This is a genomic window from Rhizobium sp. FG113 (genome assembly GCF_057809895.1).
Genome location: NZ_JBMDKV010000018.1, coordinates 56569 through 111057, shown reverse-complemented (window position 1 = coordinate 111057; position 54489 = coordinate 56569). Strand labels below are relative to the sequence as shown.

Annotated in this window: 57 protein-coding genes, 5 pseudogenes and 1 riboswitch (3 of these 63 running past the window's edge); of the genes and pseudogenes, 25 read left to right on the top strand and 37 right to left on the bottom strand. The window is 58.4% G+C overall.

Annotated features, from left to right (window positions below; all coding sequences use genetic code 11):
- A protein-coding gene (locus ACODTZ_RS29230; RefSeq protein ID WP_489030023.1) for an AprI/Inh family metalloprotease inhibitor crosses the window boundary here: on the top strand, positions 1 to 47 show its end. 397 nt of this gene lie to the left of the window's left edge; 47 of the gene's 444 nt are visible here — the last part of the coding sequence; its start codon lies beyond the left edge, outside the window; its stop codon occupies positions 45 to 47.
- Positions 1 to 240, top strand: partial view of an AprI/Inh family metalloprotease inhibitor gene (locus ACODTZ_RS29225; protein WP_348531812.1) — the 3' portion only. It extends 48 nt beyond the left edge of the window; only the last 240 of its 288 coding nucleotides appear in the window; the start codon falls outside the window, past its left edge; it ends in the stop codon at positions 238 to 240. Before ACODTZ_RS29230 ends, ACODTZ_RS29225 begins: the two co-directional genes overlap by 95 nt.
- Before the next feature lie 617 nt (positions 241 to 857).
- Here the strand turns inward: ACODTZ_RS29225 and ACODTZ_RS29220 are convergent.
- Together ACODTZ_RS29220 and ACODTZ_RS29215 are read right to left on the bottom strand one after the other, a co-directional pair.
- A pseudogene (locus ACODTZ_RS29220) lies at positions 858 to 1456 on the bottom strand (nucleotidyl transferase AbiEii/AbiGii toxin family protein); the annotation flags it as partial.
- Positions 1446 to 1943, bottom strand: a complete 498-nt coding sequence (locus ACODTZ_RS29215; protein WP_348531813.1) for a type IV toxin-antitoxin system AbiEi family antitoxin domain-containing protein — start codon at positions 1941 to 1943, stop codon at positions 1446 to 1448. The gene ACODTZ_RS29215 and the pseudogene ACODTZ_RS29220, both read right to left, overlap by 11 nt.
- Before the next feature lie 518 nt (positions 1944 to 2461).
- On the opposite strand from ACODTZ_RS29215, the gene ACODTZ_RS29210 reads away from it, so the two are divergent.
- Together ACODTZ_RS29210 and ACODTZ_RS29205 are read left to right on the top strand one after the other, a co-directional pair.
- The gene (locus ACODTZ_RS29210; RefSeq protein WP_209236575.1) at positions 2462 to 3505 is read left to right on the top strand and encodes a FecR domain-containing protein; all 1044 of its coding nucleotides are present in this window, start codon (positions 2462 to 2464) and stop codon (positions 3503 to 3505) included.
- Positions 3502 to 6270 (top strand): EAL domain-containing protein, encoded by a 2769-nt coding sequence (locus tag ACODTZ_RS29205; protein WP_489029995.1) that lies wholly within the window; start codon positions 3502 to 3504, stop codon positions 6268 to 6270. Before ACODTZ_RS29210 ends, ACODTZ_RS29205 begins: the two co-directional genes overlap by 4 nt.
- 1146 nt (positions 6271 to 7416) lie before the next feature.
- Here ACODTZ_RS29205 and ACODTZ_RS29200 read toward each other — a convergent pair.
- Genes ACODTZ_RS29200 through nthA form a run of 3 tightly spaced genes read right to left on the bottom strand, consistent with a single transcriptional unit; the run spans position 7417 to position 9057 of the window.
- Positions 7417 to 7809 carry a nitrile hydratase accessory protein gene (locus tag ACODTZ_RS29200; protein WP_081993140.1) on the bottom strand — a complete coding sequence of 131 codons (393 nt, stop codon included), beginning with the start codon at positions 7807 to 7809 and terminating at the stop codon, positions 7417 to 7419.
- Positions 7754 to 8410 (bottom strand): nitrile hydratase subunit beta, encoded by a 657-nt coding sequence (gene nthB / locus ACODTZ_RS29195; RefSeq protein ID WP_081993139.1) that lies wholly within the window; start codon positions 8408 to 8410, stop codon positions 7754 to 7756. Before nthB ends, ACODTZ_RS29200 begins: the two co-directional genes overlap by 56 nt.
- Positions 8410 to 9057 (bottom strand): nitrile hydratase subunit alpha, encoded by a 648-nt coding sequence (nthA, locus tag ACODTZ_RS29190; protein ID WP_489029992.1) that lies wholly within the window; start codon positions 9055 to 9057, stop codon positions 8410 to 8412. The genes nthB and nthA overlap by 1 nt, the downstream gene beginning before the upstream one ends.
- A gap of 579 nt (positions 9058 to 9636) precedes the next feature.
- Here nthA and ACODTZ_RS29185 point away from each other — a divergent pair.
- The 6 genes from ACODTZ_RS29185 to ACODTZ_RS29160 all read left to right on the top strand — a co-directional run bounded on the left by ACODTZ_RS29185 (position 9637) and on the right by ACODTZ_RS29160 (position 12502).
- Positions 9637 to 10035, top strand: a complete 399-nt coding sequence (locus tag ACODTZ_RS29185; protein WP_112434212.1) for a DUF1236 domain-containing protein — start codon at positions 9637 to 9639, stop codon at positions 10033 to 10035.
- Positions 10036 to 10142: 107 nt separating this feature from the next.
- Positions 10143 to 10739, top strand: coding sequence for a BA14K family protein (locus ACODTZ_RS29180; RefSeq protein ID WP_209236578.1), 597 nt, complete (start codon positions 10143 to 10145; stop codon positions 10737 to 10739).
- Positions 10740 to 10807: 68 nt separating this feature from the next.
- Positions 10808 to 11161, top strand: coding sequence for a hypothetical protein (locus ACODTZ_RS29175; protein ID WP_489029989.1), 354 nt, complete (start codon positions 10808 to 10810; stop codon positions 11159 to 11161).
- Between the two features lie 8 nt (positions 11162 to 11169).
- Positions 11170 to 11580 (top strand): response regulator, encoded by a 411-nt coding sequence (locus tag ACODTZ_RS29170; protein ID WP_209236580.1) that lies wholly within the window; start codon positions 11170 to 11172, stop codon positions 11578 to 11580.
- 12 nt (positions 11581 to 11592) lie between these two features.
- A complete protein-coding gene (locus ACODTZ_RS29165) occupies positions 11593 to 11880 on the top strand; it encodes a hypothetical protein (RefSeq protein ID WP_209236581.1) in 288 nt (95 codons plus the stop codon).
- A 79-nt stretch (positions 11881 to 11959) separates the two neighbouring features.
- A complete protein-coding gene (locus ACODTZ_RS29160; protein WP_209236635.1) occupies positions 11960 to 12502 on the top strand; it encodes a hypothetical protein in 543 nt (180 codons plus the stop codon).
- A 3-nt stretch (positions 12503 to 12505) separates the two neighbouring features.
- Here ACODTZ_RS29160 and ACODTZ_RS29155 read toward each other — a convergent pair whose 3' ends face one another.
- A complete protein-coding gene (locus ACODTZ_RS29155; protein ID WP_209236582.1) occupies positions 12506 to 13126 on the bottom strand; it encodes a response regulator in 621 nt (206 codons plus the stop codon).
- The gene (locus tag ACODTZ_RS29150) at positions 13123 to 14517 is read right to left on the bottom strand and encodes a sensor histidine kinase (RefSeq protein WP_209236636.1); all 1395 of its coding nucleotides are present in this window, start codon (positions 14515 to 14517) and stop codon (positions 13123 to 13125) included. The genes ACODTZ_RS29155 and ACODTZ_RS29150 overlap by 4 nt, the downstream gene beginning before the upstream one ends.
- A 362-nt stretch (positions 14518 to 14879) precedes the next feature.
- Between ACODTZ_RS29150 and ACODTZ_RS29145 the strand changes: the two genes are divergently transcribed.
- The 4 genes and pseudogenes from ACODTZ_RS29145 to ACODTZ_RS29130 all read left to right on the top strand — a co-directional run bounded on the left by ACODTZ_RS29145 (position 14880) and on the right by ACODTZ_RS29130 (position 17584).
- Positions 14880 to 15152: a BON domain-containing protein gene (locus ACODTZ_RS29145; RefSeq protein ID WP_209236583.1), complete on the top strand. Its 273-nt coding sequence runs from the start codon at positions 14880 to 14882 to the stop codon at positions 15150 to 15152.
- A 208-nt stretch (positions 15153 to 15360) separates the two neighbouring features.
- Positions 15361 to 15570: pseudogene (locus tag ACODTZ_RS29140) on the top strand (DUF1236 domain-containing protein); the annotation flags it as partial.
- Between the two features lie 114 nt (positions 15571 to 15684).
- Positions 15685 to 16545, top strand: a complete 861-nt coding sequence (locus ACODTZ_RS29135) for a DUF1236 domain-containing protein (protein ID WP_209236585.1) — start codon at positions 15685 to 15687, stop codon at positions 16543 to 16545.
- Positions 16546 to 16931: 386 nt separating this feature from the next.
- Positions 16932 to 17584: pseudogene (locus ACODTZ_RS29130) on the top strand (hypothetical protein).
- 212 nt (positions 17585 to 17796) lie between these two features.
- Here ACODTZ_RS29130 and ACODTZ_RS29125 read toward each other — a convergent pair.
- Complete coding sequence (locus tag ACODTZ_RS29125; RefSeq protein WP_209236586.1) at positions 17797 to 17973, bottom strand: hypothetical protein; 177 nt, start codon at positions 17971 to 17973, stop codon at positions 17797 to 17799.
- A 320-nt stretch (positions 17974 to 18293) separates the two neighbouring features.
- Entirely contained in the window at positions 18294 to 20123 is a 1830-nt protein-coding gene (locus ACODTZ_RS29120; protein WP_247750516.1) for a PAS domain S-box protein, read from the bottom strand.
- A gap of 353 nt (positions 20124 to 20476) precedes the next feature.
- Here ACODTZ_RS29120 and ACODTZ_RS29115 point away from each other — a divergent pair, with 353 nt between their 5' ends.
- A complete protein-coding gene (locus ACODTZ_RS29115; RefSeq protein WP_280637085.1) occupies positions 20477 to 20602 on the top strand; it encodes a hypothetical protein in 126 nt (41 codons plus the stop codon).
- 110 nt (positions 20603 to 20712) lie between these two features.
- Here the strand turns inward: ACODTZ_RS29115 and ACODTZ_RS29110 are convergent.
- The 12 genes and pseudogenes from ACODTZ_RS29110 to thiC all read right to left on the bottom strand — a co-directional run bounded on the left by ACODTZ_RS29110 (position 20713) and on the right by thiC (position 29391).
- Positions 20713 to 21200 (bottom strand): annotated as a pseudogene (locus ACODTZ_RS29110) (cytochrome b).
- Positions 21201 to 21310: 110 nt separating this feature from the next.
- Positions 21311 to 21835, bottom strand: a complete 525-nt coding sequence (locus ACODTZ_RS29105) for an NUDIX hydrolase (RefSeq protein ID WP_489029984.1) — start codon at positions 21833 to 21835, stop codon at positions 21311 to 21313.
- A 280-nt stretch (positions 21836 to 22115) separates the two neighbouring features.
- Positions 22116 to 22352: a hypothetical protein gene (locus tag ACODTZ_RS29100; RefSeq protein WP_489029982.1), complete on the bottom strand. Its 237-nt coding sequence runs from the start codon at positions 22350 to 22352 to the stop codon at positions 22116 to 22118.
- A gap of 152 nt (positions 22353 to 22504) precedes the next feature.
- Complete coding sequence (locus tag ACODTZ_RS29095) at positions 22505 to 23275, bottom strand: 2-keto-4-pentenoate hydratase (RefSeq protein WP_489029980.1); 771 nt, start codon at positions 23273 to 23275, stop codon at positions 22505 to 22507.
- Positions 23276 to 23545: 270 nt separating this feature from the next.
- Positions 23546 to 23968, bottom strand: a complete 423-nt coding sequence (locus ACODTZ_RS29090) for a hypothetical protein (RefSeq protein WP_209236589.1) — start codon at positions 23966 to 23968, stop codon at positions 23546 to 23548.
- On the bottom strand, positions 23958 to 24218 hold the full coding sequence (locus ACODTZ_RS29085; RefSeq protein ID WP_209236590.1) for a type II toxin-antitoxin system prevent-host-death family antitoxin: 261 nt from the start codon (positions 24216 to 24218) through the stop codon (positions 23958 to 23960). The genes ACODTZ_RS29090 and ACODTZ_RS29085 overlap by 11 nt, the downstream gene beginning before the upstream one ends.
- Before the next feature lie 166 nt (positions 24219 to 24384).
- Positions 24385 to 24900: a 2'-5' RNA ligase family protein gene (locus ACODTZ_RS29080; RefSeq protein ID WP_209236591.1), complete on the bottom strand. Its 516-nt coding sequence runs from the start codon at positions 24898 to 24900 to the stop codon at positions 24385 to 24387.
- Positions 24901 to 25015: 115 nt separating this feature from the next.
- Positions 25016 to 25621, bottom strand: a complete 606-nt coding sequence (locus ACODTZ_RS29075) for a thiamine phosphate synthase (protein WP_489029977.1) — start codon at positions 25619 to 25621, stop codon at positions 25016 to 25018.
- Entirely contained in the window at positions 25618 to 26391 is a 774-nt protein-coding gene (locus ACODTZ_RS29070) for a thiazole synthase (protein ID WP_489029975.1), read from the bottom strand. The genes ACODTZ_RS29075 and ACODTZ_RS29070 overlap by 4 nt, the downstream gene beginning before the upstream one ends.
- Positions 26392 to 26394: 3 nt before the next feature.
- A complete protein-coding gene (thiS, locus tag ACODTZ_RS29065; RefSeq protein WP_209236594.1) occupies positions 26395 to 26592 on the bottom strand; it encodes a sulfur carrier protein ThiS in 198 nt (65 codons plus the stop codon).
- Positions 26589 to 27563 carry a glycine oxidase ThiO gene (gene thiO, locus ACODTZ_RS29060; protein ID WP_489029973.1) on the bottom strand — a complete coding sequence of 325 codons (975 nt, stop codon included), beginning with the start codon at positions 27561 to 27563 and terminating at the stop codon, positions 26589 to 26591. Before thiO ends, thiS begins: the two co-directional genes overlap by 4 nt.
- A 1-nt stretch (position 27564) precedes the next feature.
- On the bottom strand, positions 27565 to 29391 hold the full coding sequence (thiC, locus tag ACODTZ_RS29055) for a phosphomethylpyrimidine synthase ThiC (protein WP_489029971.1): 1827 nt from the start codon (positions 29389 to 29391) through the stop codon (positions 27565 to 27567).
- Positions 29392 to 29481: 90 nt separating this feature from the next.
- A riboswitch (TPP riboswitch) is annotated at positions 29482 to 29593 on the bottom strand.
- 464 nt (positions 29594 to 30057) lie between these two features.
- Between thiC and ACODTZ_RS29050 the strand changes: the two genes are divergently transcribed.
- Entirely contained in the window at positions 30058 to 30534 is a 477-nt protein-coding gene (locus ACODTZ_RS29050) for a hypothetical protein (RefSeq protein WP_489029969.1), read from the top strand.
- Between the two features lie 628 nt (positions 30535 to 31162).
- Here the strand turns inward: ACODTZ_RS29050 and ACODTZ_RS29045 are convergent.
- The 8 genes and pseudogenes from ACODTZ_RS29045 to ACODTZ_RS29010 all read right to left on the bottom strand — a co-directional run bounded on the left by ACODTZ_RS29045 (position 31163) and on the right by ACODTZ_RS29010 (position 36739).
- Complete coding sequence (locus tag ACODTZ_RS29045; RefSeq protein WP_489029967.1) at positions 31163 to 31384, bottom strand: hypothetical protein; 222 nt, start codon at positions 31382 to 31384, stop codon at positions 31163 to 31165.
- 101 nt (positions 31385 to 31485) lie between these two features.
- Positions 31486 to 31866, bottom strand: coding sequence for a DUF6180 family protein (locus tag ACODTZ_RS29040; protein WP_209236599.1), 381 nt, complete (start codon positions 31864 to 31866; stop codon positions 31486 to 31488).
- A gap of 125 nt (positions 31867 to 31991) precedes the next feature.
- Positions 31992 to 33080: a DNA polymerase IV gene (gene dinB / locus ACODTZ_RS29035; protein ID WP_209236600.1), complete on the bottom strand. Its 1089-nt coding sequence runs from the start codon at positions 33078 to 33080 to the stop codon at positions 31992 to 31994.
- A 10-nt stretch (positions 33081 to 33090) separates the two neighbouring features.
- Positions 33091 to 33513, bottom strand: a complete 423-nt coding sequence (locus tag ACODTZ_RS29030) for a hypothetical protein (protein ID WP_489029964.1) — start codon at positions 33511 to 33513, stop codon at positions 33091 to 33093.
- 160 nt (positions 33514 to 33673) lie between these two features.
- Positions 33674 to 33844 carry a hypothetical protein gene (locus ACODTZ_RS29025; protein ID WP_489029962.1) on the bottom strand — a complete coding sequence of 57 codons (171 nt, stop codon included), beginning with the start codon at positions 33842 to 33844 and terminating at the stop codon, positions 33674 to 33676.
- 162 nt (positions 33845 to 34006) lie between these two features.
- Positions 34007 to 34781, bottom strand: a pseudogene (locus tag ACODTZ_RS29020) (SOS response-associated peptidase).
- Between the two features lie 154 nt (positions 34782 to 34935).
- Positions 34936 to 36030 (bottom strand): nucleotidyl transferase AbiEii/AbiGii toxin family protein, encoded by a 1095-nt coding sequence (locus ACODTZ_RS29015; RefSeq protein ID WP_489029960.1) that lies wholly within the window; start codon positions 36028 to 36030, stop codon positions 34936 to 34938.
- Positions 36011 to 36739 carry a DUF6088 family protein gene (locus ACODTZ_RS29010; protein WP_489029958.1) on the bottom strand — a complete coding sequence of 243 codons (729 nt, stop codon included), beginning with the start codon at positions 36737 to 36739 and terminating at the stop codon, positions 36011 to 36013. The genes ACODTZ_RS29015 and ACODTZ_RS29010 overlap by 20 nt, the downstream gene beginning before the upstream one ends.
- Before the next feature lie 638 nt (positions 36740 to 37377).
- Here ACODTZ_RS29010 and ACODTZ_RS29005 point away from each other — a divergent pair.
- Both ACODTZ_RS29005 and ACODTZ_RS29000 read left to right on the top strand, forming a co-directional pair.
- Positions 37378 to 38010 (top strand): hypothetical protein, encoded by a 633-nt coding sequence (locus ACODTZ_RS29005; protein ID WP_489029956.1) that lies wholly within the window; start codon positions 37378 to 37380, stop codon positions 38008 to 38010.
- A gap of 536 nt (positions 38011 to 38546) precedes the next feature.
- Positions 38547 to 39239 carry a hypothetical protein gene (locus ACODTZ_RS29000; RefSeq protein ID WP_489029954.1) on the top strand — a complete coding sequence of 231 codons (693 nt, stop codon included), beginning with the start codon at positions 38547 to 38549 and terminating at the stop codon, positions 39237 to 39239.
- Here ACODTZ_RS29000 and ACODTZ_RS28995 read toward each other — a convergent pair.
- The gene (locus tag ACODTZ_RS28995; RefSeq protein WP_209236605.1) at positions 39236 to 39475 is read right to left on the bottom strand and encodes a helix-turn-helix domain-containing protein; all 240 of its coding nucleotides are present in this window, start codon (positions 39473 to 39475) and stop codon (positions 39236 to 39238) included. The two genes, ACODTZ_RS29000 and ACODTZ_RS28995, sit on opposite strands and share 4 nt — an antisense overlap.
- 379 nt (positions 39476 to 39854) lie before the next feature.
- Between ACODTZ_RS28995 and ACODTZ_RS28990 the strand changes: the two genes are divergently transcribed.
- A complete protein-coding gene (locus ACODTZ_RS28990) occupies positions 39855 to 40376 on the top strand; it encodes a hypothetical protein (protein WP_489029951.1) in 522 nt (173 codons plus the stop codon).
- A gap of 210 nt (positions 40377 to 40586) precedes the next feature.
- On the opposite strand, the gene ACODTZ_RS28985 is transcribed toward ACODTZ_RS28990, so the two are convergent.
- Positions 40587 to 41726: a Fic family protein gene (locus ACODTZ_RS28985; RefSeq protein ID WP_489029949.1), complete on the bottom strand. Its 1140-nt coding sequence runs from the start codon at positions 41724 to 41726 to the stop codon at positions 40587 to 40589.
- A gap of 567 nt (positions 41727 to 42293) precedes the next feature.
- Here ACODTZ_RS28985 and ACODTZ_RS28980 point away from each other — a divergent pair.
- From ACODTZ_RS28980 to ACODTZ_RS28970, 3 genes are read left to right on the top strand one after another with little or no spacing between them, the layout of a single operon-like run.
- The gene (locus tag ACODTZ_RS28980) at positions 42294 to 43058 is read left to right on the top strand and encodes an ImuA family protein (protein WP_489029947.1); all 765 of its coding nucleotides are present in this window, start codon (positions 42294 to 42296) and stop codon (positions 43056 to 43058) included.
- A complete protein-coding gene (locus ACODTZ_RS28975) occupies positions 42979 to 44490 on the top strand; it encodes a Y-family DNA polymerase (protein WP_489029945.1) in 1512 nt (503 codons plus the stop codon). Before ACODTZ_RS28980 ends, ACODTZ_RS28975 begins: the two co-directional genes overlap by 80 nt.
- Positions 44487 to 47744, top strand: coding sequence for an error-prone DNA polymerase (locus ACODTZ_RS28970; RefSeq protein WP_489029943.1), 3258 nt, complete (start codon positions 44487 to 44489; stop codon positions 47742 to 47744). The genes ACODTZ_RS28975 and ACODTZ_RS28970 overlap by 4 nt, the downstream gene beginning before the upstream one ends.
- Here the strand turns inward: ACODTZ_RS28970 and ACODTZ_RS28965 are convergent.
- Positions 47738 to 48379, bottom strand: a complete 642-nt coding sequence (locus tag ACODTZ_RS28965; RefSeq protein WP_489029941.1) for a TetR/AcrR family transcriptional regulator — start codon at positions 48377 to 48379, stop codon at positions 47738 to 47740. The two genes, ACODTZ_RS28970 and ACODTZ_RS28965, sit on opposite strands and share 7 nt — an antisense overlap.
- An 89-nt stretch (positions 48380 to 48468) precedes the next feature.
- On the opposite strand from ACODTZ_RS28965, the gene ACODTZ_RS28960 reads away from it, so the two are divergent.
- Both ACODTZ_RS28960 and ACODTZ_RS28955 read left to right on the top strand, forming a co-directional pair.
- Positions 48469 to 49242: an SDR family oxidoreductase gene (locus tag ACODTZ_RS28960; RefSeq protein ID WP_489029939.1), complete on the top strand. Its 774-nt coding sequence runs from the start codon at positions 48469 to 48471 to the stop codon at positions 49240 to 49242.
- 64 nt (positions 49243 to 49306) lie between these two features.
- Positions 49307 to 49624, top strand: coding sequence for a hypothetical protein (locus ACODTZ_RS28955; protein ID WP_489029937.1), 318 nt, complete (start codon positions 49307 to 49309; stop codon positions 49622 to 49624).
- A gap of 11 nt (positions 49625 to 49635) precedes the next feature.
- Here the strand turns inward: ACODTZ_RS28955 and ACODTZ_RS28950 are convergent, their stop codons facing one another.
- The 3 genes from ACODTZ_RS28950 to ACODTZ_RS28940 form a co-directional block, all read right to left on the bottom strand.
- Positions 49636 to 50457 (bottom strand): nucleotidyl transferase AbiEii/AbiGii toxin family protein, encoded by an 822-nt coding sequence (locus tag ACODTZ_RS28950; RefSeq protein ID WP_489029935.1) that lies wholly within the window; start codon positions 50455 to 50457, stop codon positions 49636 to 49638.
- 7 nt (positions 50458 to 50464) lie between these two features.
- Positions 50465 to 51310, bottom strand: coding sequence for a type IV toxin-antitoxin system AbiEi family antitoxin domain-containing protein (locus ACODTZ_RS28945; protein ID WP_489029933.1), 846 nt, complete (start codon positions 51308 to 51310; stop codon positions 50465 to 50467).
- A 397-nt stretch (positions 51311 to 51707) separates the two neighbouring features.
- On the bottom strand, positions 51708 to 52514 hold the full coding sequence (locus tag ACODTZ_RS28940; protein ID WP_489029931.1) for a TetR family transcriptional regulator C-terminal domain-containing protein: 807 nt from the start codon (positions 52512 to 52514) through the stop codon (positions 51708 to 51710).
- A 79-nt stretch (positions 52515 to 52593) separates the two neighbouring features.
- Here ACODTZ_RS28940 and ACODTZ_RS28935 point away from each other — a divergent pair, with 79 nt between their 5' ends.
- Positions 52594 to 53895 carry an amidohydrolase family protein gene (locus ACODTZ_RS28935; RefSeq protein ID WP_489029929.1) on the top strand — a complete coding sequence of 434 codons (1302 nt, stop codon included), beginning with the start codon at positions 52594 to 52596 and terminating at the stop codon, positions 53893 to 53895.
- A gap of 16 nt (positions 53896 to 53911) precedes the next feature.
- On the opposite strand, the gene ACODTZ_RS28930 is transcribed toward ACODTZ_RS28935, so the two are convergent.
- Together ACODTZ_RS28930 and ACODTZ_RS28925 are read right to left on the bottom strand one after the other, a co-directional pair.
- Positions 53912 to 54334 (bottom strand): VOC family protein, encoded by a 423-nt coding sequence (locus ACODTZ_RS28930; RefSeq protein WP_489029927.1) that lies wholly within the window; start codon positions 54332 to 54334, stop codon positions 53912 to 53914.
- A 33-nt stretch (positions 54335 to 54367) separates the two neighbouring features.
- On the bottom strand, positions 54368 to 54489 hold the 3' portion of the coding sequence (locus tag ACODTZ_RS28925; RefSeq protein WP_489029925.1) for a thymidine phosphorylase. Its footprint extends 1219 nt past the window's final position; the window shows 122 of its 1341 coding nt (coding positions 1220–1341); its start codon lies beyond the right edge, outside the window; its stop codon occupies positions 54368 to 54370.

Below are 54489 nucleotides of genomic sequence, written 5' to 3'. Positions count from 1 at the left end.
GTCCTCTGCCACATCGATCTTCTCAACGAACCTTCACCGCGGCTTGAAGAGGCGAAGGCCATCCGGCTTTCGAAGGATTGCAGTGCGAACGTGAAGAAAACCAAAATCGACGCCTGGCAGATCGCCGAGATTCAATTGGTGTTAGTAGGTGGCGAGGACTGGGTATACACAATGACACCGGACAAGGTGGGCTTCGTGTCCGACGATGCGAAATTCCACTTGAAGCCGGAAGGGAAGTAGCTTCAGGGAGGAGAGCGTTCCGCCCGTTAGTTTTTCATCTGCATACCTGCGATGAATTCTTGGCACTGCTCGCACGCTTGAAGGTGCAGTGCCGCGCGCTAGTTTCGCCATTGTCATTGTTTCCGACGGTCTCCAGGGAGGTCAGGCTATCGTCGTCGAGGCATGGGAAAGGTCGGGCGCGAGAAATCGGCCCGACCTTTTGTCCTGAGAAGAGAGCAGGCGTTTCGCCGAAGGCCACACATCATGTCGGAAAATCTGAAGCCTTTTTTGATGACGTCACAGCAGGTGACTGCCGTCCTCATGAAGTTCGGAGAATTGCTCGAAGTTTTCGCCCAGCAACTGCCAGGGGACCGGCATAAGCTGGCCGAGCTGGTCAAAGACGCCGCAGTTTCAATCAGGGAGCTGGCTGCTGACGTAAGTAAAGGGGACCAGGACGTGGCCGCCGAAATCGTAAGATCGACAGCGCGACTAGTCGGGGCGATTCGCGGAGTGGTCCATGGCTCATCCGCCAGATCTACGGTCCACTAAGCCGCTCACTTCGAAGCTTGATCTTCATAGGCTTTTCTAACCACGCGGTGAATCCCGTTGAGCTAGCTGATCAACCCGTTTTGGCCTTACATCAATTCGTGCGGCGGGCGCCCGGAACTGGCAACATAGATCAGAAAAGTCCGGAACAGGGCGTCGGTCAGGCCCTCGTTTTCATAAAGCAGCTTTACATCGAATAGGTCTCGCGGATGTTGCCGGTCCACCGCCGCGTGCAGTTTTCCGCCGAACAGGTCCTTCGAACGAGACGACTTGCATTTCGGCAAACCCGAACTGATCCTCCACGGCCGCGCTCACACGTCGACGTTCAGGCGGATGGACCGTTCCTCTTGCGACGGGTGACGTTTCGATCTTGATTTCGGCATTTCCCTGGCCGACGAGAACGCGCGTGTCGTTGTTCCCGCCGCCGGCGATCCTTTGGACGCTCACTCCGCGTAGTTTACGGATCAAGCCCTCACGGATGTGCTCAAGTGTCGTGTCGATATTCTTCAGTGTCGTTTCACGGTCCTCTATTGGGAGATAGGTTAGATCGATATCGACGGAGAGCCGGGGCATGTCGCGATAAAAGAGGTTGATCCCAGTCCCGCCCTTCAGGGCGACGGCCTCTTGGCGGTCAATAACGGGCAGGATTCCCATGGAGGTTGACCTGGCGCATGTATTGTTCACGGGCCATTTCGGATCTCCGTTGGCATCAAGTTGGCCGGTACTGTAATCCGGTAGATAGGATGCAGCCGGCCGCCCGGCGTCAGCGCCCGATCACCCTTGCCTAGGTCGATGGAGGACATGTCAATGTATCGGCGCCAGGCATGATTATGCTTGTCGGCGAACACGAAGAAGAGGCGCTTCGTTTTGACACTTCGGCACAAGGAGAGGAGCGTGGTCAGCAGTCTCGGGCGCAGATTGGCAAGGCTCTCAAACGCCACGTCCACCTTATGGAAGCTTTCGTCCTTCGGGACTTCGTCGAGCATTTCGAGAATCGCGCGTTCGGGTGAGGACATCGGCATCGGCCAGCGCCATGGGCTCTGTGCCAGTTCCGGATCCTCGGCGCCGGAAAGGTCTAAGTCCGCATTCTCAACGCCAGTCGCGCCTTCGCCGAACAGGACGTTACTCCTTGTCTCAACGTCTGCCTCCGTTCGCAGCTTCGACAGCCACCGCGGGATATCGGATCCGTACCGAAGGCGAAGTTTGGTCCATCCGGAGAGGTTAGGCGGGACGCTGCCTGAAAGTTAGCCAAGTAGTTGTTCTGCCGCCGCTGAACCCTATTAAGTGGTGCTTTGACTTTCAGAACATTTCTCAGCCGGAGATCACATCAATTGCAATTGAGCTATGTATATGGATAATGTCTCCGCTGGCTGATCATCGCGCTTTGGACCTCGAACCTGGGGCGCGTCTTCATGGAAGAAGGATTAGCCAGCACCGCCGCATCACTGCCGCCTTCGTCGGCAGCGCAGAACTTAATTTGGCGCGAGGAACGATTTTTGTCTCCATAACTGGATGTTGCTCACGGTCCTGAATCTTCTCATCCTTTTCAGCTGCTTTATTTAACCGTGGCCACGCAAGTTATAATCGACGCCCAGCTTGTGTACGTTAGCGCACCAGACTTAAGTCCGGGGCTCACTTTACAATCATTCTTAACTGAAGCATGCGTTTATACCCCTATCAATTTAGGGGACAGTGCATGTCATTCGTTTTTAGGCTTCTTTTCCTGGTGCTTGTGTTTGCTTCCGGTGGCGCGCAAGCTGCCGACGACGACTGGCATGTCGCGAAAACGACAAATCAGGTCAAGTTTACCCTCGATCGAGCGAATTGGTCAGATGTCCATGTTGGGGATGTGATTCCAAACAAGGCATGGCTGTCGACCGGACCTCGAGGGCGGCTGCAGCTTACGCGAGGCGTCGAAACGATCTCGCTGCAACCCAGCACCCTCGCGTCCATCACAACGTCTGGCTTTTTCTCACGAAAGACCGAAATCCTTCAGCAGGTCGGTTCCGTTGACCTTGAGATTGAAAAGAGAAGTCAGCCCCACACGACTGTTCAGACGCCGTTTCTGGCTGCCGTAGTTAAGGGAACCAGCTTTCACGTGACGGTTGGCAAGACCAAGGCTTCCGTTTCAGTGGATCGGGGACTGGTTGAAGTTACCTCATTTGCAAGCGGGCAGCGCTCTGACATTGGGCCTCGCCAAAGTGCGACTGTCGATCGCAAGCAAGGAATGTCGGTGTCGGGGCAAGTAGAACCATCCATTGTCAGTGTGCCACGCTCGGCTGCGCGCATACCAGCGATCGGGCAAGTGAAGCTCAGCGAAGCGCCGACGACCGCTCACCGCGTTTCAGCAGGTGAAGCCGCGCCTGATAAGAAAAGCGACAATGTAGGTGGAAAAAGCAGCAGTAATGGAAAAGCTGGCAGTTCCAGCGGCAACGCCAGTGGAAATGGCAACAGCGGCCACAATGCTGGTGGAAACGGCAAAGGAAATAACGGAAACGGAAACGGCAACGGTGGTGCAAGTGGGAACGGTAACAGCGGCGGCGGCAACGGGAACGGCAACGGCGGTAGCGGCAATGGCAATGGCAATGGCAACGGTGGGAACGGCGGCAGTGGGAACGGTGGCGGCAACGGCAACAATGGCGGTGGAAATGGAAATAACGGGAACGGAAATGGTAATGGGGGTGCAAGCGGAAACGGAAACAGTGGAAATGGTAGCGGCGGCAGGGGCAACAACAAGTGATTGCCAAATCCAAGGCTCTCTGGAGGTCGCTAGGTAGTAGATCCGGATCTGTTGTTCTCCGACTTGCTCTGATTGCCACCCTGATAGCATTGCCGTTGGTCGCGCCCGGTATGTTTATGGTGCAGAATTGGAACGACAACTTCGTCGCGAAGCGATTTCAAATGGCTCCCCGCAGTGCCTCCGGGACGATCGCATTCATCGCCATCGATAAAAAGAGCTTGGACGCCATAGGTGTCTGGCCTTGGCCACGTGGCGTGTACGCCGATCTGATCGACTGTATTTCCGCAGCTGGCGCTGGTGACATTTTCATCGACGTTGACTTCAGCACACCTTCCCAGATGTCGGAGGACAATAAGCTTGCTGCAGCTTTGGACCGAGCTGGTGGAAGTGTGCTTCTCCCTGTTTTTCGCCAGCAAGTCACGGCTAAGGGTTCTGAAACCACTATCACCAAACCGATTAGCTTGCTGGCCGAGAAGTCATGGCCCGTGTTTGCAAATGTTGCATTGGATTCGGATGGCAATGTTCGTCGCTTCTCGCTTGGAGAGGAGTCTGCTGCTGTCTCTACTCAATCTGCTGCGGCTACTTTGGCGAAATCAGACAGGCATACCGGGTCGTCTTTGGTTGATTTTTCGATAGGTCCGGATACCGTACCGACATTCTCTTTGTCTGACGTGCTCAGTGGACATGTGGGTGCCGATGCGCTGAGAGGGCGGTCGATTGTTGTTGGAGCTTCGGCCACTGAACTGAAGGACATCTTTCCCGTCCCGATTTATGGCGTATTGGCTGGTCCAATGATCCATATTCTTGCAGCCGAAACCTTGTTGCAGAACAGGGACCTTCGCACTTTCAACCAAATGCCCCTTGAGTTGTTTTTTTCCGCGGTGCTGATTGTGGTCGCACTGACTTGGCGCTCGATCGGTATCGCAAGCTTGGCCATTCTTACGGGATCGTTGGGGTTGTTGATCGAAATCGGCGCGTTTCTTCTTCAAAAGGAGTTCGGTTTCATCATCGGAACGGCCGTACCCTGGCTGATCTTGTTGCTTTCCTTGCTGATGTTCCTCAATGAACGGCTCGACTTCGGACAAATGCTCATCGTCGTCGCAAACGTCGAGAGGAGAAATGCTCGCCGTTTGATGGAACGGATCATTCAAGACAGTTCCGACGCTGTCATCGCGTTTGACACTCGTCTCAAAATTATCGAAGCCAGCCAATCTGCCAGGCAGCTATTCAATACAAAGGTCGGTAACGATCTTTTCGACCATACCGATCCTGCGGTTGTCGAAGCAGTGCAGGTGCTCATCGCAAGACATTGTGCCGACCCTTCGAAAATTCATTCGACGACTATGGAGTTTTCGACGCAGGTCGGTGCGAAAACGCTTCATCTTGAGGCAGTCACAACGATCTCGCCAAACGAGCGAACTGACGCTACCCAGAGTGATGCCGGCTTTGCTGGCTGCCTCATTTTACGAGACGTGACAGCTCGTCGACTATATCATGAGCGGCTGCGATACCTAGCGGAGCACGATGATCTCACTGGCCTCCTCAATCGTCGCGAGTTCGCAGCACGCCTTGATGTGTCCGAGGAGACCTACCAAATCGCGGTGCTTGACGTCGAGCGATTTTCTGGCGTTTGCGCGACCCTCGGTCGGGACACCGGCGACGACGTGTTGAGGGCTATAGCTACCCGCCTGCGTTCAGAGTTCGGCGAGGGCCCCATCGCCCGATTGGCGGGCGATGTTTTTGCAGTCGCTTTGAGTTCCATGGACCTTCAAGAAGCGGAAGGTGCCGCTTTGAGGCTTCTTGATCTGTTTAAGGATCCAATTGCCGTCGGGTTCACCTCAGTCCCGGTCGGTATTCGGGTTGGTGTTGCGCAAGCGGCTGATGACAGTGCTGAGAACCGCGTCAGGTACGCTGAGTCCGCGCTGGATTTGGTGCGCTCTGCGCCGGGTCGGCAATGGGCGCAATATGATCCCGCTTCGGCCGTTCGCCAAGCGCGAGCGCGGCGTCTGGAAGCTGACATGCGAGATGCGCTCGTACAGAGCCAATTCTTCCTTTTGTACCAGCCACAAATCGAACTCGCCAGTGGCCGGCTGATCGGCGCTGAGGCTCTTATCAGGTGGCAGCATCCGGAGTTTGGACTTATCTCGCCTGTCGAATTCATCCCGATCGCGGAGTCCACCGGGCTTATATGCGAAATGGGACGCTGGACACTGATCGAAGCATGCGCAGAGGCAGCCGATTGGCCGGGCGACATCTCGGTGGCAGTCAACGTGTCTCCTATTCAGTTCGCACAGTCCGACGTTGAGGAGATTGTTCAGGAAGCTATAGCCGCTTCCGGCTTGGCTGCGTCGCGTCTTTGCCTCGAGTTGACCGAGTCCACATTTTTAGAGCAAGGCGGACCAACTATCGAGAAGATGCGCAGGTTGAGAGGCGCAGGAATTTCCATAGCACTTGACGATTTCGGCACGGGCTACTCGTCAATGAGTTACCTGGCTTCGCTTCCTTTGGATAAATTGAAAATCGACCAGTCTTTCGTTCGGGTCATGAACGCCGATGGGGGAGTTCTGGAAATCGTCAAAGCTGTTGTTTCGCTGGCGCATGGGCTGAAGCTCGCCGTCGTCGCGGAGGGGATCGAAGGAAAGGCTGAGGTCGAAACCTTGCAACGGCTCGGATGCGAAACGGGGCAAGGCTATCTCTTTGGGAAGCCACAGCCGGCACGGGAGTTGTTCAAGCCTAAAGTTACGCATCTGGCTTTTGGGACGTAATCATTCAGGGCGCAGCAATCAGGATCGAGACGATGGGGTGTCCTTTGGATGATTCATTGAAAGTGATCCTTGCGCCATATTTTCAGCAATCTTCGATCGCGATCCAAGGACCGAATTTCGAGGTGCGCCAGGAGTTTATTGACCCAGTCACCCTCCAAGTTTCATGAATGGGCTATGAACTCGGTCAAGCACGGCGTGTTTGGTGCGCCAAAGGTCCGACGTCCCCTCAGACTGAAGTCGGAGGTGAGATTCTCAGTGGAACGGATACACCAAGCAAGCATTTACCTGCGGTCTAATAACCCGAGGTAAGGCCCAATGAAAAAAACCATTATTGCTATCGCACTAGCTTTCTCGTCCATTATTGCCGTCCCCGCGGCGTCCTACGCAGATACCGTCGTCATTCGTACTGATGATGGTCCTCGCCCGCATCGCGGCTGGGAACGAGGCGAGCACCGTGGCTGGGATAATGATCGGAGAGCACGAGTCGTGCGTGAAGATTATGGCCGCCACCCGTCTTGCTTCACGAAACGAGTTGTAACCTATCGGGACGGTGAGCGAGTTTCGCGGACAACCAAGGTTTGCCGCTAACTGAAACCAAGTTCGCTCAACGGAGCCGGATCGTAATCCACCTTCCGGCTCCTGTAGTTTCTGCTTCTAGGCGCGATCACCGACAGGCGGCAGTGATTTCCTATGTTACATGTCGTTCGAATAAATGGAGATATCCTCAGGCCGATAGCAATTTGTTTACCATGCAGCGGTAGCTTGGCCATGTCACGGGAAACACCCAGACAAGACAAGTGCGAGGGTTGCATTTGTAATGAGTAGTGGCACCTCGCCTCGTCTTTGTCGGGGATTGATGCGCAACCGCCATTTACAGAGGCTTTTCAGGAAGCATTATCGCTTTCGCGATGCTAATCGCTAAACCTGCATGCAATTCGAACAGAATTTTTGTCCCAAGGATGCGGCGGTCTACATCCGCCCACGCCACTGCTCCACCTGGGCGCCTCAGCAGGCTTATCGGCAGCCGGAACCGCTAGTGCTATCCTGTAAAACAATCCCTGGGCTCCACGTGCTGAGTTGGCGGCAGTCGAGCGGCTCTTTCGGTGTCTTGCCACCAATAGGTCTGTCACGAGGGACAGTGACCGCTTAGTCAAGGCTCACAGGCTGTCCATGGGGAGTCCGCAAGAAGGCTCGCTCCCATGCATGCTCGCGCTCGTGGAGTTCGGGCCGTGACACCTTCCCGCTGTCTGCGAGCAGCCGTTCAATAGCGGATAGGACAGCGCGAAAGTAAGTTTCCGACCCATCGGCCGCCCCATTCTTGGCCGATGCTCTGATCTCCGCGCCCAGCGCATTAGTCCAAGATGCTGAGGAAATATGGCCAGACTGGACAAGAAGGTCCGCCATAGCGAGCGCCTGAGCGTGCCAAGGCTCCAGAAACGGCGGCTCTCCATCCCTCGCGACCAGTCTTTCCGAGATGAAATTGTCATGCGGGTTCAAGATAGTTCTCCCACAAGTCGACGAACACTTGGTCGACGGCATCCGTCGCTTCCGGCCAGAGTTCGCTCGCGTCGAACGTCACTGTATAAAGATGTTCAGCTCTTCCACCACCTTTCGCTGACGCGTCAGGAAGCCGGTGGGCTCCGTGATGTGCATCGACGACACCACAGCGTCCTCGAACATATCCAGGCAATCTTGTATGTCCGGGCGATCCCAATGCCGAACATCGAACAAAATCGCCACGTGAGAACAACGCAACCGTGCCGACTTCGCAGGAATAGCTCTTAGGGTCCATGACGTAGTTGCGCGCACCCTCGACGGTATCGGCTGCATACGCGGGTTCAGGAAGAAAGGAGGACTTGCCGGATTTGATTTCAGCTAGCGTAATATAGCCCTCATCGACGAACTGTGCCGCGAGGGTTGTGATCCACTGATCGAAATACGGTCGCGTCAGGTAGTCCGTGGGTACGATCGTTTCGCGGCAGTGCCGGAACCAGTCTATCGACCATCCCGAGCCAAGTGCTGAGGACTGAACGATGCCAAAAGCCCGGGCCTCCCAGTCGGCGTGAAAAGGCACGTCGTCTTGTTTGTTTGGAACTGGACCAAAGCCCTCCCGGCCACCGAGATCATGGACCCCATCCATCAGCTCACCTCGCTTGACGGATGAAGGTCCCGCTGAGTGCCGATCATGGAATTGCGCGTCACTAATAGTGCAAGCGCGTCCTCGCTCAAAGCGTCGAGCCCAGTGGGCCTCTGCGGCACGATGAGGTAACGTCGTTCCGACGTTGAGTCCCAGACGCGCACCTGTGTCTCCGCGTCAAGTTCGACTCCGAACTCCTTGAGCACGCCTCTAGGGTCTCGAACAGCCCGCGCACGGTATTCGTTGGATTTGTACCAGGCCGGCGGCAGGCCGAGCAGCGAAAAGGGATAACAAGAGCACAATGTGCATACGATGAGATGGTGAACCTGTGCTGTGTTTTCGACCGCCTGGAGATGGCCCGTGGCATGCCCAGCGAAGCCCAGTTCAGCGATGGCCGAGGTCCCGTTCGCGAGAAGCCTTTTCTTGAAACCGGGATCGGTCCAGGCTCGCGCGATAACGGCAGCTCCGCGCTTGGGTCCGATTTCATCGCGGTACATCTCGATCCAGGCGTCGATCGCCGCCGCGTCGAGCAACTTCTTCTCCGTCAGCAGGCTTTTTAGGGCTTTGGTTCGTAGAGCGGGTTCGGATGGGAGGTCGCTGTGGAGCTCGTGGTGAATGTGCGACAGCTTTTTGGAGTCGAATTCTGTCATGGCAACATCCCGTCTCGGTGGTGCGGTCATTCCGCTATGCGAGCGCCGCAATTGCTCTTTCAATCCTATAACAGAACGCCCTGTGGACTAAGAAAAAACAGTTCAAGCAAACAGAATGATAGCCGGTGGCGCATAGCCTGCGACGCGACTGCCGGCTGAGAGCGGCGGCGATATTGCCTAAACGTTGGAAAATGTATTGCGTGATCTGGAGAGCGTTGCTCAGGCACCTGGCAATTACAACCTGATCCCGTTTTTCAGTAGGCATTGGGCGTCCAAGAAGAGAGGGATATCAGCCTGCGCCTCGTCACAAAAATGTCTTTGACCATGGCTTGGATCACTTTCGTTAGCTTTCCTTTACTGGAGGGCGTTCCCTTTACCTCGCCCGCGATCGCGGGCTTTTTGTGTAGCAATTTTGCTGATGTCAACCGCATGGCATAGGGCTCGACGACTTCGATCTTCCACTTCACCTCAGACCTAGGTCTGAGCTGCCTCCGACCTAGGTCCGACCCGGGAACCTGCAGCAATTACAGCCGTTTGTCTCCCCAGCGACAGAGCGTCGCAAAAGAAGAGGAGATGAACATGTCTTTCAAACTTGCAGCGACTGCGATCACAGCGATCACCCTCATGTCCGGCGTTGCCATGGCACAGTCTGGTACCGTTAATGGGGCGGCAGGAGGAGCCGTTACCGGTGCCATCGTCGGTGGTCCCGTCGGTGCGGCTGTTGGCGGCGTCACGGGTGCCGTTGTCGGCACCATCATCGATCCGCCGCCGGCAAAGGTCGTCACCTATGTTCGCGAAGCGCCGGCTCCGGCAGCCCCTGTCGTGGTGCAGGAAAAGGTCGTCGTCGGTCATGCCTTGCCAGAGACTGTCGTGGTCACGCCGGTTCCCGAGAACCCGAAATATGGCTACGCGATCGTTAACAACGAACGGGTCATCATCGAACCTTCGTCCCGCAAGGTTATCCAGGTCATCAATTGATCGCGCTCGGTTGGGCGGGGCGGCGCAAGCCGTGCCGCCTGCCCCGATTGGACCTCTGCCGCCGATTGGCGGCGGCGAACATCCTCAAACAACAACGGATGACGACAATGAACGGTCTCGCAAGCGTTGCGTTTGGAATAGCTACGGTCGTGGGCACCGTTACGCTCGCAGCATCCGTGGCCTCGATCGGCATGGCGGAGAATACGGAGCAAGGCTTGCGCGGTCTGAGGGACGCCGATCTCTGGACGACAGAGCCCACGCGTGTCGATCCCGCACTTCAAACCTATGAGCGATTGCCTGCCGCACTTTCGACATATGCAATGGCTGACAGCCGGAGGGTCGCCGCAAAGCGACCGACCGCGGCCGCACCTGTTGTCGCCGATATCCCGCCGCCAGCGATCGAAATGTCGGCCGAACATCTGAATTGGTGCGCGTCGCACTACCGGTCGTTTGACCCGGCGACGAACACCTATCGCTCATTCCAGGGGCAAGTTCGCGTCTGCCAGCCCCCATCGGAAACGAGCGGTGCCGCCATGACGTCCACGTCATCAACTGTCGTCGACCCATTGGCAAACGCTGCGATGTGGTGTGCCAATCGCTACAAATCCTATCGCGCGGAAGACAATACCTATCAGCCTTACGCTGGCCCCCGCATGAAGTGCACACCGCCGGCCGAAAACCGGACGGTTGCCGCAAACGAATAGCCGACCGGATATCCAGCTAGTGAATCTTGCTATCTCGGACCGAAGCCCGTGTTGTCGGCTGGTTCGTCGTGGTTAGCTTCATCGATACGACAGGAGGGCGGGTGATGCCGTCAAAGATGACAGCTGAGATCCGGCAAGCCCGAAACGGCCTGCAGTGGATGGGTCACGATGAGCGCATTGAACTGGTGTCTCGCATTCTGTCCGAGTTGCGAGATATCAGAAAGGACGTGCTGGGCCGTATCCGGGCGGACAAGTGCATCTGGCTCGACACGCTCATCGCGCGGGCGTCTTCGAAGCTTATCCAGATCGCTGCCATGGATGATATGGAATTTCAGCTGGTGCTGATCGAGTTCGAGAAGCTGCTCGGAATTTTTGACGCACCGGACCCCGACCTTCGCCATTTGTCACCGACGATACATTAGGAGCGATCATGCGTGTTCTGATTGTCGAGGACGAGCCGGCTTTTGCGCTGATGGTGGAAGACATCGCGATGGCCGAAGGTTTCGAAATCGCGGGTATCGCCCGAAACACCGCCGAGGCGATGGAGTTGGCTTCCGAGGCCGATATCGCAATTCTGGACGTGCGCCTCGCCGATGGGCTGACAGGGCCCGATATCGCCAAGCAGCTGGTCGAGCATTTCAACGTCGGCATCGTCTACCTGACGGGCAATCCTGATCTGGTTGGAGACCGGGACGGGGTGCACGTCGTCGTCAAACCACCGAGTGTACCGAGCGTTGTCGATGGCTTGCGCCAGGCCGCAGCGTGGCACAGCCGCCGCGCGCGGCAACAGAATGCACAAGACGGCGCGGGAAATGACGCGTCCAAACCGCAACAGCACTGACAGGAGTATATCGTGACAAACATTCGAGCTAGGCACGCTGGCGGTTTGGTCGCCGAGATCATGTTGGCGGACCGGGCGTCGTTGCGGACCACTTCGCCTGATACCAACGACGCGGCCGTCGAACTCGAACGTGACTTCGACCTGCTGTTCTTCCTCCGGGAGATGGACATTCTGGCCGATGAACTCTCCAGGCTTGCCCCATCAATGGATAGAACCGCACTCGAGCTCCGCCTGGCGCAGATGCGGCAGGTGGTCGAATTTCGCCACAAGCAGCGGACCGATCAGCCGGAAGTCGACTAAACGACGCGAAAGATCGGCGCAGCGCAGATCCATGCGCCGTCATCTGCGTAGACAAGCGCATAAGGCTGGAAAGGGCGCAATCATGCTTTCAAGGCGCTGCCTGCTGAGACTGGGATGCGGGGCCACTGTCGCCATTGTTACCTCCGCGATGCCAATGACGCTGAGCTTCGGGCCGCTTCCGGCGCCGACGACGAATGCCGCGCATGCGAAGGACGGCAATAACGGCAACGGCAATGGCGGCGGAAATGGCAACGGCGGCAATAATGGAAACGGTTCCAGCAATGGGAGCGGCAACGGCGCCGGCAATGGAAACAGCTCGGGTAACGCGGGCAACAGCTCCAGCAATGCGGGTGGAAATGGAAAGAACAACGGAGGCACCGGCGCAAGCGGCAACTCTGCCAAGGCCGGCGGTTCGTCGCCGTCGTCTAACTCCGCATCATCAGCCTCAGGCGCTCAGGCGAGCGAAAGTTCTGACGGAAGTGTCGATGTCCGCCACCGCAACGGCATAACAGAAACGCTGCGTCGCGGCCGCTACATCATGCGGGATTCGAAAGGCCGGACGATCGTTGACAGGCAGGCGACAGCCACTGATGTTCGCCGGCTGAACCGGTTTGTTCCGTAAACTCTAACCTCGGCCGCGCCAGCGCAGGGCAGCCTCGGTTCGATTGGAAACGCCCAGTTTCGTCAGGATTTGCGTCATGTGATGCTTGACGGTCTTTTCCTGCAGATCAAGCCGCAGACCGATATGTTTGTTGGAGAGACCTTCGCCCACAAGGTCCATCACCTCGCGTTCGCGCGGCGTCAGGCTGTTCTTGGAGGGCTCCTTGTCCAGCGAGACATCCACCACCTTCGCGGACATGGCTGGAGACACATAGCGGGCTCCCTTGAGGATTGTCCTGATCGCCTCCGCCAGCCCCCTGGAGCCAACACCTTTGAGAACATATCCCATCGCGCCCCTTTGAAGCGCGCCCAAGAGCGTGTCGATCTCCTCGGAAGCGGTCAGCATCAGCACCTTCGTCGATGGGCTATGTTGCAGTATCTCGCCTATCGCACTCAAGCCACCGCCCGGCATCGAGACATCGACCAGCATGACATCGGGATGCTGGTCGGCCGCGATCATCGCCGCGTCGTCGCTGGTGGCGCCCTCCCCTACAACCAGGAAGTCCTTGATTTCGGAAAGGCTGCGCGTCACGCCTTCGCGAAACAGCGGATGGTCATCCACGATCCCAACCGTAATGGACGTCATCTCTGCTCTCCCGTTTCCATCGGTTCGAAGGTCATCGTCAGGATCGTGCCCTTGTCCCCGGTCTTCACTTCGAACGTTCCGCCAAGACTATCGACCCGCTCGCGGAGCCCGACAAGCCCCAGGCTGGATGGCCTGACATGGTTTGGATCAAAGCCTTCGCCGCGATCACTGACCTCGATCGTAACATGCCCGCGATGAAGGGTGGCCCAAACGGCTTGCTGGATGCCGCCGCCGTGGCGATGGGCGTTGTTCAAGGCCTCCTGAATGAACCGGTAGATACAGATCTTCACCGCCGCTACCGGCTCCGAGCCGTCCTGCTCGATCACGGTGTTGACCGTCGTGTCGGTTCTCATTTGGTGGGCTTCAGTGACACGGTTGACGATTTCCGCAAACGAAGCCTTTTCGATCTCCGGAAGCACCAGTCCCTTGCAGATATCCCGGATCTCGGTCATCGCCTCGGCAAGGCTGGAGCGGATCCAGGTGAGCTCCTTCTCACGCTCGCCAGGCTTCGTTTCCGCACTGATCAACAGTTCGCTGTCCAGCCGCAGCGAAGCGTATGCGATGTGCTGCGCCGGACCGTCGTGGAGATCGGCGCCGATGCTGCGCAGATAGGTCTCGTTCAATGATGCGGCACGCTGGGATGCACGCTGTAGCCTGCCCTGCAGCCCCTTGTTTTCGGCAAGCAATGCCGAGAGTTCCGCAACGCGTTTGGCGAGATCTCTCTGCTGGTCCTCGATCGTTCGGCTCCCGCGAAAAACCAGTCCTGAGAGAACCGCGAAGAATACAGAGGTAAGACCCGCGACGCCAAACCAGCTCCACAATCTCGCCCGTGTCAGGCTTTCGCCCAGCCCTTCAGCCGTCTCGTAAAATTCGAGGACCGCGACGGCCTGGCCGGACCAGGGCTGGAGCACGGGATTGTAAATCTCCATCAATGGCTTGCCGAGCGAGCGTTCCGTCGTGCTTTCGGGGTCGTCGGCGATCTCGTAGCGCGCAACCAGCGTTCCTGCGAATGCCTGTCGAAGCTTGTCGTTGACGGTAAACTGCTTTCCGACGAGCGCCTTGTCGTTGGAGTAGAGAATTGTTCCGTCCCCGCGCCACAGCTTGAACGACACCAATCGCTTTCCGAGCGCCCCTTGGCCAAGCGTCTCATCTAGCGCCAGCGCGCTCGCCTCATCGAGCGGCGCGGCCTTCTGCATGTCGGGAAGAAGCGGAGCAACGACACTGTCGACATAAAGGGCGGTCGCGGCGCCGGAATTGTGGATCACGGCATCTTCGATGACCTTTGACACCAGATAACCGACGATGAACATGGCCGCCAAGCTGACCAGGCCGCCAACGACGACAAATCGCAGCGCGAGAGAGCGGGCCGTCCAGCGGGAAATCCAGTTCATGATCAGCCAGTTGTAATGTGACCCCCGATACCTATCGTTCATTTAGAATTTTTCCAGGTGCGTGGGGGGATCGCATTGCAGGCGGAAGACCTCTCTGCCGCTCGTTGAGCCGCACTTATCTCGGAAAACGGGCAACACGCGTCAATGTGCCATCGTCCAAGAGCGTGCACTGACAACCCGGGTCGCCCTTTCTTAGGGCTCAATCGATCTGCGATCCGACCGTCGGAAGGACCTATACGCCTGTGTCGGCGTCGACAAGGAGGGACTTAAGTCTTACCAACGGAACCGAAGGCGCTGCAGCGAGATTAGTTTTGCATTCACCGAATGGTTCTCCAAAGCGAGGACCGGGAAGGAGTGCCGTTATGAAGTTTGGTTCCGATAGCTTCACACACGAAGAATGTTGCTCGCAAGGCCACAGTTCTGCTTCCACGATCGCAACGATCCAAGCAGCTCTGTCCGCCGACCCTAATATGGACAGCAGTGCGATCACGGTCCAGATGATTGGCCCTCTCGCGGTATTGGAGGGTTACATATCGCATGCGACCCATCGTGACAAAGCGATAGCGATTGCTGCGATGGTCGTCGGGTTCGAGAACGTCCACGATCGAATGTTGAGCCGTTTTTCGGGTCATTAGGTCCGGCGTTTTCGCTGCCTGCGACTTAGGTCCTGCGGTCCCCTCGACTGAAGTCCAGGGTATGGAACAGAGGCCCCAATTGGCGGTTTGCTCCACAGCGGAATACGCCGCTGCAAAAGGAGGAAACGTCATGGAACTTAAAACAGCAGGGATCGTAGCCGCGGTATTGATGACCGCGAGTTCAGCCTTCGCAGAGTCTGCGATGGCACCGGAGAAGGTCATAACTTTCGTTCAGAAAGCTCCGGCGCCGACAACCCGGGTTGTTGTCAAGGAGAAGATAGTGGTTGGTCAGGCGCTCCCCGAAACCGTCGTCGTCACACCAATCCCGGATGAAACTGGCTTCGCCTATGCGATCGTCAACGACGAGCGGGTCATCGTTGAACCCTCGACCCGTAAGGTTATCCAGGTCGTCCAGTAACGACCTTAACGTCTGAACCTTGGACGGCGATCGCCGTCAATCATTAACAATGGGCCGACATCCACCGCATCGCTATGCGGGATGTCATGTCGCGCCCAGATGTTGGAGACTATGATGAACAAGCACCACATCGCCGCGCTCCTAGCTGCACTCTCTCTCAGCGTTTCGCCGCTCGCAACAATGCCTGCCGGCGCTCAAAGTGACACGAAGCCAAAATCGGGATCACAGACCGAAACACAATCTGGAGCAAGCCCGACCGATACGGGGCCCGGTTCGCAGGCTGACCAGTCACAGTCCGGCTCCAGCACCTCTGGCGCCGATTGCACCCCTGATGCTACGGGCGCTTGTCCGCAGGGAAAGGCCCAGAAGCAGCAGACGGACGGTGAAGGCTCCGGCATGCAGAAGAAATCCATGCGGCCGTCGAGCGATGGCTCAGCATCCGAGGGAAGCGCTTCCGGCAAGGCATCGACGGACATGAAAGCCAGGTCCGGATCGCAGGATACCTCTGGCGGTGCGAGCACTGAACAGAAACCCCAGCCCGGGACGGGCGACGCAGCCGCAGGCTCAAAGAGCGACATGCAGGGTTCCAACCCATCCGAGACCCAAACCAAAGCCGGCGGCACGTCGAGGCAAACGACGGATCAGAACGCAACGACAACCAACAAGAATTCAACCGGCGCGACCGTAAACAACACGACCACCAACAACAAGACCAACGTCAATGTCACGGTCGAGCAGCGGACCGAGATCCACCAAGTGATCAAGGAAGTTCACGTCGCCCCGGTCAGGGAGGTAAACTTCACCGTTTCCGTCGGCACGAGGATCCCGAAGAAGGTTCGCCTCGAGCAGCTGCCGCCGAGAATTGTAAAGATTGTGCCGGCGTACGAAGGCTACCGTTTCTTCCTGCTTGCCGATGGCCGGATCGTTATTGTCGATCCGCATGCGCTGACCATCGTCTACATCATTGAGGCCTAACAGGAAGTGCCCGGCGGCGTTGGATCACGCCGTCGGGACCGCTAGAGGAACTTGCATGATCTGCAACGACGAGGTCTTGGGCGACAAGGATCACCTAGTGAGACTTTCACTGGCCCCAGTTCGGCGATCTCCTCCCTGCGTGGTCTGGCGATGTGAGGCCTCGAATTGCGAAGGCAAATGGCACCCCAATCTGTTCCATATTGGCTTATCAAGGACAAGAGCCTTATCAAGTCGATGCCGGCGGTTAACGTTGAAGGTTCTTATTGTTCCTGTCTCAAACCGTATCAGACCTCCGTCCGATGTCGGATCGGTGATCTTCCGATACCTTCGCAATCCTCTTGAACGACAAGAGTTCGTCGCGTTGGCGGCTCTATTTGGAGGAAACGATGCGCATCACCACCTTGGCTTCCATTGTTGCCCTATCATTTGCAATCGCCGCAAGTCCCCTCGCAGTCGCCGGTTTCGACCTGGCGGCCATGGCGAAAGGCGGAAATGGTGGTGGCAATGGAGGGGGAAGCGGCGGAAGCAATGGTGGCGGTAGTCATGGCGACAGCGGTGGCCAAGGCGGCAGCTCCACGCATGGTATTCAAAGTCACAAGGCAACACCGCGAGAGGCAAATCAGGCGAAGGTGTTGGTCAGTCGCAGTCCAGGAAAGCCGAGCGGACGACAAACGTTACCTTGAAAGAGCGCAGGGCTTCTACTGAACTTGCCGGCTTGAACTCACTCAATCGCAGCTACAAAGCCTATCTGCACACGTCTGATCCTCGAATGACCGCTATTTCGGCTTACGCTGTGGCCTATGCCCAGTACGAACTCGATAACGGCGTTGAGCCATCTGAGAGTGACCCGATCCTCGGAGACCAAGCCCTGGAGGATGCGCTGGCATCGGCGACAAAAACCGGGGAAGTTAGCCCTGCCACTCTCGAAATGGCCAAGTCTATTCTCGGTGTCGGCGACGCCGAAGGAAAGATTGACCAGATCAGAGCCACGCTCAAGCCGACAGACGATGCCAATGCTGTGGTCATCCGCTCGAATTGAGCGGGAGCAACATCTAGGCATCGCCTTTTCAAACAGGTCGGGACCTTCTCGCTTGCGGTGGGTTTTCTGATGAGGCGACCGAGCCGGGGCCGCCAGCAAGACTATTTCAGCCATGGCTCGCTGTTTTGCCTGACCGCCGGCGGCTCGATTCCGTCCAAGAATGGGTATCAGGTGTCTATCAGGCCCTGCACGGCCTTAGCCTGACAAAAGTCTCAGGATGCTGCATCTTTTTGCAAGGTTGCACGTTCCGTTTTCGACTGGTTCACCTGAGGAAGATAGCGATGACGGACACGCGGATGAGAGGGTTCAAAAGTCACGCGGAACTTGAAGAGCAACTCGCCGACATCTCCGATGAAACGGCGGAAGTGCACGCCGACGGCGATCAACAAGGCGATCTCCAAGACCTTGAACGGGAAGCTGCCTGGCTGCGAAAGGAAATCTTAGATCTCCGTTCGCAGCTCCACGTCGCCCTCGGTGGTCATCAGACCGATCAGGTAGAGCGACCTGCTGGACTCAGCTATTGGCGATGGACCGTAGGGTTTACTATCGCGGCAGCTCTGCTGCATTGCCGGACGCACTTGGGCGAACGAAAGCCTCGGTAGGCTAGATCAAGGCTTCAGCAAGGCGGTCGAGCGGCCTGGGAGCTGCCGGCGGACAGGGAGTGGGGTCTGCGCATGGTGGTGGTCTCGATCCGCGCGATGCGCCAAGCCTAGACGTTTTGATCTGCGGGCTGGCTGGCCCAATCTATATCGAGGGACGCTTGAATATGGCACTGGAGCCCTTCGGGCTCGTATGTCACGTCCACGCTGCCGCCGAGTTCGCCCGGAAGAAGGCCCTCGATCAAGCGGCTGCCAAAGCCTTTTCTAACGGGAGGGACGACCACGGGTCCACCGACCTCGATCCAGTTCAAGAAAAGTTTAGGCGGGTGCATATCTTCAACTGACCACGATATATGAATACGGCCTGCTTCCGTCGAAAGCGCGCCGTACTTGGCAGCGTTCGTCGACAACTCGTGAAGGATAAGCGAAAGGGCGACGACGAGCTTGGGCGTCACTGCGGTGTCTGGGCCTAGAATGTCGATTCTATCGGCGGGGTATGGTGAGAGCGCCTCGCGAACGAGGCTGTTCAGGCTCGCGCTTTCCCAGCTTCCATGTGTGAGGAGATCGTGGGCACGCGCCATCGACCGCAACCGAGCTTCGAATGTCTTGGTCGCAGAATCAATGTCGGTTGCGCGGGCGAAAGTTTGCCTGGCGATCGCAGTCACCGTCGCCAGCACATTTTTGACGCGATGGTTCAATTCTGCGATCAAAGTGGCCTGAATACGCTCAGCCTCTTTGCGCACACTGATGTCGCGGGCGTTCTTCGATGCACCCACAATGCGCCCATTGCTGTCGTAGATAGGCGACACGGAAAGTGAGACTTCCACATCGCGGCCGGTCTTGTGGCGTCGGATGGTATCATGCGGCTCGACGCGCTCGCCGGACTTGATGCGTCCGATGATTTGTCTTTCTTCGTCTATTCGGTCGGGTGGGATGAGGACGGTCACCGATCTGCCAATCATTTCGTCAGCCTCGTACCCGTAGACTTTCTCGGCGCCGTTGTTCCACGAGGTGACTACCATGTCGAGATCGATGCCTAGGATGGCGTCTTCTGACGACGAAATTATCGCCGCCAAACGGCGCTCTGCCTCGACAGCACGCCTTTGCGCCGTAATGTCCACGACCACAGCGACGGCTTCACTGACCCTCCCATGTCGGTCCCTTAGAGCGGAGACGTGGTTCGACACCCAGATCGGTGTCCCGTCTTTGCGAACGTAGCGCTTTTCAAGCGTATAGCTCTCACCGTCGTTGCCCAAACTTCCTAACGACTCCATGCTCGCGGGAAGGTCTTCGGGGTGTGTCAGATCGCGGAGGGTCAAATGACGCAGTTCATCAACCGAGTAACCTACGATCTCGCAGAAACCGGGATTTACGAAAGACAGATGCCCTTCGAGGTCTGCCTGGAGAACCCCGACGGTCGTCTGGTTAATCATCGAACGCAAACGTTCCTCGCTCTGGCGAAGCGCAGTCTCAGCCTCCACCTGCGCCGTCGTCTCGTTGACGATGCAAAAGACAGCTACAACCTCGCCGTTTGCGCCAAACACCGGAGAGTAGGAGATGTCAAAATAGACCGTCTCCGGGTCGGGGCGCTCAATGTAGAACGGCCGATTCTTAGCGGAAACTGTTTCTCCTGTTTCCCGAACGCGTCGCAGAAGGGGTTCGAGGTCGTCCCAAAGTTCGCCCCAGTACGCGCGCGCGGGGCGGCCGAGCGCGTCGGGATGTTTCGTCCCGATGCTGGGCGCGTAGGTGTCGTTATAGATCGCTACGAAGTCGGGGCCGCAAAACATCACGATTTGTGCATGGGAGGGCAACGCCAACTCGACGGCAAATTTCAACGCAGGCGGCCATTGAGACATGGGGCCAAGACTTGTCGACTCCCAGTCGTGGTCGCGTACAAGTTCGGCCATTTCTCCAACGGAGCGTCCGGTGTCGTTGAGCATTGAGTCTCCGCCGATTTCTTTACTCGCTTGCCGATTATCCAAGATGATTTCAACACAAATCAGAAAGCGAAATCAAGGGTTTCGCAGAGCCATACAGCGACCTTGACAATATGGCGGGCACTCTCAGTCCTACAATGCCCGCAACAGGGGCAGAGAGCAGCAAACTGCTGATGTCGAGCGTTATAGCAACGATAGCGGCCAACTCGTCCCAACGGGCATGGCGAGCGTGTAGACGACGTTTGGCCGATCTGCCCAGCCAACGTGTATTTGTCACGCGTAACCTTGCGAAAATACCATCAGAGGTTAATCTGCATCGGGAATTCGAGTCACACGATTGAGCGGGGAGCGAAATCATGGAGCATCAGAAGAGCGACTACTTTGTCGCAGACGAGCCAATCGAGTTCCTGTTGCTCGCCGCCGCATTATCGGGCGTGACCATTTTCGCGGGCGCCGCAATGATCATTGCCGCGCTCTTTTGAGGTGCTGCGCACGATCTGTCCTGCGGTCATCGGTTCGCGTGTCGGTACTGCATTTTTCCAACACCGATCGCGGACATCACTCTGAGCCGTTGGAGGCGCCCGCGACAAGTTCAGCCGACTGTCATCCAACGTAGAACATTTGTCCGGAAATAGAAGTGCTGGACAAGCGCCCCAACGACGCCGCAATGACGGCCCACAGCACAACCTTCATGATATCGGCGTGGATCGAGCCGGCTGCATCGATTCCAAAGTAATATGCGGCAATCCCTGAAATCGGCATGAGGAAGATCAGTGCATAAAGCAGTAGGTGAGCCACCCTGGCTGCCAGTTGCAGTAGCGCTGGCTGACCGGCAGGCTCAGCCGGAACGCCAGTCCGCCATCGCATTGCGAGGCGTAGGATCGCAAGCAACAGGATGGCAATCCCGACATATGCATGAATGTTGGCGCTGGAGACATCGGCAGCCGTTGGTGTCTGGCCGTGTCGGATCAAGCGGTGCCAGGCGTTCATCCCATCCGGAAACAAAAGGTTGAAGAACACCAGAAGAGCAACCGCCCAGTGAAGGAAGCGTTGAACGATCGAATAGGAGTGCGGCTTCATGAAAAGGTTCCACTTGTTTGCATCGATCAGTTGCCGCAAGAGCTGACGCGCACCTGAATTCCAACTTGCTCGAGGAATATTCTTTGCAGCAGGCTATGCCGTTTGCCTGGTCAGGTACCTTTGCGTTTCCCCTTCGGTTTGAAATCCACAAGCAGCGACTTCAGCTCCAACTCGCGCACACGCCGCGCCGCTTCATCCGGTTCGACCCAGGCAATCCGGCGCTGCCCCTTTTCCTTAAACTCGTCTTGCTGCACAGTGACCTCGATCTGGAACAGGTCGACGATTGTGGGAACAACGTCACCGTCATCGAGAAACTTGAGGTACGTGTAGCGACCGATAGCGGCTTTATGGACTGCGCCTTTGACGCCGGCCTCTTCCCAGGCCTCTATCGCGGCCGCCTCGTGGGGCTTCTTCTTTTTCATTGGCCAACCCTTGGGCACAATCCATCGACCGGTGTCTCGCGACGAGATGACAAGCACCTCGATCTTCGATGTCTCCCCGACATAGCGAAAACAGACCGCACCGTACTGCTGCCGGAAGGCACCGGAGAACAGCTTCTCTGGTTCGTCGGCGAGCTGGGCTAACAGGGAAGGGCGTTTCTTCGGAATGTCTGTAGTCTTCTTCTTACCCGGCATATGGATCATCCGTGAACCACCAGATGGTAGCGGCTCATGAACTTGACACATAGGGCAGGCCGTCGGTCTGACAGGCACAACCGACGGAATCCACATGATTAATGGCAGTCATGATCGTATGGCGCGAAAGATTTCGTGCCGCTTACGCTGTGATTGTTCTGCTGGCCTGTATGTTACGAGACCCGCCGTATTCGCTTCTGGCGCATCGCGACGTGACTGCCGTCAACCCAAACCGATCTTTGGCCTCTCTGATGTTCACGGAGCCGTTCGCTTCTGCCGCCTATGCTCTGCGATAGACGAGATCCGGCGCGACGATCCATTCGCCTTGCCGCAATGCCGTCACATCAAGACGACCGCGCGGGTCACGTCTCGGAATTTCGGCGAAATGGTAGCTCCGACCACGGCGATCTACCACGGTTTCGGGAACGGTGCGGTCACCAAGTCTGGCAACAATCGGTCCGCTGTGATCAGCGACGTCGAGCACGAAATACTCGTGCGGAAGGCTTCGGCTAACCATCAGGATTGAGCCTCGGTGTTGCTCTGAAGCGCTCGAGTAGCCGCGTGGTTTGCGGGGATCTGGCTTGTCGTCTTCTTCATGATCGGTCGTTTCTTTTTGATTTCGACGACAAAGGGTTTGCGTGGGGGCATTGTTGAGCTTTCTGGGAGTTATTATGTGAAAACGCAGTCGACCTGACCGAGAGGACCAAAGTCCGCTGCGACGTGCTGTCCGGCCAGAACCTGCAGGATGGTGGTGCATGAGCCCGTCGTGACGACGTCGTTTGGCTCCAGTTGACGCCCTTTCGCGACAAGTTGGCGCGCGATCCAGACAACTGCATTGACTGGATCGTCCATAATTGATGAAGCCTTGCCAGAGACGACGGTCTCCTTGAACAGGAAAGTTGTCACCTCGATGGAGGCGAGCTCCGCAAGGGATGCTGCCGGCACGTGATTGCCGCACAACGTGGCAACATGAAGTCCGAAGTCGGCGATCGCGGCATTGTTGCCTGCAAATGTCTTGCGTGTTCGTCGCCCCAACAGGCCTATTGCCGGGCGGCAGGCGAGAATAGCCTCACGTGCGCTGTCGAGATCAATGCGTTCGCCCGCGTCGGGGTAGGGCCGAAGCATGGTGAAGACAAATTCGCATTGCGCACCAATCGTGCCGGGAGGTAGTCGAAACTCCTTGGTGTCGTGGAGAAAGCTCGAGGCTGGGATTTCCGAGAAAATAGGTGATGTCAGGCCGAGGGCCCTTTGCGCCCCTTCAGTCGAGCCAACAACCGCATAGCCTTTTCTCTCGAACCCCAGAGCATTCTGCGTGGCGGCCTGGATGTCGTAGGCCTCGCTTTCCGACGCAATCAACTGCAGCGGCAGATCGCAAAGCTCGTCGTGGCGACGGCTTCGTGCAAGAATGTCGGCGGTTTCGTCCTTCAGCTCGAAATACATCTTCATCTCCAGTTCGATGTTTCGACATGGGAAAAGATGGGCTTGAGCGCATAAGTGATCCATTCGCGGCGCCTCGCGAAGGTATCAAAATGTCATAGGACCCGCTTGATCAGGAGTCGATGAGATGAGTACGCTTGTGGTGCGAAGCGCAAAACCACAATGGGACAAGAACGCTAGATGCGAATGGCCGGACCTTAGATTCAGTGCCATTCAAAGCGATTAGCCTGTTCCTGCTGACCACGCCTGCTTGCCGAAGCCTTGGCGTGAGGATCAATCGAGTCGGCTAATTCGGCGACCAGATTTCCTAGAAGCCTCACCGAACGACGCAGCAATCTTCATCATGAACGCCTTGCTGAACCGGCCAAGAACGTTTTCATCGGGCTCGATATACCACGACCGCTCGGCAATATCGTAATTGTACTCGTCGACCAGAATCCAAGAGCGCTTCAGGTCGCTCAAGCCGGCGCAGCGTGCTTCCGTATCGGGAACTTCAATGGCGCCACGATCCGACTGCTGCGGCTGCGTCGTAACCGCAAGAAGAGCAAGGTGCGGGAGGCCGTCCTTGGCGTTGCGGACCGAGATCACGACGCAGGCCGGGCGCGACTTGCGTCCCTCTGTCTCTCCGCGGTCGTTCTGCCAAGCCCAGAGATAGGGATAGGCGATGAATTGTCCGGGAAGGAATTCACGGCTCATCGCCATAACCTTCGCCGCGCGCCAGACGATCGATTTCCGCCTCAAACAGATCTGTATGTTCTGCGGGCATTTCCGCCGCACGATGTACTTTGCGAGTATCGCCGCCGGTGCGCAGACGCTCGTAATGATCGTAGCTCATTAGGACAAAGCGCGGCTTCCTATGCTTGGTCAGGACGACCGGCTCCCGGCTGGCAGCATCTGTGACATCACCGACCTGTCTATTGAGGTCACCCGTCGTGAACTGGCGCATGAAACGAACTCCGATTGAAGTTTCCAGAATATCCAGATTTTCTACCTTTGCGATAAAAGGTTGTTCGTCGCGGGTTTGCTATCGTGATGCATGTCAGCGACGGCGTGATCAGAAGCGAAACAAGCAATCAGGAGAGCAACCGGCGTGCATGCGTTTAGCCTGCTAGTTAGCGTGCGTCGAACACAGTCGCCCACTCGGGGGCCCACGGACCATCAAGGTATCTCCATAGATCAAGCCCTGTGATGTTGATGCCGTGCATCTCGAAACCCGCCGAAAGCTCACGATATAGCTTGTCCGCCTGCGCCGGTGCTACCTTGTTTTGTATGGTAATGTGAGGTTGCCAAGTCCGCATGTCCTGAGAGCCCAGCCAGTTGATAAAGACTTTCCGCAGCTCATCTCTGATCAAAATCAGCTCTGGGCTTTCGATACTGAAAGCAATTCCCATTCCGAGGTGGCGAACGCCCGTGACTTTCGCTGTAAATGGGCCTCGGTGGACCGCAACAGACTGAAGACTTCCAGTGATGCGCTCAACATATTCACCCGGCAACCGGTGAAACATTGTCAGATGCGCGCGGAGAAAATTTCGCTCTGCCGGGAAATGCGTTTTGCGGAGAAGATCGAATGGCTGGAGATCGTCCTCGGCAACGCGAGCGGTGAGGATTAGAGGCTTATTCGTCTTCAAACCGGCGCTCCGCTCCTCATCCCTCGAATGGCTCTGCGATCCTATCGGAGAATCTACCAAGCGCGAACATCCCGTTGTTTGCGTTTGCCCAGAACCGTCCAATCTCAACCTCGGCTTAGCGCCATGGCTTCGTGGCCTCCAACCATTGTCGGGTGCGGGCCACAGGATCGGCATTGCGGGTGATGTCGGTGACAACCGCTGCCGCTGCCGCTCCTTCCTTTAAAACCGTCGGCGCTCGCTCGGCCGTAATGCCGCCGATGGCCACAAGCGGCATGGAGCCTATCCGCCGTTTCCAGTCGGCGACCCGTGCAATGCCTTGCGGATTCCACTTCATCCGTTTCAGGATTGTCGGCCAGACGGGTCCGAGCGCGACGTAGTCCGGCCGGGCAGCGAGCGCGGTCTGCAGTTCGGTCTCGTCGTGGGTAGAGAGGCCGAGCTTGACGCCGGCGGCGCGGATGGCGGCGAGGTCGGCGGTCTCCAGATCCTCCTGGCCGAGATGGACGAAATCGCAGCCTTCCTCGATCGCCAGCTGCCAGTAATCGTTGACGATCAGCTGGCAGTGGTGCTGGGCGCAGATCGCCCGTGCATGGCGGATCTCCTGGCGCAGATCGGCCTCGGAGCGATCCTTGACGCGCAGCTGCACCAGCTTGACGCCCACGGGCACCAGCCGTGCGATCCAGTCGGCGCTGTCGACGATGAGGTAGAACGGGTCGAGCTTCATCCGAACACCGCCTGACCGATGACAGGCGTCGACGGCACGGCCATGTCGCGCGGCTCCAGCATGCCCGCCTCGAAGGCCTGTCGGCCGGCTTCGATGGCGCCCGCGAAGGCCGCAGCCATCAGGACTGGATCACCGGCGCCGGCCACCGCGGTGTTGAGCAGAACGGCGTCGAATCCTAATTCCATGACAGCAGTCGTGTGCGAGGGACGGCCGATGCCGGCATCGACGATCAGGGGAACATCGGGGAAATGGGCGCGCATGGAGCGTAGCGCCGTGGGGTTGAGCGGACCGGTGGCGCTGCCGATCGGTGCGCACCAGGGCATCAGCACCTTGCAGCCGGCTTCCAGCAATCGCTCGGCGACGACGAGGTCGTCGGTCGTGTAGGGAAAGACCTGGAAGCCTTCGCCGACGAGAATGCGGGCTGCCTCGACGAGGCCGAAGACGTCGGGCTGCAGCGTGTCGTGGTTGCCGATCACTTCGAGCTTGATCCAGTCGGTGGCGAACAGCTCGCGCGCCATCTTCGCGGTCAGCACCGCCTCGGACACGCCGTGGCAGCCGGCGGTGTTGGGCAGCACCTTGACGCCGAGCGAGCGGATCGTCTCGAAGAAGGCGCCGCCATTGTGGCCGCCGGCGGTTTCGCGGCGAAGCGACACGGTGACGATCTCGGTGCCGGAGCGGCTGACGGCATCGGCCATGATTGATGGCGAGGGGTAGCGCGCGGTGCCGAGCAGCAGGCGCGAGCGCAGCGGCGTTCCATAGAGTTCAAGCATCGGTCAGCCTCCCTGCATCGGCGACAGGATCTCGATCCGGTCGTCATTGTTCAGCGAGTGGGCCGGCCGGTCCTCGCGGTGGACGAGTTCGCCGTTGACGGCGGTCGCCAGCCAGTCGCCTTCGTAATCCATCAGCGCCAGCAGCTCCTCGAGCGTGGCGACGGCGATCTCCTTGGCTTCGCCGTTGACGATCAGTTTCATGATGCGTGTCCTCCTGCGGTATCGGTGTTGAAGACAAGGTCGGACGCCCGCGTCGCCATGGCGGGCGCGAGCAGAAAGCCGTGGCGGTAAAGGCCATTCAGCGAGATCAGATTTCCGTGCTGCTCGACGCGGGGGAAATTGTCGGGAAAGGCGGGGCGGATGCCGGCGCCGGTTTCCACCACGGTCGCATCGGCGAAGGCCGGGTGCAGCGCGTAGGCGGCGTTCAACAGCTCCATCAGCGAGCGAGCGGTGATTGGGCCTGCGAATTCCGTCTCGATCATCGTCGCGCCGACCATGAACAGGCCGTTTCCACGCGGCACGATATAGACGGGGATGCGGGGATGCAGCAGCCGCACCGGGCGGTCGAGAGTTATCTCGTCGGTCCTGAGGTAGAGCATCTCGCCACGGACGCCGCGCAGCGAGGCGGTCTCGTTGATGCGCGCCGCGCCGGCGCAATCAACGATATGGTCGAAGTCCTGCTTTTCGAGGAGCGTTTCGATGAAGACGGCACCGTGCGCGATCAGCTTTTGGCGCAAGGCAGGCAGCGCCCGGCGCGGATCGAGATGGGCTTCGCGCGAGAAGAACAGCGCTTGCCGGAAGCGACCGGCCAAGGAGGGCTCGAGCGCCGCGATCCGCTCTTCGTCCAGCCATTCATATCCCGTGGTACGGCCGGCGAAGCGCTTCAGCTCCGCCTGGTCGCGGGCGGGAGCCAGCACCAATGTGCCGTTCCGTTTGACCTCGCCGGGCAGCATCGCTTCCCAACGGTCGGGCGCTTCCTGCCCCTCGCGCAGCACGGCCTCGTCGGCGCTCTCGCGCTCGCACCAGGGCGCCAGCATGCCGCCGGCGAGCCATGACGCGGCCGCCGAAAAGCAGGGGTGCGGATCGAAGACCGTGACTTCGGCGCCGCGCGCTGCGAGCGCATGTGCGACCGTGAGGCCGGCAACGCCGCCCCCCTTGACGAGGACGCGCATCTCAGCCGACCACCTGGCCCTCGGCATCGACAGCCATGTAGAGATCGCCGCCGTCGCGATACCTGGCCGCCATGGCGTCCAGCCCCTCCTTCTGTGCTTCGGCGCGGATATCGTGGGAGATTCGCATCGAGCAGAATTTCGGGCCGCACATGGAGCAGAAATGCGCGACCTTGTGCGCTTCCTTGGGCAGCGTCTCGTCGTGGAAGCTGCGGGCGGTTTCCGGGTCCAGCGAGAGGTTGAACTGGTCCTCCCAGCGGAACTCGAAGCGGGCGCGCGACAGCGCATCGTCGCGCAGCTGGGCGGCCGGGTGCCCCTTGGCGAGATCGGCGGCGTGGGCGGCGATCTTGTAGGTGATGACGCCGGTCTTCACGTCGTTTCGATCGGGTAGGCCGAGATGCTCCTTCGGCGTGACGTAGCAGAGCATCGCCGTGCCGAACCAGCCGATCATCGCCGCACCGATGCCCGAGGTGATGTGGTCGTATCCCGGCGCGATATCCGTCGTCAGCGGCCCGAGCGTATAGAACGGCGCCTCGCCGCAGACGGCGAGCTGCTTGTCCATGTTCTCCTTGATCTTGTGCATCGGCACATGGCCAGGGCCTTCGATCATGACCTGGCAATCCTTTGCCCAGGCGATCTTCGTCAGTTCGCCCAGCGTTTCCAGCTCGGCGAATTGCGCGGCATCGTTGGCGTCGGCGATCGAGCCGGGGCGCAGGCCGTCGCCCAGCGAGAAGGAGACGTCATAGGCGCGGCAGATGTCGCAGATCGCCTCGAAGTGCTCGTAGAGAAAGCTCTCGCGGTGGTGATGGAGACACCACTTGGCCATGATCGAGCCGCCGCGCGAGACGATGCCGGTGACGCGGTGGACGGTCAGCGGGATGTAGTGCAGCCGCACGCCGGCATGAATGGTGAAATAGTCGACGCCCTGTTCGGCCTGCTCGATCAGCGTGTCGCGATAGACCTCCCAGGTCAGGTTCTCGGCAATGCCCTCGACCTTTTCCAGCGCCTGGTAGAGCGGCACGGTGCCGATGGGCAGTGGCGAGTTGCGGATGATCCATTCGCGGATGTTGTGGATGTTGCGGCCGGTGGAGAGGTCCATGACGGTATCGGCACCCCAGCGCGCTGCCCAGACCATCTTCTCGACCTCTTCCGCCATCGATGAGGTGACGGCGGAGTTGCCGATATTGGCGTTGATCTTCACCAGGAAGTTTCGGCCGATGATCATCGGCTCGGCTTCGGGGTGGTTGATGTTTGCGGGAATGATGGCGCGGCCGGCGGCCACTTCCTGGCGGACGAATTCAGGGGTGACGTGATCGGGAATATGCGCGCCGAAGCTCTCGCCCTCGCGGACCATGGCTTCGGCTTTCGCCTTGCGGCCGAGGTTTTCGCGGATGGCGATGAATTCCATTTCCGGCGTGATGATGCCGGCGCGGGCATAGGCAAGTTGGGTCACGGCCTTGCCGTCCCTGGCGCGCAGCGGCTGGCGCTTGGCGGGGAATTCCGGCGTCAGGCGCTCGCCGCTGGCAAAGCCGTTATCCTCGGGGCGCACCTGCCGGCCGTCATAGGCCTCGATATCGCCACGGGCGAGAACCCAGTCGCGCCGCAGCGCTGGCAGGCCGCACTCGATGCTGATATCGGCGCCTTCGACGGTGTAGATGCCGGACGAATCATAGACCGTGACCGGCGGCTCGCCGGAGGTCGGGTGAACGCTGATTTCGCGCATGGGAACGCGGATATCGGGGTGGATCTCACCCGGGATATGGATCTTGCGGGAGGCCGGCAACGGGCCGGTGGTGACTGTGGGGGTAATGGTCTTTGCGGCGATAGTCATGGTTGAGGCTCCAAGTTTTCGATTGGAGACCCAGTCCTCAGCCGGAATGATGAAAAGACGCCGGCACGGAGTCCACACGGGAATCCCGGCCTTCGAGCGCTTGCACCGTCCCTACGCCAGTATGAACTGGATCAGGTTCAACGGGTCACTGCGCGCGATAGCAGAATCTCAGCCCCTTGACGGGACACCCCTGGTGAATGCGCAAAGGGTATTGCGGCCTTGCGGTCTGCGTCAAGCAGAAACATTTGATAGGCGCGTGTGAGCAGCGACCCCACGATGCTGTTAGTCACCCTCAGCTTGCGAGGCCGAAGCCGCCAAAGGCAAAACGCTGCGACACTGAAATCTCATAGGAAACCGAGTTGCTCAGCAACTAGCCTGTATCCGCATTTGGCCCGATGCTGCCGTGGCGGCTTTCGGGCGCAAAGGGTCGACTGTCGCTGTCGGGGTTATATCGGTGATTACGTCCCGGCCGAACATCTTCTAGGCAGGACCGACCGCCAAGGCCGCGGCAAGGCGTGGATTGCGGCGCGGGTCGGCAATGGCCAAAACATCACAGCAACGCATTCCAGGCGCCGGAGAGAGCCCTGAGAGGAATTCCATCGGTTAAGGCTTGCGGCCGATCCATCATCGAGTCAGTTTTCTAGCAACCATGATTGGAGAAGTCTGATGGACGTTTCAGAGTTCTACCGGAACGCAGAAGACATCGTGCTGGGAGTGTTCAACCAACAGGGCGGGTGGGCATCAATGGCGTTAGCACTCATGCCTGACGGAATATGGCAGATTGCCATTGGAGAGGGGATCGAAGATGATGATGTTCGAGCGGCCGCACGGCTTCGTCGAGTCCTGATAGAAAACAAAGCGCGAGCCTACGTGGTGGCCTACGCCACAATTAAGGCGTACCCCGAAACAGACCTAAACAATCGCCGTGTGCTGGGGCCTGTGATGAACATCGCAGGCGATAGAGACGAGATGCAGGCGTCCCCGGATCAGATGCTCTTCTTATTCATGTCGGACAATTTCGGCCGGGGCCACGTCCACACCTACTCGATCATAGGACGCGGGAAGAAGATTGGGGCACGACAAAGGTGGCTCGAAGAGGCGGATTCCCCGTTCCACCGGCTTCTGGCTCATGGCCGCAATTGATCCCAGGCGTCTTGTCACGCCAGCCAACGTAAATCCTGGCTCAGTCCTCCCGTATCGTCAGCTAACTTCAGTTCATTTAGCAGGGGGGTAGTCTTCAGCGCGCAACCGCTGCACCTTTGTGCAACACCCGCCATGGCGGCTCTTGGCGCTCTGCAGACGAGGCGCTCTCGTTTTAAATCGCAAGGTATTCAGAAAAGTTGCCGATCGCGGGCGCCGTACTCCGGTGATCACGCGGCGGCCGCGCCTGGGCTTTAACCACTCCTGCGGAGGCGCGTGCGACGTTAGAAAGACTCTTGCGCTCGATCCATTCGGCGCCACCGGATCGATGATCATTGACATGTTCGTGCGAAAAAGATCAGCAAATACGCACCTTGGTCTGTCATCGCACCACCGAGAAGACTTGGTTGTTGCCATGGGGATTTGGTAGTCGGGGCAGGGATTCGAACCCCGCGTCACAGCTCGAAGGCTGGAAGCAACCTCAGTCTTGCTGAGGGTAAGGAGAGCACCGCGCTCCGATTATGCTTACGCCCGACATACCCAAATAACTACAGATCTGTCGCTTTGTTCCCTGTCGTCAAACTACGAAATTTGCCGGTGCCCGATGGGCCTCTTCGCGCTTTGGCTGAAGCTATTCCGCAGCCTGACGAAGCTGGAAACCATCCAGCGGTTCGACAAGCGCAACGAGCTCGAAATCACTGATCATGTGATGTTGGTCGGAGCCGAGGACGGCCAAGGTCCAGAAGTCCGGATCCTCACCGAAGATCGTCGATACTTGCACGATCGTCGTCCGGCCATCGGTGTGCTTGTCGGACCGTGCCCAATAAAATGCGTCTGGAACCAAACTCTTCATTACGTCTACTCCCCACACAATGAGGCTACGATATCAGGAAATCGTAATATGGCCATCTCTCGTCTTCGCCACCCACAAGAGGATAAGGATGATACTGGAGGTTATTCCGCGGCGGCTTTGACCGCGGCGTTTGCCTGGTCTGCAAACTCGCCAAGAGCAGCCTTTGGTCCTTGATAGTCGATCCCCTGAACCACGCTGACCGTCGTGTTCTCGACCTCGATGCCGTGGGCGATGAAAGCGCCGCGGCCTTCATCACCGCCTCGGACGACCACGAGCTGCCCCGGGAAAGTTTGTACGTCGGATGCGAGCCCTACCTGTTTCGCCGTCTTCTCGATTGCGCTCCCGCAGTCTTCGATGCTCAACTTTGCCTTCGGAGTGCGCTCCACATGATAGGCCAGATTGAAATTGCCATCTTGCGCTAAACCAGGAACCGTAAAACCAAACACGCTCGCTGCGGTGAGCAGCAGGGCAGAATACTTCATAGAAACGTCTCCGCTGAAAGGCTGTATGCGGGTAGGGAAGTGGCGCTTGGTCAGCGAAAGGGAAGGGCTGGATGTGCGTTTCAAGACGATCGGCAGATCGACTGAGGCGCATGCGGACCGGCTGATCAGAGCGTCAACTTCAGTTGGTCCGTCTGATTGACATCTGCCTGCTCGAGCGAAGATAGGGTCACGCCCAGCAAGCGCACGCCCTTTGGCGGCGGGAAGACGGGCTGGAGCAGTGAGCTGATGGCCGCCTCGATCTCGCCGGCCGACAGAAAAGATCGCTCGCCAGTTCTGGCCCGCGTGATCTGCGTGAAGTCAGCGTATTTTACCTTGAGGGTGACGGTCTTCGCCCTGATGGCATTGGCTTCGCAATAGCGCCAGACCTTGGCGATCAGCGGCCGCATACCTTCTAGCGCCGGATCATAGCTATGGATGTCCTGCGCGAAGGTATCTTCGGCGCCGACGGATTTGCGGACCCTGTCCGGCTTTACGCGGCGCTCATCGATACCGCGTGCAATGCCATGGAAGTAGGGGCCGGCTTTTCCAAAATGCTGCGTCAGAAATTGCAGCGATTGGGCCTTGAGGTCGGCGCCGGTCTGAATTCCAAGCCGATGCATCTTCTCCGCGGTAGCCGGCCCGACGCCATGGAATTTCTTCACCGCCAGCCCCTCGACAAAGGCAGGGCCGTTCTTCGGCGTGATGACAGCCTGGCCGTTCGGCTTGTTCAGGTCAGAGGCCATCTTGGCGAGGAATTTGTTGTATGAGATGCCGGCTGACGCATTCAGTCCTGTGACCGCCTTGATCTTGGCGCGGATCTCCAGCGCGATCGCGGTGGCGATCGGCATATCTTTCAGGTTCTCGGTGACATCGAGATAGGCCTCGTCGAGCGACAGCGGTTCGATCAACGGCGTGTACTCGGCAAAGATCTCACGGATCTGCTGCGAGACTGCACGGTAGACCTCGAAGCGCGGCGTCACAAAAATCAGATCTGGGCATTTGCGAGCGGCCGTGACCGAAGGCATCGCCGAGTGAACACCGAATTTTCGGGCTTCATAGCTGGCAGCCGCAACCACACCACGCGCGGCAGCGCCGCCGACCGCCAGCGGCTTGCCGCGCAGTTCTGGATTATCGCGCTGTTCAACCGATGCATAGAAGGCGTCCATGTCGACATGGATAATCTTTCTGATGGTCGCAGAGGCCATGATATCCATCGGTACTATCTCAGGCGGGACCGCCGCCGTTCGAGCCGTGCTTTCCACCCAATCCAATGAGTTCAGCCCAAAACTCCGCCTCGGCGTCTTCAAACTCCTGGTCCAACTCTGGGTATGGGCGCGTGTCATCGGGCAATTCCACCCAGGCGGTATCGACGGCAAGCGCCGATCCGCTCTGTAAGGTAACTGCGGTGGAGTCCGGCCGGTCGCATGGCTCGTAAGGGTATTCGCCGAACCTCGTCAGCGGATCCGCGGCGCCGGGCGAGAAATAATAGATCGGCTGCTCGTCGCGGCTTCGGTAAAAAGCGGCGACGTTCCAGTCGAAGCTGTCGTAATGCGGCAAAAACAGCTTCAGAAAATGATCCTCGACCACCAGGCGAAATTTAGGTTCCGGCATCGACGATATTGCGGGGTCGAGTTTGAGCCAGCTCATGTCCATATCCTTTCCTATCAGAAGGAACAAAATAAGAACATTTGACCTGAGAGTCAAATCTCAAACCGTTGGAGGCGTCACAGGTCCAGCGTGATTGATCATCTCGCCGGAAATCGCCGGTTGGCTCTCGAACGGTGAGCGGAGCGCTTCGATCAAGCAATCAAGAAAGGGTTTTTTCGTGCTTGGCGTGAACAAGTTCGACCGCGATCGTGATCGCATGGCGACCCTGCGAGCTATCGATGTCGCAGTGGTTCAAATGGCACCACTCGCGCACAGCGGAGGTGACTGTTTCGATCTCATCGTCGGAAAGGGAGATAAGGGACATCAACATGCACGTGCTCCTCCGTTCGATCGGCAAGAGCAAGTATGAACTCCCAAGCGGCGCCTACCAGTTATCCCTGACGCCGATAATCAGTAGTGTACTCTCATTTCCGGGGATGGATAGCCCAATAGTCGACTCGGACCGCTCGAGCTCGATTCACGATTGCTGCGGTCACAAAAGCATCGCCTGCTGCAGCGGTTCGCCGTCTTTTGCGACGATCGATGAGCCATACGGCTCGCGAGACGATATGATCAGCGCGTCTTCGGGTAGCGGCCGCGCCAGGTGCATCGCCTCGTCCCATGGCGCCCGCATCCAGACATCAGTTTCCTCCGGCGTGAGCAGGAGCACAGGCATCGCCTTTTTATGGATCGGCTTCACCAACTCATTCGCGTCGGTGGTGAGAAAGCCATAGAGATCATCTGTCGTCAGCCCATCCTTCACCTTCCTGACGCTCTTCCAGTGCGGCACGTGGATCCCTGCGAAAAACATCAGCGACTTTTCCTCATCGCGGGCAAACCAGGCGTTTTGGCACGTTGCCACCATCTTCCTGACTGGAAGGATCCGGCTCCGCGAAACTGGTGACCGGCACGAGGCATCGATGCTCGACACCGAACCAGCGCTTCCAGTGTGGCAGGTTGAGCTTGCGCACATTGGTGACGCCGCGGTCTGGCTCCATGCGGATGAGCTCATCCATGTCGACGGCCTGACCCTTGGCCTTAAGTTTTGCGGCGCGGGTCTCCGCTGCCTGTTTCTGAACGAAGATCGGGGAGGGGAGCCCCCAGCGTGCGTGGACGAGTTGCTTTTTCCCGTCGGCGGTGTTGCGGACGATCGGGCCCATCTGATTGGGATTCATCTGATAGGCCGGCCTGATGTTGATCAGGCTTTCGACGTCCTGAGCCCATTTGCTGACCCAGTCCTTATCTTCCATGCGGTATAAGTTGCACATTCGATACCCATCCCTCCCGATAGAACCGGACCTAACTTAGCGCATGTCGCGCCGTTCGCTAGTCGAGTGAAACTCCCGGGCGGGCGGCAGAATCCTGTAAATCTCAAAAGTTGTCGTTCTGCGACCGATATCGGGATCGACTGGCTTTGCGTAGCTATGCCACCGCGTTGATGAACCCCTCAAGTTCGGCAATACTGCGCATGATGATTTCGAATTCCGGAATGTCCGCGAAGATCATTGCCGACATGCGCTCATAGTCGCGTGTGAGTTTCTCGCGCATATCCAAGGTAGGCTGAAGTCGATAGCTGCCCGGCACGGCTCGATCGTATCGATGATCTGGCGCGCGAAACATGAGCTCCTTGTGCACTCGGCAGGCCTCCGCTAGCTCCCTCATCGAGGCCGTTGCCTTGCCATAAGCGCTGTTCGTCCAAATCTGATGGACATCGTAATAATGGCGCGAGTATCGATTGAGATCGGGCACTGGCTTTCCCGCGACCTGTTCACCGGCCCGCTTCTCGGTCATTTCAGTCATCGCGTGGAGGATGAGAACTTTTTCCCAGAAGGTTCGCTCTGGTTTCACGGTTGTCACTCCGTTGACCCGTAGGTCTTCTGCAGTGTTCAGTTCGGACGCGATGTATGGGATAATTGTGCGTGCTTCGACCGGGACCGGATCCGGGCGAGCTCCACCCTCAATCCGGACAGCAGGTTGAACGTAGTCAGCATCGGTCCCAAATACGCTCTTGTAGGTCACGACAAGAATATCCAGCGCGTCGCGCTTTCGATAGGGATCGTAACCATATTCGACGGCAAAGTGGCCTACTTCGCCAATCTGTGACTCCGTCTTTGCGATCTTCGCGAGGAGTTGTTCCCTCAAAGGGCCGGAGATGTAGGTGCGCGCCGCCTCATCGACCTTCTCAGCGAGCATTTTTTGCTGCTTGTTGACGGAGCCCTGTTCGGCAATTTCTTGTTCAAGGGGAGCGTCGATATCGGTTTTGTACACACCGATATCGATATCTTCGGAGAACCTTTTGATGACGTCGTAGGCCTTGCTCAGGCTTGTCCCGCCCTTGAAGTAGAGGTTGACCGGGTCGCCGTTTCGTTGATTGAAAAGGAAATCCAGGATCCAGCAAACATAGATGTCCTTTTCAACATTCTCCGCGCGCGTTCGGAGACTTGCAGCTGCTGCCTCATACAACGCGCGGCGTTCAGCAGGGCTTGACCGGAGAACTTCAACGAATGTGGTCTGCATCGGCCGCCTCTTCTCGCTTACCTGCGTTCCCCACCGGTGCCAATCCCTCGGCGATTTCTTGAGCGGCCGGATACATCCATGCCGGCAAAGCCGAAAGGTTCATCCTTAGGTCGTCTGCAATGACCTGTCGGTTCGGACTATTCCTCAGCTTCTGGACGATCCCAGCTATGGCGGGTTCCAGGTTGCTTCGGTCGTCGCGCAGCCACGCCAGCGCCTGGACAATTCGCATGGCCGGCTTTCCGGCCCAGAATGCGGCTTTGGCCGAGGCTCTCTTGAAGTCGAGCTTGTAGATGACCGGGGCGCTCACTTTATGATCACCAGTCGTCGCATCGATCTCGATCGTCCTGGGGTATGTGTCCGCATGGATTGTTGATCGCGCGGGAGCCGCGGTAGTGAGCCCGAGATCATTGGCGGCGGTCATGCCATCCACGAGGATCCGGAGTTTGTCCCGGCGGGCAATCGCATCGATGAAGGATGCGCGTGGCGGAAATACCAGCTTTCCAGTTAGCTTGCTGACGGTGGGTTTGTCATAGAGGCCGCGGTAAGGCCGGCGAATATCGCCGCGATTTGTCAGCCGCTGCAGGGCCTTCTCAACGGCGTTTGGGCTGGCGATATCCAAAAAATCCCCCCGTGACCACACACCCGACGGAGCGCCAGCGGTGATTCTGGCATGAACTTTCTCAACTGTGTCTGAGGTTGGGTCGGGCATCGGCTCTCCTGTCCAAAGATTATATACAAATTCTGGTCAGTGGCAATCTGACCAAAATTTAGGTACAAATTCTGGTCAGTACTCGGGTATCCATACCATATGGATTCTGCTCAATCTCTAACGCGCTTATCAGTTGGAAGCCTGAAGCAAACTCCAGCCCCTCGCAGTCCTTCTGAAATAAACTCAATACCGGCATCCTCTAACGCTCCCTTCAGTGCTCGGAGGATCGGTATCGTGAGGGGTGGTCGCTCGTTGTGGACCTCGGCGCGGCTTACAGTCGCGACGCCGACGGACGCAGCTGCCGCAAGATCTCTCGCACTCCATTGGAGAAGTGCACGCGCAGCCCTAATTTGAGCCCCTGTGATTTCGTTGATATCTTTTGAGTTCAAATTGATCAATCTCAATTTTGATGGTAGAATTGCTTCCTATAACATTTGAACGGCTGCAGAGTATTGCGAGTACTTCTGCAGCCTAACCGCAATCAAGCTGTATGGAGCTCGGATCATGGCTGATTCTGAGGATAGCAGAAGTTTGTCTGCAATCACTCGCCGAAAATTGCCCCAGTCACTTGCCGCCTTTGCACAAAAAACTGGAGTCTCGCGTCGAGGCGGAATTCCTCTCCGTCGAGGATGGGGCAAATGACCCGTTCGGAGAAAACACCTGATACAACGCGCCGAGGCTTCCTGTCGGTTGCTGCGGCATCGATCACCGAGGCAGCCGGAGCGGGCTTGGCCCTACAGGGAGGGGAGAGCGTAGGGGACCCGGACCTTGTGGTGTCGCTGTGGAGGGACTGGCTGACGGCTCACAGAATGGCCAGTGACGCCTGTCGCCGGCAGCAGAAACTTGAAACAGATATGCTGCGAGAACTTGGCAGCGTCCCGCGGGTGGAGATCGTTTTCCCCGAGGACGACGGATTCATCTGGGCGTACACCATAGACGAGATCCGCCGCCTGCTGCCAAACCCCGAACAAGGCGATACGCGATGGACGGCCATAGCGGAATTGTCGGCACGGCAAGCTGACTGGGACGCAGTCGATATTCACATCGGATATTCCGAAGCCAAGAAGGCGGAAGCGGAAACCGCTGATATTGAGGATGGATTATCGGAAGCTCTGTGGAGCACCTTGCCTCGATCGTTCGCCGGTCTCGCAGCGAAACTGCATTGCGTGCTGGAGATGGAAGACCCAGGTTCGGGCTTGCAGGAAGCGCCGTGGCCGCAACTGCGCGCTATTCTTGCCGATCTTGTGCGGATTGCAGCGCTGGGCGATTGATCGTTGCGCCGTCCGGCCATCAAAGCCTCGGAACTCAATCTCCGAGTCAAGGTTGACCGCAAATTGCATTATCAGCGTCGACCGGCTCCACCGATGCGCAGAAAAGGGGGCATATTGTCCGCAAATATGCGGAGAAAAAGAGTTGTTATTTCCGCAAGGGCGAGAAGACATCAGATCGTCTATCCAAGACGATCTGGATTCATCGGCCCATCGCGAGATCCTTTGTGGAACCAACTCACTCACTTGCTCTCCGAACGTCGTCCGACAGAGGAGGGTCGTGCAGTGGTCAATAATCGCGCCGCTCTAGTCGAGGCGAAAGACTTCGGCATTGTCCTGGCGCTCCCGCAGCCTCTTGTAGGACGGATGGCGAAGCTTCCCGTCGGCGGTCCGGGCTCGATCTGCGCGTCTGCTTCCGGCTTTGCTGGCAGACGCTGCCCGTGCAAAACTGGACGATTCTAGATCTAATCGCTATTCCAAGGCCAGCAGGTCCGCCACGCACGCGGTCGATCATCCAATAATCGCAAAGAGGCTTCGGCTTGAAGAGAGTACAACGCACGTTCACGGTCGAGTACAAGTCAGGTCGCCGCAAACTCGGGACGCAGCCCAGCTCGATCTGGGGCAACATGGATCTCAAGTCTGTCGCGCGAGCCGTTGAAAACGAGGGAGTTCTCCCGCCCAATCCACTTGCTGACGCCTCCGAACGAGATGCTCATGTGCTGCCTGGCTCTCTGAGGGACTTGACCTGTCCTGTGAAAGAGACAGAAATTCCGACGAATTGCCAGGCGATGCCTGCGGCAATCGGAACGGAGCCAGTTACCTACATTATGGCGCCTGCTGTTGTGGAAGTCGCACCTTCATCGCCTGAGCAGGGTATTCCTAATACGGTACGTCATGGGGCTAAGCTCGACGGTGCGGCAAACGATCCCATCGGCACCAACAGTGCCCGACGCTTGAAAAAGCGAAGTGGCGGCACAAAACCGATTGCAGGCGACGACATCCGCCTGCGCAAGACTGCAAAACGGGCGCCAAAGAATTTGCGAGCGGCAAAGGTCGAGCTGACTTCAGCCAGTGACGACCGGGCAGAACTTGCGGAGCTAGAGACCGAGAACAGCAGATTGCGTGCACTGCTGGCGGAAAAGCTTCGTGCGGAGAATGCCATCCTGCGCACGATGCTGCAGTTTGCAGCGTTTGGCCTGCCCTCTAGTGGGATGAGCGAACAGAAAGCCTAGTCCGAGGCATCTTTGTGTTTTAGGCGAATGCCCACGCCGGCCCGATTGTCCTCAGCAATGAACTCGATCCCGTTAGCTTCCAGCACGCTTTGAATGGCCAACAGTGTACTTGGGCGCAGCTTATCGCCCCTCTCTAGGCGGGTGACAGTTTGCGTTGAAACGCTGGCTGCACTCGATAGTTCGAGCACGCCCCAACCAAGCGCTACCCGCGCCAGCTTGCATTGAATACCCTTCATATCACCATGCCATGGTGATTTAGATTGCGCATTGCGAACTTGCCCTGTAGTCTTTCCTGACTGGACGGCCGCAGACGGTGTTCGTACCACCCTCCGCAGCCTAACCACAATCAAGCTGTTTGGAGCTCGGATCATGGCTGATTCTGAGAATAGCAGAAGTTTGCCTTCAATCACCCGTCGAATATTATGGTGCTCACTCGCCGCTCGTCTGGTGATCAAAAGCCCTTTGGTGCGATGGGCCAGGTGTTCTCTTAATCGTGGGGGGCGCAGATGACCCGATCCGAGACCGCGCCCGATGCAATGCGCCGAAGCTTCCTGACAGGTGCCGCTGCATGGATCACTGGGACGGCGCGGGCTGGCGGAGCCGCACGGGAAGGGGATGCCGTCTGACGCTGATCCGGCTGTGTCACTATGGCGCGACTGGCTGGTGGCTCACCGGTCGTTTGGCGAAGCCTTCCGTCGGCAGCAGACGCTCGAAACAGAAATGCTTCGTGAACTCGGCAGCTTCCCGCGAGTTCAGATCGTTTTCTCCGGGGATGAGGGGTTTATCTGGGCTTACACCGCGGAGGAGATCAAACGCCTTCTACCGAGCTCTGAAAACGAGGACGAGCGACGGTTGGCATTGGCTGAACTAGCGAAACAGCACCTCGATTGGAACGCGGTCGATATTCGGGTCGGATATTCCAAAGCCAAGGAGACGGAAGCGGAAAACGCCGACCTGGAGGATAAGCTGTCCGAAGCATTATGGAGAACAGCACCCAAGTCGTTCGCCGGCATTGCAGCAAAGCTGCATTGCGTGTTGGAGACGGAGGATCCAGGCTCGGGTTTGCAAGACGCGCCGTGGCCGCAGCTGCGCGCTATTCTGGCCGACCTTGTGCGGATTGCGGCGCCGGGCAATTGATCGTCGCGGCATTCTTTATTCGGGGCGGAAGATTTTGGCATGGTTCCGTCTGCCTGCCTCGCAATCTCTATGGGATGCATGGCGACTCTGCCGTCTTGGCAGGAACTCGCTGTCTGCAATCATGGTCGTTCGAGATTGCATGACACCCGCAGTGTCAATCGGGTCGGCCTGCAATGCAGTTGGTGTGGTGTCTCCTTGTTTTTTCGGTTCTCAAGACTGCGAGTGAGTGTCCGAAGCGACACCTATAACCAGTTCGTAGGCAGTGCTGCGGCCGCCAGCTTCCCCTTTGCGAAGGATGCCTTTCGCCAAAAGGTCCGCGATGTCACGCGACGCCGTGTCCTGGGATGCGTTCGTCAATTTCGCCCATTTGGTCGATGTGAGCTTCCCCTCGAAATTTCCCTCCAGCAACCGATTGAGAACCTTGGCCTGTCGCGTGTTGAGGTCGTGAGCGACATGGCTCTGCCAGAACTCATTCTTCAGCATGACATTGTCGAGGGTCAGCAAGGCGGCGCCCACCGCACTGCTTAGACGATCGACAAACCATTGAATCCATTTCGTGATGTCGAGGTCCTCGTGGGCTGTTACGGATTGAAGGGCCTCGTAGTACCCGGCACGCGATTTCTCGATAGCTGCGGACATGGAATAGAGCCGTTGAGCGCCCCCGCCATCGCGCGCAAGGACCATGTCGGCGATCGCACGGGTTATGCGGCCATTGCCGTCGCCGAACGGATGGATGGCGACGAACCATAAATGAGCGATAGCGGCCTTGAGGAGAGGATCCATCTGCTGTGATCCATTGAACCAATCGAGGAATGCCTTCATCTCGGTCTCCAAGCGATCGGCCGGCGGTGCGACATAGTGCACCTTCTCGTGCCCAAAAGCTCCGGACACGATTTCCATGCGGCCGCCGGAATCGTCACGCCAGGCGCCTACCCGAAGTCGATGTCCCCATTCGTTGCGACCGGTCGGAAAGAGGGCTGCATGCCACTGAAAAAGACGTTCCTCTGTTAAAGGTTTGAAACAGTCAATTGCAGCATCGAGCGTTATGTGAACGATCCCCTCAATCGAGCGGCTGGGCGTCACAAAGCCGTCGATATCAATACCAAGTCGTCTTGCCAAAGAGGACCTGACCTGTTGCTCATCCAGCCGTTCCCCCTCGATCGCCGACGATTTTACGACGTCGTCCGTCAGGGCCCGCAGGAACGTTGCTTCACGGGTTCGAAAGCCAAGGCTCTCCACGCGGCCGATAAGGCGGCCCTGGTCAAGGCGCACGTTCGCGAGAGAGGGCGTAAACTCGTCCGATTGCCATTCAAAAGCTGGCCAATTTGGAGACTGCCAAATGTAGGTCATGCTCTATGATTGCGGCTTGATGCGGAGAATAGCAAGCTTATTCTCCGCAAATATGCGGAGTAAAGTCGTGTTATCTCCGCATGACTTCAAGACGAAGCCATATCGAGAGGTTGACGCTCGCATGTTCATGACCGCGAGTGTTTTTCGCCGATCTTTTTCCACTTGCGACCACAGCGGCAATCGCCGCGCCACGATTTCTAGTATAAGCGGAAAACTTAAGCGTCATGCCGTTGTTCCCAGGCCCCCTGAATGATGCGTGGCGGAGTTTGACGTCGACCATGCACACAACAGGGAAAGTTTAGGAACGCTGTGGCGATCTCAGCTTTATCCCCGTTATCCAAGCGGATTGTGATTTGAGTGGGTGGCAGCGGAAAAAATTCTCACACCGGCTAGCTGCCTGATTCCGATAGCTATTCGCTGAATTTGCAATCCTCAGGATAATATTCCCATCCCTAGGGTTGCTTGACTCTTTGCTGCGACAGGAACAGAAACAGAACATTCGCATTTTGTCCAGCATGATGCTGGTCCAGAATATCCGCCACACGACCTTGAAGGGAGCCGTGAACGATGACTGCTGCCCGAGCCCAAGGGATGTCGGATGTGATCTCAGATTTGCGTGAGCGGATCGCGACGATGGAAGGCGTATCGGCGAGAAAGGTCGGCTGTCTTGCCTTCGGCGTTCCTGAGATCGATGCGATCCTGCCCGGCGGTGGCCTGGCCTACGGCGCATTGCATGAGTTCGCCGGAGGCGGGGCAGGGACCGTCGATGGCGCCGCAGCCGCCCTTTGTGCCGCCGGCATCGCCGCGCGAACCAAGGGCCCGATCGTTTGGTGCCTGACCCGGCCCGACCTGTTCTTCCCCGCCCTGGCGCAGGTTGGTCTTCATCCCGATCGGGTGATCTTCGTTGAGTCCGACAAGGAAGAGGACGTGCTCGCCAACATGGAGGAGGGCTTGGCCTTCGGTGGCCTCGGCGCTGTGGTCGGCGAGCTCGTCCGATTGCCGATGGTCAGTTCCAGGCGGCTGCAGCTTGCCGCGGAACGCACGGGCACGATGGCGCTGGCGGTGCGGCGATGGCGACGGCAGACGGAGGCCAACGATTTTGGCCAGCCAACCGCCTCGACGACGCGGTGGCGTGTCAGCGTCATGCCGTCGGAAGACCTTCCGGTGCCTGGCGTCGGTCGGGCGCAGTGGTTTTTGGAATTGATGCGCGCGAAAGCGGGTGAATGTGCTGAGTTTCTCGTAAGGGCATGTGATGACAAGGGTCGTATCGATCTATCTCCCGGATCTGCCGACCGATCGGATCAGACGCGACGATCCGTCCATTCCGGCTGAGCAGGCAATCGCGGTGATCGCCAGGAGCGGCTCGAAACGTTGGGTATCGGCCGTGGATGCAGCTGCGCGAAAAGCCGGCCTGCGCGTTGGCATGCCGGCGGCCAAGGCCCAGGCGCTGTTTCGCGGACTGATGCTTGTCGATGCCGAGCCTGATGTCGATGCGGCGGCGCTTGAACGGATAACGCTATGGGCACTCACCCAATACTCCCCAATCGTTGCCGTCGACGGCACTGATGGCATCGTGCTCGACACGGAAGGCGCCGATCATCTGCAGGGTGGTGAACTGCCCATGATCACGAAGATCTCCAACCAGTTCCTGGCGCGCAAGCTGACGGCGCGCGTTGCGATCGCCGACACCTGGGGTGCTGCGCACGCCTGCGCGCGGGCCATCAGCCGCGAGACCGTCATCGTACCCGTTGGCAAGACCGTTGCTGCCGTCGAAAAGCTGCCGATCACGCTCTTGCGTCTGCCGGAGAAGATCCTCAGTGATCTCCGAACGCTCGGTTTCCAGACTGTTGGCGAATTGGCCAATACCCCACGCGCGCCCCTGACGCTGCGTTTCGGACCGGAAATCGCCCGGCGCCTCGACCAGATGTTCGGCCGCGTCGCAGAGCCGATCGATCCAATCCGAACGCCAGAGCTGGTCGAGGTCACAAGAGCCTTCGCAGAGCCAATCGGGGCTGCCGAGACCATCGACAAATATGTCGGCCGCCTGGCCGTACAGCTGATTGGCGAGCTGCAGAAGCGGGGTCTCGGCGTGCGCCGCGCTGACCTGATCGTCGAGAAGGTCGACGGAAGCAGGCAGGCGATCCGCGCCGGAACGGCCAAGCCCGCCCGTGATGTCGCCTGGCTCACCAAGCTGTTTCGTGACCGGACGGAAAAGATCGAGCCTGGCTTCGGGATCGAGAAATTGACGCTGGTTGCCGTCATGGCTGAACCGCTTGAGGACATGCAAAGGGTCTCGTCCCTGGTTGAGGACGAGGTGAGTGATGTCACCCCGCTGATCGACATTTACGGCAATCGGGGACAACGGGTCTATCGTGTGGCCCCGGTTGCCTCAGATGTCCCCGAACGCTCCGTTCAGCGCATTGCCGCCGCCTCTGATCCGCTCGAAGTCGCATGGGTCGGTCATTGGCGTCGGCCAGTCCGCCTTCTGCCGCGCCCGGAACTGATCACGGCAATCGCCCTCATGCCGGATCATCCGCCAGCCTCGATTGTCTGGCGCGGCCGGCGGCGCAAGGTCAAGCGTGCCGACGGTCCGGAGCGCATCTTCGGCGAGTGGTGGCAGCGCGATGCAGAAATGGAGGCGGTCAGGGACTACTTCGTCATCGAGGATGAAGCCGGCGAACGGCTTTGGGTGTTTCGAGCAGGTGATGGTGTCGATCCTGAGACCGGTGACCATCGCTGGTTCATGCACGGGATATTCGCATGAGCTATGCCGAGCTCCAGGTCACGACGCATTTCTCGTTTCTACGCGGAGCTTCGTCTGCCAACGAGCTCTTCATCCGCGCTCGGGACCTGGGCATCGAGGCGATCGGTGTGGTCGATCGAAACAGCCTGGCCGGGATCGTTCGTGCGCTGGAAGCGTCACGCGCAACCGGCCTGCGACTGGTCGTCGGCTGCCGGCTGGATCTTGCCGATGGCATGTCTGTGCTGGTCTATCCGACCGATCGCGCCGCCTATTCCCGGCTGACGCGCCTGATCACCCTTGGAAAGAGCCGTGGCGGCAAGAACAACTGTATTCTTCATTGGGATGACGTCGTCGCCTATTGCGACGGGATGATCGGCATTCTGGTGCCTGATCTCGCTGACGAGACCTGCGCCGTGCAGTTGCGCAGGCTCTCCGAGATCTTTGGCGATCGTGCCTATGTGTCGCTCTGTCTGCGCCGGCGGCCGAACGACCAGCTGCGCCTTCATGAGATCTCCAACATGGCCGTGCGGTTCAAGGTCAAAGCCGTCGTCACCAATGACGTGCTCTTCCATGAACCCGGCCGGCGACAGCTGCAGGATATCGTCACCTGCATCCGTCACAAGACCACGATCGATGACGTCGGCTTTGAGCGCGAGCGCCACGCCGATCGTTATCTGAAACCACCAGAGGAAATGCAGCGGCTGTTTCCGCGTTACCGGCAAGCGCTGGCGCGGACGATGGAGATCGTGCGGCGTTGCACGTTCTCGCTCGAGGAGCTGACCTATCAGTACCCTGAGGAAGCGATCGTACAGGGCAAGGATGCCCAGTCCTCGCTCGAGCACTATGTCTGGGAATGCGTGCCCGATCGTTACCCGGAAGGCCTGCCGCCGGATGTTCTGAAGATCGTGCGCCACGAACTCGACCTCATCCGCACCATGAAATATGCGCCCTATTTCCTGACCGTCTTCTCGATCGTTCGTTACGCCCGCAGTCAGGGGATCTTGTGTCAGGGCCGCGGTTCGGCCGCCAACAGCGCGATCTGCTATATTCTCGGCATCACCAGCATCGATCCTTCGACCAACGATCTGCTGTTCGAGCGTTTCGTCAGCCAGGAGCGCGACGAGCCGCCTGACATCGACGTGGATTTCGAACACGAGCGCCGCGAAGAGGTCATTCAATGGATCTACCGGACCTACGGTCGGGAGAAGGCAGCGCTTTGTGCCACCGTCACGCGCTACCGCGCGCGCGGCGCCATCCGCGATGTCGGCAAGGCGCTCGGACTGCCTGACGACGTGATCAAGGCGCTCTCCTCAGGCATGTGGTCCTGGTCGGAAGAGGTCCGCGATCGCAATGTCCGCGAACTCAATCTCAACCCGGAGGATCGGCGTCTCGCCCTGACCCTGAAACTGGCACAGCAGCTGATGGGAGCGCCGCGCCATCTCGGCCAGCACCCGGGTGGCTTTGTCCTGACCCATGATCGGCTCGATGATCTCGTTCCGATCGAGCCGGCCGCGATGAAAGACCGGCAGATCATCGAGTGGGACAAGGACGATGTCGAGGCGCTAAAGTTCATGAAGGTGGACATCCTGGCACTCGGAATGCTCACCTGCATGGCCAAGGCCTTCGAGCTCATTCGCGAGCACAAGGATCAGGATATTGATCTCGCAACGATCCCTCAGGAGGATCCAGCGACCTATGCGATGATCCGCAAGGCAGACACGCTCGGAACCTTTCAGATCGAAAGCCGTGCCCAGATGGCAATGCTGCCGCGACTGAAGCCGCGGACCTTCTATGATCTCGTCGTGCAGGTGGCTATCGTTCGGCCCGGGCCGATCCAGGGTGACATGGTCCATCCCTATCTGCGCCGGCGCGAACGCAAGGAGGAGGTCGTCTATCCAACGCCGGAACTTGAAGCGGTTCTTGGCAAGACGCTGGGTGTGCCGCTGTTTCAGGAAAGTGCGATGCGGGTCGCGATGGTCTGCGCCGGGTTCACCGGTGGCGAGGCAGACCAGCTGCGCAAATCCATGGCGACCTTCAAGTTCACCGGTGGGGTGTCGCGCTTCAAGGACAAGCTCGTGTCCGGCATGGTGAAGAACGGCTACACGCCTGAATTCGCCGAGAAGACATTCTCGCAGCTGGAGGGCTTCGGCTCCTACGGCTTTCCGGAAAGCCATGCGGCTTCGTTCGCCCTGATTGCCTATGCCTCGAACTATATCAAGCGCCATTTCCCGGAGGCGTTCTGCGCGGCGCTGATCAACAGTCAGCCCATGGGGTTTTACGCACCGGCCCAGATCGTCGGCGACGCTCGAGCCCATGGCGTCGAGGTGCGTCCCGTCTGCATCAACCGGTCCCGGTGGGATTGCACCTTGGAGAGGATAGGTAATGGCGACCGGCATGCGGTCCGGCTGGGTTTCCGGCGGGTCAAGGGCTTGGGGGTCGCAGATGCTGCCCGCATTGTTGCCGGCCGCATGAACCGGGATTTCCAGTCGGTCAATGATACCTGGCGCCGATCCGGAGTGCCCGCTGAAGCGCTCGTTCAGCTTGCGCAAGCCGATGCCTTCCTGCCGTCGTTAAAGCTCGAGCGTCGTGATGCGCTCTGGGCGGTCAAGGCCTTGCGCGACGAACCCCTGCCGCTGTTTGCCGCGGCGGCCGAGCGCGAGATGCAAATCATCGCCGAACAGCAGGAGCCAGACGTGGAGCTTCGGCAGATGACGGATGGCCACAACGTCATTCAGGACTACAGCCACACCGGTCTGACATTGCGCCAGCATCCGATTGCCTTCCTGCGCAAGGATCTGCGGCAGCGCAACATCATCACCTGCAGCGACGCGATGAACGCCCGCGACGGACAATGGGTCTATACGGCTGGCCTCGTCCTCGTGCGCCAGAAACCGGGGTCGGCCAAGGGTGTGATGTTCATCACCATCGAGGACGAGACCGGGCCGGCCAACATTGTCGTCTGGCCGACGTTGTTTGAAAAGCGCAGGCGCGTCGTGCTTGGATCCTCGATGATGGCTATCAATGGGCGGATCCAGCGGGAGGGGGAGGTGGTGCACCTGGTGGCCCAACAACTGTTCGATCTATCGGCCGATCTTTCGGGGCTCGCCGATCGCGACACCGAGTTCAGGCTGCCGGCGGGTAGGGGGGACGAGTTTGCACATGGGGGTGGTCCTGATCCACGCGATACGCCGAAGCCTGTCGTTCAGGCGCGGGATATGTTTGTGCGCGATTTGCATATCGACACGCTGAAGGTGAAGGCACGGAATTTTCATTGACAGTTCGATTTCCCAACTGATGCTCGGCGCTCCCCAGGCCAGGCTGTAAGCGCGACGTCGATCAGCCGCTTCAGCCGCACATTGCAGGCGCCATCACAGGCTTGAGCGGACATACCCTGGATGATCGCACCATAAAACCGTGCAAGCGTATCGGTGTCGGTTTGCACCGGCAACTCGCCGTCTTCGACGGCACGGTCAAAGCGCCCCTTGAGGGTCTGCATCGACGTCTCGCGCAGCGCTGCCGTCATCCGCGCGACGGAAGCATTTTCTTCCGCATGCTGCAGAACCGCCGTCGAGACCATGCAGCCTCGCGGCTTATCTGGCTGAGTGTCGCCGTCGGCAATGTCGTAAAGGTAAAGCGCGAGAGCCTCATAAACTGGAAGGCTTGATTGCAGGATGTCTGAGCGACGGCTGTTCTCACGAGCAATACTGAAGTCGAGCGCCTGGCGGTAAAGCTCCTCCTTTGAGCCGAAGGTGGAATACAGCGTCGGCGGATTGATCCCCATGGCCTTGGTGAGGTCGGCAGTCGAGGTTCCCTCGTAGCCGCGTTCCCAGAACAGGCGTGCCGCGATGTCGAGGCCGACGTCGCGATCGAGCGCGCGGGGTCTCCCTCGCTTGCGGACCAATTTAGCCATTTTAATAGTGATCCCTATTAAATTATTGACCAGTCGTATTTCGAATTTTATTATAGCGATCGCTATTTAATTAATCAACGGAGTGAACCATGTCCCACAGACTAGCAGACAAGATAGCTCTCATCACCGGAAGTTCGCGCGGCATCGGGCGGGCTGCCGCCCTTGCTTTTGCAAGGGAAGGCGCCGCGCTGGTTGGCGTGCATTACACCGCTAACAAGGATGCAGCCGATGCGACGGTGCGCGACATCGAGGCTCTCGGCACAAAAGCTGTGGCTGTAAGGGCGGATCTCATACACAGCAAGGATGCGGCCGAGAGCCTCTGGGCACAATTCAGTGAAGCTGTGAGTCGCGAGAGAGGCACGCCAGCCCTCGACATCCTGGTGAACAATGCCGGCATCGCGCCCGCATTGCCGCTGAAGCAGACAAGCGAAACCGCCTTCGACGAGGTGATGGCGATCAACTACAAGGCGCCGTTCTTCCTGATCCAGGCAGTTGCCGATCATGTTCGCGACAACGGTCGCATCATCAATGTCTCGACCGGGTTCACGAGGATCGCGGCACCAACGCATCCGGCCTATGCAGCCTCCAAGGGGGCACTTGAGACACTGACGCTGGCGTTGGCACCTGAATTTGCGGCTCGTGGGATCACCGTCAATGCGGTGCTGCCGGGTGTAACAGAGACGGATATGAATGCCGAATGGCTGGCGTCGCCAGACGCGCGCGCCGGTGCCGAAGCACTCTCTGTCTTCTCCCGTGTCGGCCGGGCGGAGGACGTCGCCGACGTCATCGCGTTCCTTGCGTCGAATGACGCGCGATGGACCACCGGCCAGATGATTGACGCAACCGGCGGTGCCCGGATCTGATTGAGTCAATGGTTCGGCTCCACGCTGCGCGGCTCACGCTGCGTCGCGCAAGCATATTTGCGAGGTGCTGACGCAGGGTCGGGTTGCGCACCGGGCAACAAACAATGCCGCGCCCGCCGACATCAACTCGTCGAACGCAGCCATCTCATTCGCTCGCCGCAGCCTGTTTCCGGTGGAATGTGGCCTGGTGCTACGGTTCGTTTCCCGAGGAAATCGAGATGCCTTGGGTTCGCATCCCATCAAAATCGGTATATTGAAGCTGAGGTTCACCGGTGAGATCTACGTAAGCCGCGAGCGCTTAGCCGCTTCGGCTAGCCTGTGGCACGATCTCCTCAATCTCACGCCTCTGCTGCGCATGTTTCTCTGGATTTTGGGCTTTTAACTTTTCCAGGTTCAGAAGCTTCCAGCGGACGGCGGGAAGTTCGGCCGCCTGGGGCAGCCGATTGCGCCGAAATCTGGTTTGCCGTCGTGGAGTGGTAGCAGGAAGCGCATCGCCTCGTCGTCGAGCTTTGCGAGGATATCGGCCGTCATTCGGGTCCTCGCAGCCTTCAGATCTTCGAGGTCGATGGGCTCGATCGTCATCCCTTGGAACTCTTTCACGAAGGCTTCGTCGAGGTTTGCGATCGACGGCTTGATCAATTCGTGCGGCGGGCGCCCGGAACTGGCAACATAGATCAGAAAAGTCCGGAACAGGGCGTCGGTCAGACCCTCGTTTTCATAGAGCAGTTTCACATCGAACAGGTCTCGTGGATGCTGCCGGTCCACCGCCGCGTGCAGTTTTCCGCCGAACAGGTCTTCGAACGAGACGACTTGCATTTCGGCGAACCCGAATTGGTCCTCCACGGCCGCGCTCACACGTCGGCGTTCAGGCGGATGGACCGTTCCTCTTGCAACGGGTGACGTTTCGATCTTGATTTCGGCATTTCCCTGGCGGACGATAACGCGCGTGTCGTTGTTCCCGCCGCCGGCGATCCTATGGACGCTCGCACCGCGCAGACTACGGATCAAGCCCTTACGGATTTGCTCCAGTGTTGTGTCGATATTCTTCAGCGTCGTTTCGCGGTCCTCGATCGGCAGATAGGTCAGATCGATATCGACCGAGAGCCGCGGCATGTCGCGATAGAAGAGGTTAATCGCAGTGCCGCCCTTCAGGGCAAAGGCATCGTGGCGGGCGATAACAGGAAGGGATCGCACCAGGAGGTCGACCTGGCGCATTTATTGTTCACGGGCCATTGGGGGTCTCCTTTGGCATCAAGTCGGCCGGTACTGTGATGCGGTAAATAGGGTGCAGCCGACCGCCCGGCGTCAGCGCCCGCTCACCCTTGCCGAGATCGACAGAGGACATGTCGATGTGCTGGCGCCAGGCATGATTGTGCTTGTCCGCGAACACGAAGAAGAGGCGTTTTGTTTTGACACTTCGGCACAGGGAGAGAAGCGTGGTCAGCAGTCTCGGGCGCAGATTGGCAAGGCTCTCAAACGCCACGTCCACGTTATGGAAGCTTTCGCCCTTCGGGAGTTCGTCGAGCATTTCGAGGATCGCGCGTTCGGGTGAGGACATCGGCATCGGCCAGCGCCATGGGCTCTGTGCCAATTCCGGATCCTTGTCGCCGGAAAGATCTAGGTCCGCGTTCTCAACGCCAGTCGCTTCTTCGCCGAACAGGACGTTACTCCTTGTCTTTACGTCTGCCTCCGTCGGCAGCTTCGAGAGCCACCGCGGGATATTGGATCCGTACAGATAAAGGGCGAATTCGCTGCCTAGCGACAGGTAATGAGCGTGTCCCCGCAAAGAGAGAGAGCTCGCTCCACCGACATGAAATCTATGCTGCATGAGCCAGACGGCCGAGAGCACGGGTATCTTCCAGCCTCCGACGACGTCCGGGTTAGTGCCCGATGAAAACGGACGGCGGTACAGGCCCGACTTGACGGGCTCGAGCCAGCCCTGTCTGACGTAGCCTGAGACGGACTGCCTCGAGATCGCGTGCCGAGTCATCCAGTCCGAATCCACCAAGAAACCAGGTGGGACTTGATAGAGAAGTTGCTTTAGCTTTGTTTCTCGTTGTCCATTCATGGTTGACATTCTAGCATAAAAATAAAGTGCATGCGAGGTCGACTTTACTGAGATGAGAATTTGTCTATTATTAATAGACATTCGGCTTCAATCTCAAAGCCGTTATTAGGTGAAAACTGCTCATCCCGCGCCAGGGCCGGAACGGAATCCATGCAGTCGGTCAGGCAAGCAGGCGGGTGCAGTGGCGGCGACGGACTAGTCGCCGGATTTCGTGATACGAACACCAACACCATTTTCGAATAGGAATTCCAGACCTGCCGCCTCAAATGCTAGTTGGATTGTCTTCAACGTCGCAGTGTGCCCCGTTTTTCCACCTTCAATGCGGGTTACTGTAGCCGGAGTATCGCTGCGTCCGTATTAAAATCCCTCTGGCCGAGGAGGAAGAAAGCGGTACTGGTCAGCCCGCGTCCTTTGAAGGAATGACACCGCGAACGATGGAATTCATGATCGTCTCCGCGGCCGTGTCGTAGTCTCGCTTGGAGATACTCCTGCTGTGAAGCGCGTCGCAGGCGAGCGGTTCGAAATCGCTGTAGAACTGTGTTACGCCCCAGAGCATGATGAAGAAATGCCGGGCATCAACCTTTGCCATCCTCCCTTCCTGCATCCAACGGTCAAGAACCGCCACATAGTTGTCGGTGGCAGCACGCATGTGTGCACGATCCTCTTCACTCAGGAAGCGGGCGCCCTGTATGATTTCGCTGGCAAATAGCCGCGATTCACGCGGATTTTTCCGCGTGTAATCAAGCTTGGCCCTGACGTAGTCGCGTAGCGCTTCGGCCGGATCACGATCGATGCGCAGATTTGCGAGGGCATCATCCCAACCGGCAATTAGGTTCGTGATTATGGTCGAGTAAATCTCCTCCTTCGAGGAAAAATAGTAATAGATATTTGCCTTGGGCAACTTCGCTAGTTCGGCGATCTCGGCAATCCTGGTGCCGTCAAAACCCTTGCGGGAAAACACGTCTGTCGCGACATTGAGGATGATCCTGATATTGCGAGCGCGGATCTTCTCGTCGAGTTTTTCCGTTATCCGGGCCATGTTCTGTCCTTTCCGACGCAGCATCTGCCACGTGTCCTCGTTTTGCAGTGGTATAGGCGAACTGCAGTTTGGGAGGTAGGCGCGCGCAGTCGCATTTCCCCAAGTCGAAGGCATCAAAAAAATTGACGACTTGGTCAGGATACATCTAGTCTGCCGCCAGAACAACGACCGTATCCGGCACAGGAAATCGGCGACCGATGCTCAGTCTGGGGAGCGACACCACCAACATGTCCGGAGCCAACCGATGACCTTCGATCTACTCGTCAAGAATGCCAATCTCCCCGATGACCGGACCGGCATCGATATCGCCGTTTCCGGCGGCAAGATCGTTGCGGTCGAGGCCGGGATCACCGCCGAGGCCGGCCGTGTGATCGATGCCGGCGGCAAGCTGGTGACCGCACCCTTCATCGACATCCATTTCCACATGGACGCGACGCTGTCGCTCGGCACGCCGCGTCTCAACCGCTCCGGCACGTTGCTCGAAGGCATCCAGCTTTGGGGCGAGCTGAAGCCGCTCCTGACCAAAGAGGCCGTGATCGAGCGCGCACTGCGTTATTGCGATCTCGCCGTGTCTCAGGGCCTGCTGGCCGTCCGCTCGCATGTGGATGTCTGCGATGACCGGCTGGTCGGCGTCGAGGCGCTGCTCGAGGTCAAGGGTCTGGTGAAGGACTATCTTGACCTGCAGCTGGTCGCCTTCCCGCAGGACGGTTTTTACCGGTCACCTACGGCTGCGAAGAACCTCATCCGGTCGCTCGACATGGGCGTCGAGGTGGTCGGCGGCATTCCGCATTTCGAGCGAACGATGGAAGACGGCCGGCTTTCGGTGAAGGCGCTTTGCGAAATTGCCACCGAACGCGGTCTGATGGTCGATCTGCATTGCGACGAGACCGACGATCCGATGTCGCGGCATATCGAGACGCTCGCTTATGAAACCCAGCGGCTTGGCCTCAAAGGCCGGGTGGCGGGCTCGCATCTCACCTCCATGCATTCGATGGACAATTATTACGCTTCGAAACTCCTGCCGCTGATCGCCGAGGCGGAGATCCATTGCGTGCCGAACCCGCTCGCCAATATCGTGCTGCAGGGCCGGCATGACACCTATCCGAAACGGCGCGGCATGATGCGGGTGCCGGAGCTGATGGCGCTCGGCGTCAATGTCGCCTTCGGCCAGGATAGCTGCATGGATCCCTGGTATTCGTTCGGCAGCGCCGACATGCTGGAAGTCGCGCATATGGCGGTCCATACCGGCCACATGACCAGCCGCGATGCGGTTAAATCCTGCTTCAAGGCGATCACCGAAAACCCGGCAAAAACCTTTGGGCTTGAAGGTTACGGCATCGCCGTTGGCTGCAATGCAGATCTGGTCCTGCTTGAAGCCCGCGATACGATCGAGGCCGTCAGGATGAAGGCCAACCGGCTTGCCGTCATCCGTCGCGGCAAGCTGATCGCCGAAACCGCGCCGCGCACCGCGACGCTGTCGCTGCAAGGCCGTCCGGCGATGATCGAGCCCTGGCGTTACGCACCGGTCGAAGCCGCCACTAACTGAGATAAGGGCGAGCGGCTTAGAAATTACCCATTGAGCCGCCGTCCTTCCAGGCGTAGATTTCCCAGAGCTCGTCGTCCGGGCCGATGAAATAGGCGCCGCGGGCGTTCCAGACATAGTCGGTGGGCTCACCGTAGAAGGGTACGCCCTTGTCCTTGAGTTCGAGATAGGAAGCATCGACCGCTTCCGGAGACGGCACGCGCACGGCGATACAGGCCTTGTGCGGCCCTTCCGCCTTGGCATTCGAGACACCGGTATTCTCGCTCAGGTGATTGATCTCCCAGCAGGCGAGGGTCAGGCCGGCCCCGTTGAACTCGACAAAGCCCTCGGCGCGGCGGTTGATCTCGAAACCGAGCTTGTCGACATAAAAATCGATCGAGCGCTGGGTGTCCTTGACGAGAAGGCAGATGTCGGTGATCGCGTGTTCCTGGGCAAACGCCATGGTTTTCTCAGCTCTTGTTGAATTGGGCTCTTGTTAATCGAGGGTGGAAAGGCGGCCGATGATGACCGGCCGGCGGTCTGGCTTTGTCGAGCCGATGGTGATGGCAGCGGTAATTGCGCTCGCCGCGCTATCGAAATCTGCCTGGCTGCGGCAAT

Bases quoted from the DNA above. Each gene is read 5' to 3' on its own strand.
- ACODTZ_RS29120 (WP_247750516.1), bottom strand. From the start codon at position 20,123: ATGCTCAACGACACCGGACGCTCCGTTGGAGAAATGGCCGAACTTGTA.
- nthA (WP_489029992.1), bottom strand. From the start codon at position 9,057: ATGACAGAATTCGACTCCAAAAAGCTGTCGCACATTCACCACGAGCTC.
- ACODTZ_RS29115 (WP_280637085.1), top strand. From the start codon at position 20,477: ATGGAGCATCAGAAGAGCGACTACTTTGTCGCAGACGAGCCAATCGAG.
- ACODTZ_RS29050 (WP_489029969.1), top strand. From the start codon at position 30,058: ATGGACGTTTCAGAGTTCTACCGGAACGCAGAAGACATCGTGCTGGGA.
- ACODTZ_RS29135 (WP_209236585.1), top strand. From the start codon at position 15,685: ATGAACAAGCACCACATCGCCGCGCTCCTAGCTGCACTCTCTCTCAGC.
- ACODTZ_RS29095 (WP_489029980.1), bottom strand. From the start codon at position 23,275: ATGTATTTCGAGCTGAAGGACGAAACCGCCGACATTCTTGCACGAAGC.
- ACODTZ_RS28975 (WP_489029945.1), top strand. From the start codon at position 42,979: ATGACAAGGGTCGTATCGATCTATCTCCCGGATCTGCCGACCGATCGG.
- thiC (WP_489029971.1), bottom strand. From the start codon at position 29,391: ATGACTATCGCCGCAAAGACCATTACCCCCACAGTCACCACCGGCCCG.
- ACODTZ_RS29085 (WP_209236590.1), bottom strand. From the start codon at position 24,218: ATGCGCCAGTTCACGACGGGTGACCTCAATAGACAGGTCGGTGATGTC.
- ACODTZ_RS29145 (WP_209236583.1), top strand. From the start codon at position 14,880: ATGAAGTTTGGTTCCGATAGCTTCACACACGAAGAATGTTGCTCGCAA.
- dinB (WP_209236600.1), bottom strand. From the start codon at position 33,080: ATGGATATCATGGCCTCTGCGACCATCAGAAAGATTATCCATGTCGAC.
- ACODTZ_RS29040 (WP_209236599.1), bottom strand. From the start codon at position 31,866: ATGAAGTATTCTGCCCTGCTGCTCACCGCAGCGAGCGTGTTTGGTTTT.
- ACODTZ_RS28930 (WP_489029927.1), bottom strand. From the start codon at position 54,334: ATGGCGTTTGCCCAGGAACACGCGATCACCGACATCTGCCTTCTCGTC.
- ACODTZ_RS29045 (WP_489029967.1), bottom strand. From the start codon at position 31,384: ATGAAGAGTTTGGTTCCAGACGCATTTTATTGGGCACGGTCCGACAAG.
- ACODTZ_RS29210 (WP_209236575.1), top strand. From the start codon at position 2,462: ATGTCATTCGTTTTTAGGCTTCTTTTCCTGGTGCTTGTGTTTGCTTCC.
- ACODTZ_RS29015 (WP_489029960.1), bottom strand. From the start codon at position 36,030: ATGCAGACCACATTCGTTGAAGTTCTCCGGTCAAGCCCTGCTGAACGC.
- ACODTZ_RS29030 (WP_489029964.1), bottom strand. From the start codon at position 33,513: ATGAGCTGGCTCAAACTCGACCCCGCAATATCGTCGATGCCGGAACCT.
- ACODTZ_RS28950 (WP_489029935.1), bottom strand. From the start codon at position 50,457: ATGCGCCAGGTCGACCTCCTGGTGCGATCCCTTCCTGTTATCGCCCGC.
- thiS (WP_209236594.1), bottom strand. From the start codon at position 26,592: ATGAAACTGATCGTCAACGGCGAAGCCAAGGAGATCGCCGTCGCCACG.
- ACODTZ_RS29075 (WP_489029977.1), bottom strand. From the start codon at position 25,621: ATGAAGCTCGACCCGTTCTACCTCATCGTCGACAGCGCCGACTGGATC.
- ACODTZ_RS29200 (WP_081993140.1), bottom strand. From the start codon at position 7,809: ATGCCGTCGACCAAGTGTTCGTCGACTTGTGGGAGAACTATCTTGAAC.
- ACODTZ_RS29155 (WP_209236582.1), bottom strand. From the start codon at position 13,126: ATGACGTCCATTACGGTTGGGATCGTGGATGACCATCCGCTGTTTCGC.
- ACODTZ_RS29025 (WP_489029962.1), bottom strand. From the start codon at position 33,844: ATGTTGATGTCCCTTATCTCCCTTTCCGACGATGAGATCGAAACAGTC.
- ACODTZ_RS29105 (WP_489029984.1), bottom strand. From the start codon at position 21,835: ATGCCGGGTAAGAAGAAGACTACAGACATTCCGAAGAAACGCCCTTCC.
- ACODTZ_RS28935 (WP_489029929.1), top strand. From the start codon at position 52,594: ATGACCTTCGATCTACTCGTCAAGAATGCCAATCTCCCCGATGACCGG.
- ACODTZ_RS29070 (WP_489029975.1), bottom strand. From the start codon at position 26,391: ATGCTTGAACTCTATGGAACGCCGCTGCGCTCGCGCCTGCTGCTCGGC.
- thiO (WP_489029973.1), bottom strand. From the start codon at position 27,563: ATGCGCGTCCTCGTCAAGGGGGGCGGCGTTGCCGGCCTCACGGTCGCA.
- ACODTZ_RS28945 (WP_489029933.1), bottom strand. From the start codon at position 51,310: ATGAATGGACAACGAGAAACAAAGCTAAAGCAACTTCTCTATCAAGTC.
- ACODTZ_RS29185 (WP_112434212.1), top strand. From the start codon at position 9,637: ATGTCTTTCAAACTTGCAGCGACTGCGATCACAGCGATCACCCTCATG.
- ACODTZ_RS29100 (WP_489029982.1), bottom strand. From the start codon at position 22,352: ATGGTTAGCCGAAGCCTTCCGCACGAGTATTTCGTGCTCGACGTCGCT.
- ACODTZ_RS28985 (WP_489029949.1), bottom strand. From the start codon at position 41,726: ATGACCTACATTTGGCAGTCTCCAAATTGGCCAGCTTTTGAATGGCAA.
- ACODTZ_RS28965 (WP_489029941.1), bottom strand. From the start codon at position 48,379: ATGGCTAAATTGGTCCGCAAGCGAGGGAGACCCCGCGCGCTCGATCGC.
- ACODTZ_RS29005 (WP_489029956.1), top strand. From the start codon at position 37,378: ATGACCCGTTCGGAGAAAACACCTGATACAACGCGCCGAGGCTTCCTG.
- ACODTZ_RS29090 (WP_209236589.1), bottom strand. From the start codon at position 23,968: ATGAGCCGTGAATTCCTTCCCGGACAATTCATCGCCTATCCCTATCTC.
- nthB (WP_081993139.1), bottom strand. From the start codon at position 8,410: ATGGATGGGGTCCATGATCTCGGTGGCCGGGAGGGCTTTGGTCCAGTT.
- ACODTZ_RS29180 (WP_209236578.1), top strand. From the start codon at position 10,143: ATGAACGGTCTCGCAAGCGTTGCGTTTGGAATAGCTACGGTCGTGGGC.
- ACODTZ_RS28970 (WP_489029943.1), top strand. From the start codon at position 44,487: ATGAGCTATGCCGAGCTCCAGGTCACGACGCATTTCTCGTTTCTACGC.
- ACODTZ_RS28990 (WP_489029951.1), top strand. From the start codon at position 39,855: ATGCCGTCTGACGCTGATCCGGCTGTGTCACTATGGCGCGACTGGCTG.
- ACODTZ_RS29150 (WP_209236636.1), bottom strand. From the start codon at position 14,517: ATGAACTGGATTTCCCGCTGGACGGCCCGCTCTCTCGCGCTGCGATTT.
- ACODTZ_RS28980 (WP_489029947.1), top strand. From the start codon at position 42,294: ATGACTGCTGCCCGAGCCCAAGGGATGTCGGATGTGATCTCAGATTTG.
- ACODTZ_RS28960 (WP_489029939.1), top strand. From the start codon at position 48,469: ATGTCCCACAGACTAGCAGACAAGATAGCTCTCATCACCGGAAGTTCG.
- ACODTZ_RS29010 (WP_489029958.1), bottom strand. From the start codon at position 36,739: ATGCCCGACCCAACCTCAGACACAGTTGAGAAAGTTCATGCCAGAATC.
- ACODTZ_RS28995 (WP_209236605.1), bottom strand. From the start codon at position 39,475: ATGAAGGGTATTCAATGCAAGCTGGCGCGGGTAGCGCTTGGTTGGGGC.
- ACODTZ_RS29170 (WP_209236580.1), top strand. From the start codon at position 11,170: ATGCGTGTTCTGATTGTCGAGGACGAGCCGGCTTTTGCGCTGATGGTG.